The 57,671-nt window shown below is 70.3% G+C and carries 46 protein-coding genes and 2 pseudogenes (1 of these 48 running past the window's edge); 25 read left to right on the forward strand and 23 right to left on the reverse strand.

All coding sequences use genetic code 11. From position 1 onward, the window contains the following. Positions 1-486: 486 nt before the first annotated feature. From ACWDSL_RS12295 to ACWDSL_RS12320, 6 genes are all read right to left on the reverse strand, one after another. On the reverse strand, positions 487-2,109 hold the full coding sequence (locus ACWDSL_RS12295) for a DoxX family membrane protein (protein ID WP_450484398.1): 1,623 nt from the start codon (positions 2,107-2,109) through the stop codon (positions 487-489). A gap of 334 nt (positions 2,110-2,443) precedes the next feature. Continuing rightward, positions 2,444-3,397 (reverse strand): 23S rRNA (guanosine(2251)-2'-O)-methyltransferase RlmB, encoded by a 954-nt coding sequence (rlmB, locus tag ACWDSL_RS12300; RefSeq protein ID WP_450484400.1) that lies wholly within the window; start codon positions 3,395-3,397, stop codon positions 2,444-2,446. A 181-nt stretch (positions 3,398-3,578) separates the two neighbouring features. Continuing rightward, a complete protein-coding gene (gene cysS, locus ACWDSL_RS12305; RefSeq protein ID WP_450484402.1) occupies positions 3,579-4,979 on the reverse strand; it encodes a cysteine--tRNA ligase in 1,401 nt (466 codons plus the stop codon). A gap of 131 nt (positions 4,980-5,110) precedes the next feature. After that, positions 5,111-5,662: a 2-C-methyl-D-erythritol 2,4-cyclodiphosphate synthase gene (gene ispF / locus ACWDSL_RS12310; protein WP_450484404.1), complete on the reverse strand. Its 552-nt coding sequence runs from the start codon at positions 5,660-5,662 to the stop codon at positions 5,111-5,113. Beyond that, positions 5,652-6,443 carry a 2-C-methyl-D-erythritol 4-phosphate cytidylyltransferase gene (gene ispD / locus ACWDSL_RS12315; RefSeq protein WP_450484406.1) on the reverse strand — a complete coding sequence of 264 codons (792 nt, stop codon included), beginning with the start codon at positions 6,441-6,443 and terminating at the stop codon, positions 5,652-5,654. The genes ispF and ispD overlap by 11 nt, the downstream gene beginning before the upstream one ends. A gap of 315 nt (positions 6,444-6,758) precedes the next feature. Continuing rightward, positions 6,759-7,241: a CarD family transcriptional regulator gene (locus ACWDSL_RS12320; RefSeq protein WP_003953493.1), complete on the reverse strand. Its 483-nt coding sequence runs from the start codon at positions 7,239-7,241 to the stop codon at positions 6,759-6,761. Positions 7,242-7,900: 659 nt separating this feature from the next. Between ACWDSL_RS12320 and ACWDSL_RS12325 the strand changes: the two genes are divergently transcribed. Then, positions 7,901-8,617, forward strand: a complete 717-nt coding sequence (locus ACWDSL_RS12325; RefSeq protein WP_450484408.1) for a DUF461 domain-containing protein — start codon at positions 7,901-7,903, stop codon at positions 8,615-8,617. A 195-nt stretch (positions 8,618-8,812) separates the two neighbouring features. On the opposite strand, the gene ACWDSL_RS12330 is transcribed toward ACWDSL_RS12325, so the two are convergent. Both ACWDSL_RS12330 and ACWDSL_RS12335 read right to left on the reverse strand, forming a co-directional pair. Further along, complete coding sequence (locus tag ACWDSL_RS12330) at positions 8,813-9,493, reverse strand: response regulator transcription factor (protein ID WP_014177580.1); 681 nt, start codon at positions 9,491-9,493, stop codon at positions 8,813-8,815. Continuing rightward, positions 9,490-10,779: a sensor histidine kinase gene (locus ACWDSL_RS12335; protein WP_089508420.1), complete on the reverse strand. Its 1,290-nt coding sequence runs from the start codon at positions 10,777-10,779 to the stop codon at positions 9,490-9,492. Before ACWDSL_RS12335 ends, ACWDSL_RS12330 begins: the two co-directional genes overlap by 4 nt. A 211-nt stretch (positions 10,780-10,990) precedes the next feature. On the opposite strand from ACWDSL_RS12335, the gene phoU reads away from it, so the two are divergent. The 4 genes from phoU (at position 10,991) to ACWDSL_RS12355 (ending at position 15,282) form a co-directional block, all read left to right on the forward strand. Next, a complete protein-coding gene (phoU, locus tag ACWDSL_RS12340; RefSeq protein WP_450484411.1) occupies positions 10,991-11,668 on the forward strand; it encodes a phosphate signaling complex protein PhoU in 678 nt (225 codons plus the stop codon). Between the two features lie 225 nt (positions 11,669-11,893). Next, a complete protein-coding gene (locus ACWDSL_RS12345; protein ID WP_358630155.1) occupies positions 11,894-12,052 on the forward strand; it encodes a hypothetical protein in 159 nt (52 codons plus the stop codon). 123 nt (positions 12,053-12,175) lie between these two features. Next, complete coding sequence (locus tag ACWDSL_RS12350; protein ID WP_450484413.1) at positions 12,176-14,278, forward strand: sensor histidine kinase; 2,103 nt, start codon at positions 12,176-12,178, stop codon at positions 14,276-14,278. A 146-nt stretch (positions 14,279-14,424) separates the two neighbouring features. Next, a complete protein-coding gene (locus ACWDSL_RS12355; protein ID WP_450484415.1) occupies positions 14,425-15,282 on the forward strand; it encodes a haloalkane dehalogenase in 858 nt (285 codons plus the stop codon). 7 nt (positions 15,283-15,289) lie between these two features. Here the strand turns inward: ACWDSL_RS12355 and ACWDSL_RS12360 are convergent, their stop codons facing one another. Next, positions 15,290-15,898: a response regulator transcription factor gene (locus ACWDSL_RS12360; protein WP_450484417.1), complete on the reverse strand. Its 609-nt coding sequence runs from the start codon at positions 15,896-15,898 to the stop codon at positions 15,290-15,292. A 111-nt stretch (positions 15,899-16,009) separates the two neighbouring features. Here ACWDSL_RS12360 and ACWDSL_RS12365 point away from each other — a divergent pair, with 111 nt between their 5' ends. The 8 genes from ACWDSL_RS12365 to ACWDSL_RS12400 all read left to right on the forward strand — a co-directional run bounded on the left by ACWDSL_RS12365 (position 16,010) and on the right by ACWDSL_RS12400 (position 29,571). Then, positions 16,010-16,741, forward strand: a complete 732-nt coding sequence (locus ACWDSL_RS12365; RefSeq protein WP_450484419.1) for an ABC transporter ATP-binding protein — start codon at positions 16,010-16,012, stop codon at positions 16,739-16,741. After that, the gene (locus ACWDSL_RS12370; protein WP_450484421.1) at positions 16,741-19,209 is read left to right on the forward strand and encodes an ABC transporter permease; all 2,469 of its coding nucleotides are present in this window, start codon (positions 16,741-16,743) and stop codon (positions 19,207-19,209) included. The genes ACWDSL_RS12365 and ACWDSL_RS12370 overlap by 1 nt, the downstream gene beginning before the upstream one ends. Before the next feature lie 281 nt (positions 19,210-19,490). Continuing rightward, positions 19,491-20,234: a hypothetical protein gene (locus tag ACWDSL_RS12375; protein WP_450484423.1), complete on the forward strand. Its 744-nt coding sequence runs from the start codon at positions 19,491-19,493 to the stop codon at positions 20,232-20,234. A 571-nt stretch (positions 20,235-20,805) separates the two neighbouring features. Next, positions 20,806-24,258 (forward strand): Ig domain-containing protein, encoded by a 3,453-nt coding sequence (locus ACWDSL_RS12380; RefSeq protein WP_450484425.1) that lies wholly within the window; start codon positions 20,806-20,808, stop codon positions 24,256-24,258. A 453-nt stretch (positions 24,259-24,711) separates the two neighbouring features. Then, positions 24,712-25,890, forward strand: coding sequence for a tyrosine-type recombinase/integrase (locus ACWDSL_RS12385; RefSeq protein WP_450484427.1), 1,179 nt, complete (start codon positions 24,712-24,714; stop codon positions 25,888-25,890). Continuing rightward, positions 25,887-28,619: a tyrosine-type recombinase/integrase gene (locus ACWDSL_RS12390; protein ID WP_450484429.1), complete on the forward strand. Its 2,733-nt coding sequence runs from the start codon at positions 25,887-25,889 to the stop codon at positions 28,617-28,619. The genes ACWDSL_RS12385 and ACWDSL_RS12390 overlap by 4 nt, the downstream gene beginning before the upstream one ends. Next, the gene (locus tag ACWDSL_RS12395; protein WP_450484431.1) at positions 28,504-29,079 is read left to right on the forward strand and encodes a DUF6262 family protein; all 576 of its coding nucleotides are present in this window, start codon (positions 28,504-28,506) and stop codon (positions 29,077-29,079) included. Before ACWDSL_RS12390 ends, ACWDSL_RS12395 begins: the two co-directional genes overlap by 116 nt. Positions 29,080-29,160: 81 nt before the next feature. Continuing rightward, a complete protein-coding gene (locus tag ACWDSL_RS12400) occupies positions 29,161-29,571 on the forward strand; it encodes a hypothetical protein (RefSeq protein ID WP_450484433.1) in 411 nt (136 codons plus the stop codon). Between the two features lie 45 nt (positions 29,572-29,616). Here ACWDSL_RS12400 and ACWDSL_RS12405 read toward each other — a convergent pair whose 3' ends face one another. After that, a complete protein-coding gene (locus tag ACWDSL_RS12405) occupies positions 29,617-30,102 on the reverse strand; it encodes a hypothetical protein (protein WP_450484435.1) in 486 nt (161 codons plus the stop codon). 152 nt (positions 30,103-30,254) lie between these two features. Here ACWDSL_RS12405 and ACWDSL_RS12410 point away from each other — a divergent pair, with 152 nt between their 5' ends. The 4 genes from ACWDSL_RS12410 (at position 30,255) to ACWDSL_RS12425 (ending at position 34,101) form a co-directional block, all read left to right on the forward strand. After that, positions 30,255-30,758, forward strand: a complete 504-nt coding sequence (locus ACWDSL_RS12410; RefSeq protein WP_450484498.1) for a hypothetical protein — start codon at positions 30,255-30,257, stop codon at positions 30,756-30,758. A 288-nt stretch (positions 30,759-31,046) separates the two neighbouring features. Then, on the forward strand, positions 31,047-31,610 hold the full coding sequence (locus ACWDSL_RS12415) for a hypothetical protein (RefSeq protein ID WP_450484437.1): 564 nt from the start codon (positions 31,047-31,049) through the stop codon (positions 31,608-31,610). 522 nt (positions 31,611-32,132) lie between these two features. Then, complete coding sequence (locus ACWDSL_RS12420) at positions 32,133-33,209, forward strand: hypothetical protein (protein WP_450484439.1); 1,077 nt, start codon at positions 32,133-32,135, stop codon at positions 33,207-33,209. Between the two features lies 1 nt (position 33,210). After that, positions 33,211-34,101, forward strand: a complete 891-nt coding sequence (locus tag ACWDSL_RS12425; protein WP_450484441.1) for a restriction endonuclease — start codon at positions 33,211-33,213, stop codon at positions 34,099-34,101. 438 nt (positions 34,102-34,539) lie between these two features. Here the strand turns inward: ACWDSL_RS12425 and ACWDSL_RS12430 are convergent, their stop codons facing one another. Next, a complete protein-coding gene (locus ACWDSL_RS12430; protein ID WP_450484443.1) occupies positions 34,540-34,905 on the reverse strand; it encodes a hypothetical protein in 366 nt (121 codons plus the stop codon). 13 nt (positions 34,906-34,918) lie between these two features. Further along, positions 34,919-36,172 carry a helix-turn-helix transcriptional regulator gene (locus tag ACWDSL_RS12435; protein ID WP_450484445.1) on the reverse strand — a complete coding sequence of 418 codons (1,254 nt, stop codon included), beginning with the start codon at positions 36,170-36,172 and terminating at the stop codon, positions 34,919-34,921. A 305-nt stretch (positions 36,173-36,477) separates the two neighbouring features. Here ACWDSL_RS12435 and ACWDSL_RS12440 point away from each other — a divergent pair, with 305 nt between their 5' ends. Continuing rightward, positions 36,478-36,795 carry an ATP-binding protein gene (locus ACWDSL_RS12440; protein ID WP_450484447.1) on the forward strand — a complete coding sequence of 106 codons (318 nt, stop codon included), beginning with the start codon at positions 36,478-36,480 and terminating at the stop codon, positions 36,793-36,795. A 710-nt stretch (positions 36,796-37,505) separates the two neighbouring features. On the opposite strand, the gene ACWDSL_RS12445 is transcribed toward ACWDSL_RS12440, so the two are convergent. Beyond that, a complete protein-coding gene (locus tag ACWDSL_RS12445; protein WP_450484449.1) occupies positions 37,506-38,267 on the reverse strand; it encodes a phosphoglyceromutase in 762 nt (253 codons plus the stop codon). Positions 38,268-38,394: 127 nt separating this feature from the next. Here ACWDSL_RS12445 and ACWDSL_RS12450 point away from each other — a divergent pair. The 4 genes and pseudogenes from ACWDSL_RS12450 to ACWDSL_RS12465 all read left to right on the forward strand — a co-directional run. Further along, positions 38,395-39,138, forward strand: a pseudogene (locus ACWDSL_RS12450) (MFS transporter); the annotation flags it as partial. A gap of 185 nt (positions 39,139-39,323) precedes the next feature. Continuing rightward, positions 39,324-40,978 (forward strand): annotated as a pseudogene (locus ACWDSL_RS12455) (IS200/IS605 family accessory protein TnpB-related protein). Between the two features lie 11 nt (positions 40,979-40,989). After that, positions 40,990-41,223: a hypothetical protein gene (locus ACWDSL_RS12460; RefSeq protein WP_450484451.1), complete on the forward strand. Its 234-nt coding sequence runs from the start codon at positions 40,990-40,992 to the stop codon at positions 41,221-41,223. 108 nt (positions 41,224-41,331) lie between these two features. After that, a complete protein-coding gene (locus ACWDSL_RS12465; RefSeq protein ID WP_450484453.1) occupies positions 41,332-41,520 on the forward strand; it encodes a hypothetical protein in 189 nt (62 codons plus the stop codon). Positions 41,521-41,570: 50 nt separating this feature from the next. Here ACWDSL_RS12465 and ACWDSL_RS12470 read toward each other — a convergent pair whose 3' ends face one another. The 5 genes from ACWDSL_RS12470 to mshA all read right to left on the reverse strand — a co-directional run bounded on the left by ACWDSL_RS12470 (position 41,571) and on the right by mshA (position 48,103). Further along, positions 41,571-43,574 (reverse strand): M48 family metallopeptidase, encoded by a 2,004-nt coding sequence (locus ACWDSL_RS12470; protein WP_450484455.1) that lies wholly within the window; start codon positions 43,572-43,574, stop codon positions 41,571-41,573. After that, positions 43,571-44,233, reverse strand: a complete 663-nt coding sequence (locus tag ACWDSL_RS12475) for an RNA polymerase sigma factor (RefSeq protein ID WP_450484457.1) — start codon at positions 44,231-44,233, stop codon at positions 43,571-43,573. Before ACWDSL_RS12475 ends, ACWDSL_RS12470 begins: the two co-directional genes overlap by 4 nt. A 123-nt stretch (positions 44,234-44,356) precedes the next feature. Continuing rightward, positions 44,357-46,084: a glycosyl hydrolase family 28-related protein gene (locus ACWDSL_RS12480; RefSeq protein WP_450484459.1), complete on the reverse strand. Its 1,728-nt coding sequence runs from the start codon at positions 46,082-46,084 to the stop codon at positions 44,357-44,359. A 134-nt stretch (positions 46,085-46,218) separates the two neighbouring features. Next, positions 46,219-46,743: a YbjN domain-containing protein gene (locus ACWDSL_RS12485; protein WP_450484461.1), complete on the reverse strand. Its 525-nt coding sequence runs from the start codon at positions 46,741-46,743 to the stop codon at positions 46,219-46,221. Continuing rightward, on the reverse strand, positions 46,736-48,103 hold the full coding sequence (gene mshA, locus ACWDSL_RS12490; RefSeq protein ID WP_450484463.1) for a D-inositol-3-phosphate glycosyltransferase: 1,368 nt from the start codon (positions 48,101-48,103) through the stop codon (positions 46,736-46,738). The genes ACWDSL_RS12485 and mshA overlap by 8 nt, the downstream gene beginning before the upstream one ends. 174 nt (positions 48,104-48,277) lie before the next feature. Here mshA and ACWDSL_RS12495 point away from each other — a divergent pair, with 174 nt between their 5' ends. Next, positions 48,278-49,102 (forward strand): class I SAM-dependent methyltransferase, encoded by an 825-nt coding sequence (locus ACWDSL_RS12495; RefSeq protein WP_450484465.1) that lies wholly within the window; start codon positions 48,278-48,280, stop codon positions 49,100-49,102. Here ACWDSL_RS12495 and ACWDSL_RS12500 read toward each other — a convergent pair. Then, complete coding sequence (locus ACWDSL_RS12500; protein ID WP_450484469.1) at positions 49,071-50,723, reverse strand: APC family permease; 1,653 nt, start codon at positions 50,721-50,723, stop codon at positions 49,071-49,073. The genes ACWDSL_RS12495 and ACWDSL_RS12500 overlap by 32 nt on opposite strands. A gap of 54 nt (positions 50,724-50,777) precedes the next feature. Between ACWDSL_RS12500 and ACWDSL_RS12505 the strand changes: the two genes are divergently transcribed. After that, positions 50,778-51,986, forward strand: coding sequence for an ROK family transcriptional regulator (locus tag ACWDSL_RS12505; RefSeq protein WP_450484474.1), 1,209 nt, complete (start codon positions 50,778-50,780; stop codon positions 51,984-51,986). Positions 51,987-52,060: 74 nt separating this feature from the next. On the opposite strand, the gene ACWDSL_RS12510 is transcribed toward ACWDSL_RS12505, so the two are convergent. Further along, entirely contained in the window at positions 52,061-52,909 is an 849-nt protein-coding gene (locus tag ACWDSL_RS12510) for a helix-turn-helix transcriptional regulator (RefSeq protein ID WP_450484476.1), read from the reverse strand. A gap of 138 nt (positions 52,910-53,047) precedes the next feature. Here ACWDSL_RS12510 and ACWDSL_RS12515 point away from each other — a divergent pair, with 138 nt between their 5' ends. Continuing rightward, positions 53,048-54,085, forward strand: coding sequence for an aldo/keto reductase (locus ACWDSL_RS12515; protein ID WP_450484478.1), 1,038 nt, complete (start codon positions 53,048-53,050; stop codon positions 54,083-54,085). Between the two features lie 72 nt (positions 54,086-54,157). Here the strand turns inward: ACWDSL_RS12515 and ACWDSL_RS12520 are convergent, their stop codons facing one another. The 3 genes from ACWDSL_RS12520 to ACWDSL_RS12530 form a co-directional block, all read right to left on the reverse strand. After that, entirely contained in the window at positions 54,158-54,616 is a 459-nt protein-coding gene (locus ACWDSL_RS12520) for an NUDIX hydrolase (protein WP_450484480.1), read from the reverse strand. 49 nt (positions 54,617-54,665) lie between these two features. Next, positions 54,666-56,207 carry a CHAD domain-containing protein gene (locus ACWDSL_RS12525; protein WP_450484482.1) on the reverse strand — a complete coding sequence of 514 codons (1,542 nt, stop codon included), beginning with the start codon at positions 56,205-56,207 and terminating at the stop codon, positions 54,666-54,668. Between the two features lie 88 nt (positions 56,208-56,295). Then, a protein-coding gene (locus ACWDSL_RS12530) for an RNA degradosome polyphosphate kinase (protein WP_450484484.1) crosses the window boundary here: on the reverse strand, positions 56,296-57,671 show its 3' portion. Its footprint extends 886 nt past the window's final position; the window shows 1,376 of its 2,262 coding nt (coding positions 887-2,262); the start codon falls outside the window, past its right edge; it ends in the stop codon at positions 56,296-56,298.

Raw genomic sequence — 57,671 nt, forward strand, 5'->3', positions numbered from 1 at the left:
CGTGTTGATCCGGGCCGCGGCCTGCGCGCGGCGCCTGGGCCGCGGCCCAGGCGCCGCGTGCCGCGGTCGGCCGCGCCCCTGGAGCCGTGCGGCGGCTGCGGCCCGGGGTAACCGCGCCCTGCGGTAGCCGCCCCGCAGTACGCGCGTGAGCGCGGCCTCGCGCGCGTGTTGACCCGGGCCACGGTCCGGGCGCCGCGCGCCTGGAGCCGTGCGCTGGTACGGAGCGCCGCGCCCCGAGGTAACCGCGCCCTGCGGTAGCCGCGCCCGGACAGCCGCTGGCCCCGGACAGCGGCCGGGCCCGGGCAGCGGTCAGCCCAGGCGCCGGCCCGGACAGCCGTCGGCCCGGCCCAGGCAGTGCCGGGCCGGGCCGGGGCGCCAGCCGGGACGTAAGCCGGGGCGCAGCTCGCGGCACCTCCGCGAGCTGCGCCACGACGCCACATCGCGGCGCGTCAGCGCGCCGACCGCCGCGTCAGCCAACCGGCCCCGTCAGCCGAGGAGCCCGCCGAGGGCGCCGCCGTTGCTCTCCGGGGAGCTCTCGCCGTAGCCGTACGAGTCGCCGGACGTGCCGCCGCTGCCCGTGACCGCCTCGGGCCAGGTCTCGCCCTCGCCGGTGCCGAGACCGCCCCGGCCGCCCCGGCCGGTCCGCCCGCCCGCCGACGACGGCCCTTCCGTGGTCTCCGGGCCGACTGCGGGCCGCCGCGGCTGCCCTGGGACCGTCCGCGCGCCGCTGTGCGACGGGCGGGGGCGGTGGGAGCCGCCGGCCGGGGCCGGCGCGCTGGGCGAGCCCGTGGAAGAGGCCGCCGACGGGGCGGTCGGGCTGGTCCGCGGGGTGCGCGGGGACGGCGCCCCGCCCGTGCCGAGGGGGCCGCGGGTGGCGCCGCTGGGGCTCTGGTCGGCCCGCCGGGGCAGCGGCGAACCGGGCAGGTTGTTCGTCGGGGTGTCGCTCGGCTCCGGTCCGCGCACCGTCTCCGAGGCCCGTACGGCGCCGCCGAGCATCGAGCCGAGCAGCAGCGTCACCCCGACCACGATCATCGCCATGAAGCCGCCCCGGCGCAGCACCCGCCGCCGCAGCGCCCACAGCCCGACCCGCGGCCCGAGCCGCCGCCACGCCTCGCCCGCGAGCCGCGCGTCCGTCGAGTACACCGGGGCGCCCGCGATGATCAGCGGGCTCCAGGCGGCGAGGTAGATGATGTCCGGCGCGTCGTACACCGGTACGGTCCGCCAGCTCACGGTCAGGATCAGCGCGGCCGACAGCGACGCGCCGAAGAAGGCCGCCAGCCGCTGCCACAGCCCCAGCACCGTCAGCACCCCGACCACGACCTGTAGGAAGGCCACCGTCAGGCCCGCACCCACCGGATGCCCGAGCGCGAAGTCGCGCAGCGGCTCGGCGATCGCCCAGGGGTGCAGCGAACGCAGCCAGGTGACCATCGAACCGCGCTCGCCGCCGTCGAAGTAGACCGGGTCGGAGAGCTTGCCCATACCGGCGTAGATGGAGATGAGGCCGAGGAAGACGCGCAGCGGGAGCAGCACCACGCCCAGGTTCATCCGGCGGCCGGGGTAATAGGCGTGCCGTACGGACTCGGCGTGGCGGCGCGGGCGCGGCACCTCGGCGCCCCGGCTCCCGCTCCCGCTCCGGGCCGCCCGGCCTTCGGCGGTCCGCCCCCCAGCCGTCCGCCGCTCCCCCGCCTGCGGGGGCACTCCACCGGCTGCCGCCGGGGCGCGGCCCCGCTCGGCGTATGGGCTGCGGCGCGGGCCGATGACCGTGGGCGGGCCGTCGTCGAAGGCGAGCCGCGGCAGCACCTGGGTGGCGGCCACGTCGTCGCCGCCGTCCCCGACGCCGGAGGCGCCGTCGGCCCCCTTTGCCCCTCTTTCCGCGAGTTCCACCCCCGCGTACCGCACGGCCTGCAGCAGCCGGGTGGTGTCCGCGTCGCCGCCGGGCCGGGTGCGGCCGCTCCAGACCACGGGCGGGCGGCGCCGGGCGGCGGCCGGGACGCGGGCGAGCCGCGTCGTGTCCGCCAGCGCGTCGCTCACCACCGGGGCGGCGAGCCGCACCCGGAAGCTCGCGGGATTGACGGTGACCTGTGCCGGATCGCTCGGCACCTTGGCCATGGTCAGCCGTGGCTCGTCGTCAAAACCCGGTGCGCGTCCCCCCAAGGGCGTGCGGGGTGTTCTGGTCTCCACGCTCAACTAACCGAGTGACGCGCGGATAGGACACTGCCGTGACCGCCCCGAGGTGTCCGAGGCCCGTCAAGCCATGATCATGTGAGACCCCTCAGAGCATGATCGCTCCAGCTCCGGGCGCGGCCCGGGTGCCGGACCGGGGCGGCCCGGGAGCCAGACCGCTCGGCTCCGGTGCCGGGCCGGGAGCCCGACCGGGGGCAGCCCGGGAGCCCGACCGGGGCGGCCCGGGTGCCGGACCGGGGCCCCGCCCGGAGCCCGACGCTCAGCTCCGGTGCCGGACCACCTCGTACAGCACGACGCCCGTCGCGACGCCCGCGTTGAGCGATTCGGCGCCACCGGGCATCGGGATGCGCACCAGGACGTCACAGGTCTCGGCGACCAGCCGGGACAGCCCCTTGCCCTCGCTGCCGGCCACGATCACCACCGGCCCGTCCAGCACCTCGGCGTTCTGCACCTCGGTATCGCCGTCCGCGTCGAGCCCGACCACCATCAGGCCCGCCTTCTTGTACGCCTCCAGCGCGCGCGTGAGGTTGGTCGCCCGCGCCACCGGCGTACGCGCCGCGGTGCCCGCCGAGGTCTTCCACGCCCCCGCCGTCATCCCGGCCGCGCGCCGCTCCGGCACCACCACGCCATGGCCGCCGAACGCCGACACCGAGCGCACCACGGCGCCCAGGTTGCGCGGGTCGGTGACCCCGTCGAGGGCGACGATCAGCGGGTCCTTGCCCTCCTCGGCCGCGGCGTCGAGCAGGTCCTCGGGGTGCGCGTACTCGTACGGCGGCACCTGGAGCACCAGCCCCTGGTGGTTGAGGCCGTTGGTCATCCGGTCCAGCTCGGGGCGCGGGGCCTCCATGAGGTGGATACCGCCGCGGTCGGCCGCGAGCTTCAGCGCCTCGCGCACCCGCTCGTCGCTGTCGATGAACTGCTGGACGTACAGCATGATGGCCGGCACGCCCTCGCGCAGCGCCTCGACGACCGGGTTACGGCCGACGACCAGCTCGTTCGTACCCTTGCCGCCGCCGCGCCGCGGGGCCGGGCGGCGGGCCGCCTGCTTGGCGCGCGCGTTGGCGACGCGCTGCTTGGCATGGCCCTTGCGCATCTCGGCGGGCGGGGTGGGGCCCTTGCCCTCCAGGGCCCGGCGCCGCTTGCCGCCGCTGCCGACCGTCGCGCCCTTCTTGTTGGCGGTGCGACGGTTCCTGCGCTGGCTGTTGCCGGCCATGGGGTTCACCTGTTTCTCATCCGTGGCCGCCCGCCGGCCGCCCGGCCCTGACGGGCCTCACGGCTTCGCGCGGCTGCGCCCCCGGGCCTGGTCCGGCGGCTGCCTGCTTGGGTCATGTCGTAGGGGTGCGCCGGGGCGCACCGCGTCGGTGGGTCGGTCAGTCGGGGCGGGGCCGCCGGGGTCAGCGCGAGCCGAGCTCCCAGCGCGGCCCGCTCGGGGTGTCCTCGATGACCAGCCCCGACTGCTGAAGCTGATCGCGGATGGCGTCCGCCGTCGCGTAGTCCTTACGGGTCCGCGCGGCCTGCCGCTGCTCCAGGACCAGCCGTACGAGCGAGTCGACCACGCCGTGCAGATCCTCACCCCGGTCGGGGCCGCCCGCCCAGTGCTCGTCGAGCGGGTCGAGGCCCAGCACGCCGAGCATGGCGCGCACCTCGGCCAGCCGCGCGACCGCCGACTCCTTGTCGTCGGCGGTCAGGGCGGAGTTCCCCTGGCGGACGGTGGTGTGGACGATCGCGAGCGCCTGCGGGACGCCGAAGTCGTCGTCCATCGCCTCCGCGAACGCGGGCGGCACCTCGGGCGCGGGCGGAACGACCTTCCCGGCCTTCTCGGTGACCCGCTGTACGAAGCCCTCGATGCGCGCGAACGCGGACTCGGCCTCGCGCAGCGACTCCTCGCTGTACTCGATCATGGAGCGGTAGTGCGGGGTGCCGAGGTAGTAGCGCAGCACGATGGGGCGCCAGTGCTTGACCATCTCGGAGACCAGCACCGAATTGCCGAGCGACTTGCTCATCTTCTCGCCGCTCATGGTCACCCAGGCGTTATGCGTCCAGTACGTCGCGAAGTCGTCGCCGTACGCCTTGGCCTGCGCGATCTCGTTCTCATGGTGCGGGAAGATCAGGTCGACGCCGCCGCCGTGGATGTCGAAGGCCGAGCCCAGGTACTTATGGGCCATCGCCGAGCACTCCAGGTGCCAGCCGGGCCGGCCGCGCCCCCACGGGGTCTCCCAGCTCGGCTCGCCGGGCTTGGCCGCCTTCCACATGGCGAAGTCGCGCGGATCGCGCTTGCCGTACTCACCCTCGCCGGAGGGCTGGCGCAGCCCGTCCAGCTCCTGGTTGGAGAGCTGGAGATAGCCGGGGTACGAGCGCACGTCGAAGTAGACGCTGCCCTCGGCGGCGTAGGCATGACCCCGCTCGATCAGCCCCCGCATCATTTCGATCATCTCCGGCACATGGCCGGTGGCCCGGGGCTCATAGGTCACGGGCAGGCAGCCGAGGATGTCGTACGCGGAGTTGAACGCGCGCTCGTTCTCATAGCCGATCGCCCACCAGGGGCGGTTCTGCTCCGCCGACTTCGCGATGATCTTGTCGTCGATGTCGGTGACGTTGCGGATGAACGTCACGTCGTAGCCGCGGTAGCTGAACCAGCGGCGCATGATGTCGAAGTTGAGCCCCGACCTGATGTGCCCGATATGCGGGGCGGCCTGCACGGTCGCGCCACACAGGTAGATCGAGACGCAGCCCGGCGTGAGCGGGTTGAAGTCACGGATCTGCCGGGCGCTGGTGTCGTACAGGCGAATAGTCACGCATCAAGGGTAGACGGAACGCGGCAGTGCCCTGTGTCCCTATGCCCACAGGGACACAGAAGCGTGACACTTGGGACGCTCCGGCCACGGAACCGCTCGGCCGAACCGCTCGGCGGAGCGACCTCCCCTGCCTATGCCGCGGGCGGCCGGCCCGTCCGCACCACCAGGGCCGTGGCGATCGCCGCGAGTCCCTCCGCGCGGCCGGTGAGGCCCAGCCCGTCGGTGGTGGTGCCCGAAATCGCCACGGGCGCCCCGACCGCCGCCGAAAGGGCCTTCGTCGCCTCGTCCCGCCGCTTGCCGATCTTCGGGCGTACACCGATCACCTGGATCGCCACATTCCCGATCTCGAACCCCGCGGCGCGGACGATCCGGGCGGCCTCGGCCAGCAGGGTGACCCCCGAGGCCCCGGCCCACTCGGGGCGGTCGGTGCCGAAGTGCGCGCCGAGGTCGCCGACCCCGGCGGCGGAGAACAGCGCGTCACAGGCGGCGTGCGCGGCGACATCGCCGTCGGAGTGCCCGGCCAGGCCGTACTCTCCGTACTCCTCGCCCTCCCACAGCAGACCCGCGCACCACAGCTCGCGGCCCTTCTCGAAGGCGTGTACATCCGTGCCGATGCCCACGAGCGGCAGCCCGGCGAGGGACCCGCCATGGACCTCAGAGGGTCCGGAATTCTCAGAAGCCATCGGTGGCCCTCCTGCGGGCGAGCACGGCCTCGGCCAGCACCAGATCCAGCGGCCGGGTCACTTTGAACGCCTCCTCATGGCCTGGCACGACCACGACCTCGGCCCCAAGACGCTCCACCATCCCGGCGTCGTCCGTCGCGCCCTCGCCCTCCAGGGCGATCTTCTCGTGCGCCTCGACCAGCGTGGCCCGGTCGAAGCCCTGCGGGGTCTGTACGGCGCGCAGCAGCGCGCGGTCCGGGGTGCCGACCACCGGCTCGGGCTCCCCGGCCCGGTCGCCGGTGCGCGGTTCGACCTGCTTGACGGTGTCGGCGAGCGGCAGCGCCGGGACGACGGCGGGCGCCCCCTCCCGTACGGCGGCGACGACCGCGTCCACGGTGTCGACGGGGACCAGCGGGCGCGCCGCGTCATGGACGAGGACACAGCTGATGTCCTCGGGGACGGCGGCCAGGCCGCGCCGCACCGACTCCTGGCGGGTCTCACCGCCCGGCACCACGACCACGTCGGTGGTGCCGGTCAGCGGATACGCGTCGAGCAGCCGGCGGACCTCATCGGTCCCTTCCGGCGGGGCGACCACGACGACCAGCGCGACGGAACGGGACCGGGCCATCGCGCGCACGGCGTGGACCAGCATCGGCGTACCGCTGAGCGGACGCAGCGCCTTGGGCGCGCCGGGCCCGAGCCGCACCCCGCGGCCCGCGGCCGGGATCACGGCGGCGGTACGGGTGGGGCGGGCGGGGCTCTCGCTGCCCCCGGGGTTCACGGACTGCCCTGAGACGGACATTGAGTTGGCGTTCAGGTTTGCTTCCTCGACCGAAATGGGTATGGCCACAGCGTGCCGGGCGCGATGCCCCGACCAGCCCCTTCCGTGACGACTGGTCGAGCCAGCTGCCCGGGCCCGGCACACCAACACCGCCGGCGCGGAGCCGGCAGGCGGTCGGCCGGAGCATCGGCCGTGGTGACCCGTGGTGACAGTGGGCCGGATTTCGGGGCACTTCATCAGGGGACCGGAATCTTCGGCGACACCGGCATGCGCACATGCCGCAGCGCCCGGCGACAGACAATGTCTGAATCACTCGGGCACCGCGGCATCTATGTGTCAGGACGCGAGGACCTCGTCGAGCAGGGCCTCGGCCTTGTCCTCGTTGGTGTTCTCAGCGAGGGCGAGCTCACTCACCAGGATCTGGCGTGCCTTGGCAAGCATGCGCTTCTCACCGGCGGAGAGTCCGCGCTCCCGCTCTCGGCGCCACAGGTCGCGCACCACTTCGGCGACCTTGATAACGTCGCCGGAGGCGAGCTTCTCGAGATTTGCCTTGTAGCGACGGGACCAGTTCGTCGGCTCTTCGGCGTACGGTGCGCGCAACACCTCGAAGACCCGGTCCAGCCCGTCCTGGCCGACCACATCACGCACACCGACGAACTCCGCATTGTCCGCCGGCACGCGAACCGTCAGATCACCCTGAGCGACCTTCAGCACCAAGTAGGTCTTGTCCACGCCTTTGATCTGGCGAGTTTCGATGGCCTCGATCAGCGCGGCCCCGTGATGGGGATAGACCACGGTGTCGCCAACCTTGAACGTCATGTGACAGGTACCCCTTCCGTGGCTATCCAGGGTAACACGGGAACGCCTTCTTCTGAATGGCGTTTTCGCAGGTCAGGGCATATCTCGGGGCTTGACAACAGCAGGCGGAACGTGCTGGGCGGGGCTGGCGGAAGCGGGTATTCGCAGGTGGGAGCGGCTGCACGGGCGCAGCGAAACCCGTACGTTACACCCCCCAACAGCCCCTCACGAGTGACCTTACGTCCCGTTTTGCCGGAGTCCAGTCGAAGGACTTCCGCTACTCCGTTCGGGCCTGGAGCGAGTGATCCCATCGTCTTTCCCGAATTGATCACGCCAGAGTGGATCAGGGGTGGATCAAGAGTGGATCAAGAGTGTTGATCAATTCTCGGACGTCCACACATTCCTTACCGATAATCGCCCCTTCCACCACCGGACCGATATTCGCCATGCACGTCAGAAGTGGATCCGGGAAGCCGGAGATCGCATCGCGCCGCCTCCTTGGCGACGGTCTCTCTGCGGCCTCTCCACGGCCGTGGGCGGTGCCCCGGGCGGCGGGCCGGGCGGTGCGCCGGTCGGGCAGGGGCAACCCCGGGTGGGTCGGGTGCGGCCCCGGGCAAGGGGATCGGTAACCTAAGCCCGCTGATCCAACTTTTACCTAGCCCTTAGGAGATGCCGCCGCCGTGAGCAGCAGCCTTCGACGCGGCGTCCTCGCCGCCGCCGCCCTCGTGGTCTCGGTCGCCCCGCTCTCCGCTTGCGCGGCCGGGGACAACGCGCAGACGCTGCAGGTCAAGCCGGACAACGCCGCGACGTCCATCGGCGATATCAAGGTCCAGAACGCCACCATCGTGACCCAGCCGGACCGCAAGGCGAAGGGCCCGGCCGTCATCACGGCCAAGATCTTCAACAACGGCGGGGGCAACCAGACCCTCAAGGCCATCACCCTCCCCGGGACCAGCACCAAGGTGAAGGTGTCCCCGGCCAAGGGCAGCGGCGCGGTCATCATCCCGGCCGGCGGCTCGGTGCTCCTCGGCGGCAAGGGCAACCCCTCCGCGGTCATCGAGAACGGGCGCGAGGCCCCCAGAAACGGCGACGCGCAGCGGATCGTCTTCGACCTCAGTAAGACGGGCGATGTGCCGATCACGGCGTTCGTGGTCCCGGCGACGCACTACTTCGAGGACTGGGGCCCGTCGCAGATGCCGACCACGACCCCGACCACCACGGTGCCCACCACCCCGGCCGGCAAGCAGACCGGCACCAAGAAGCCGGGCTCCACGGCGTCCGGCAGCGCCACGGCGACCAACAAGCCGTCCGGCGCGGCGGGGAACGGGAACGGGAACGAGAGCGGCACGCCGGCCAACGGCATCGCCTCGGGCGAACCGACCCCGACGGGCAACTGACCCGACGGCTGCACCGACAGCAACCACTGCGAGGGCCCTGGAAGCGACTTCCAGGGCCCTCTCGGCGAAGCCAGCCCCTCCCGCACGCGCCCCTCGCACCGCTCGCACCGCTCGGCCCCAGGGGGCCTCACGGGCTTCGGGACGCTGCGCCGGACTCCGTCCGCCGGTCTCAGACCGGGGCGCCGAGGCTGCGGTTTACGGCTCGAACTTGTAGCCCAGACCACGCACCGTCACCAGATAACGCGGCGCCCCGGGGTCAGGCTCGATCTTCGCGCGCAGCCGTTTCACATGGACGTCCAGCGTCTTCGTGTCGCCCACGTAATCCGCACCCCAGACGCGGTCGATCAGCTGCATCCGGGTCAGCACCCGGCCCGCGTTGCGCAGCAACATCTCCAGCAGGTCGAACTCCTTCAGCGGGAGGTCCACCTTGCCGCCGCCGACCGTGACCACGTGCCGGTCGACGTCCATCCGTACCGGCCCGGCCTCCAGCGCGGCCGGGCTGACCTCCTCCGGCTCGCCGCGGCGACGCAGTACGGCCCGGATGCGGGCCACCAGCTCGCGCGAGGAGAAGGGCTTGGTCACATAGTCGTCGGCTCCTATCTCCAGGCCGACGACCTTGTCGATCTCGCTGTCCTTGGCGGTCACCATGATCACCGGGACGTTGGAGCGGCCGCGCAGCTGACGGCACACCTCCGTGCCGGGGAGGCCCGGCAGCATCAGGTCGAGCAGCACCAGATCGGCGCCGTTGCGCTCGAACTCGTCGAGCCCCTCGGGTCCCGTTGCCGCGATCGCGACCTCGAATCCCTCCTTACGGAGCATGTACGACAGTGCGTCGCTGAACGATTCCTCGTCCTCGACGACCAGAACTCGGGTCACGGAAGGACCTCCGGGGCAGAAAGGGGTTCACAGGAATTGGTCTCGTACGGCCGGTCCTGGTCCTCTCCATCGAGGTCAGCGTTGGTCTCGTACGGCTCGCGCGACGAGCGGTCGCGGTCTCGGTCGCGGTCGCGCACCGAGCCGGCTTCCGGCAGCCGCAGGGTGAATGTGGAGCCCTGTCCCTCGGCACTCCACACCGTGACCTCCCCGCCGTGCGAGGCGGCCACATGCTTGACGATGGCGAGCCCGAGCCCGGTCCCGCCGGTCTGTCGCGAGCGTGCCGGGTCCACCCGGTAGAAGCGCTCGAAGATCCGCTCGCGGTCTTTCTCCGAGATGCCGATGCCCTGGTCGGTGACGGCGACCTCGATCTGATCGCCGCCGGTGGCGGGGATACGGCGGGCCGCGATGCCGACGCGGGTACGGGCCGGGCTGTAGTTGACGGCGTTCTCCACGAGGTTGCCGAGCGCGGCGGCCAGCTGGCCGCGGTTGCCCCATACGTGCAGATCGGCGGTGCCGCCGGTGGCCATGGTGATCTGTTTGGTGCCCGCCTGGTGGCGGCACCGGTCGATGGCCTCGGCGACCAGTTCCTCCACGCGGACCGGCTCCGCGTCCTCCAGCGGGTCGTCGTTCTGCACCCGGGACAGGTCGATGAGCTCCTGGACCAGGCTGGTCAGCCGGGTCGCCTCGATCTGCATCCGGCCGGCGAAGCGGGTGACCGCCTCGGGGTCGTCGGAGGCGTCCATCACGGCCTCGGACAGCAGCGACAGCGCGCCGACGGGGGTCTTGAGCTCATGGCTGACGTTCGCGACGAAGTCGCGCCGTACGGCCTCGATCCGGCGGGCCTCGGTGAGGTCCTCCACCAGGAGGAGCACCAGACGGGAGCCCAGCGGGGCGACTCTGGCCGACACCGCGAGGGCTTCGCCGCGGCCCGTGCCGCGCCGGGGCAGGTCCAGTTCGATCTGGCGGATCTCGCCGTCCCGCCGGGTGTCGCGGGCCATCTGCATCATCGGCTCGACGGCCAGCTTCCCGCCGCGGACCAGCCCGAGCGCGTACGCCGCGGAGCTGGCCTTGACCACGGCGTCCGCCTCGTCGAGGACGACGGCCGAGGAGCGCAGGACGGAGAGCACGGTGTCCACGCCGGGCGGCAGCACGGCGTCGGTGTGCAGTGAGGAGCGCGTAGGCTTCGCCTGTTCGCGTTCGCTCCAGCGGAACGCCAGCATGGCGATGACGCCGGTGCACAGCCCGGCGAGCGCCGCCAGTGCGGCGATCGCCGCGTTCACGTTCATGCATCCAGGTTATGCGGGGCACGAGACAGCTCCACAGCCCCAGACGGGCACCCGTGGGGAGACGTTTCCCAGAGTTCACCGGGGCGTCAGTGGCGGTTCACTCCGGATGCCGGAACCCGACGCGTTCCAGCCGGAACGTGTAAGCCTGGGGGGCGGCGAGTGACGAGTCCACCGAGAGTCAGCAGCGAAAGACAGCGAGAGAGGGTCACTGATGCGGGACGCGTACCACGAGGAGCTCGATTCGATCGGGGACGGCCTCGTCGACATGGCCAGGTTGGTCGGCTCCGCCATCGGCCGGGCCACCACGGCGATTCTCGACGCGGACCTCAAGCTCGCCGAGAGTGTCATCGCCGCAGATGAGAAGGTCGACGGCCTGCAGCGCGACCTGGAGGCGCGGGCGATCGCGCTGCTGGCCCGGCAGCAGCCGGTGGCCACGGATCTGCGGATAGTGGTGACCAGCCTGCGGATGAGCGCCGACCTCGAGCGGTCGGGCGACCTCGCCCAGCACGTCGCCAAGCTGGCCCGGCTCCGCTTCCCGGACTCGGCCGTTCCGCGTGACTTGAACGCGACCATCCTGGAAATGGGCCAGCTGGCGCAGCGGCTGATGGCCAAGGCCGCCGAGGTGATCATCACCAAGGACGTCGACCTCGCGCTCCAGCTGGAGGAGGACGACGACGCGATGGACCTGCTGCACCGCACCCTCTTCCAGCACCTGATGGACGACCGCTGGAAGCACGGCATAGAGACGGCCGTCGATGTGACGCTGCTGGGCCGCTACTACGAGCGGTTCGCCGACCACGCGGTCTCGGTCGCCAAGCGCGTGGTGTACCTGGTCACCGGGGAGCACGCCGACGAGCTCGCGCAGTCGGAGGCTACCGAGGGGGCGTAAGGCCGCTCCAGCGGGGGCGTGACCGCGTCTCCGCGGGGGCGTGACGGCATCCCGGCGCGCCCTCGCGCGCCGGGTACGCGCCCACCGCGCGGCGGGCCCCGTGCATCCGCGCGCCGTCCATGCGCCGCTACGGGCGGGGCGGGAGGACCTGACCATGGGCAGGAGGTGACCCCTCCCGCAGATCTCCCGAGCAGATCTCCCGAAGACCTCCCAAGGAGGCGACTCATGGCCGACTTCCCCACTCCCACCCCCGCCGACCCCGCCCGGCCGGCCGCCGAACACCGCCCCCCGCTGCCCATCCTGGGCGCGTGCGGCTGCGGTTCCAGCTGCTCCTGCGGCTGCCAGTCCGGCGGCTCCTGCTCTTGCGGCGGCAGCTGCGGCTGACACATTCGCCTCACCTTGAAGGGCCTTCGACCGATGTCCGGTCGAAGGCCCTTCAAGGTTTAGGATCTTGGCCATCTTGGTCATCTTGGGCATCTGGGCGCGGCTGCTGGCGGGGGAGGTCTGGTGTCCGGTCCGGCGCGAGCCGTCACCGTCGTGGTGCTGGCCGCCTTCGCGACCGTCTTCCTGGTCGGCGGGTCGTGGCTCGCGCCCGTCGTGTTCGGCCTCCAACTGCTCCACGTACTGCCCGTACCGCGCCGGTGGCGCCCCGCGTGGCCATGGCTGCTCGCCGCACAAGCAGCCGCGTGCTACGCGGCGGTGTACGCCACCGGCACCTCCGTCGGCATCCTCGGCTTTCTCGGCGGCTCGCTCCTACTGACCCCGGTGTGGCCGCTGGCCGTACCGGTCGCCGTCGGCGCGGTGGTCCGCGGGCCCGTGGACTCGGCCGTCAGCATGGTGCTGATGAGCTTGGTGATCTACGGACTCACCCGGCTCACGGAGCGGGCCGACGAGCTCCACGCCGCCCGGCTGAGCCTGACGGCGGCCGCGGTCGCCGAGGAGCGGCTGCGGATCGCCGGTGAGCTGAGCGACGGCCTCGGGCGCGGGCTCGCCGAGATCACCACGGGTGTACGGGCGGCCCTGGCGAAGCCGGAGCGGGCCGAGCGGCTGCTCGCCGACGTCACCCGCTCGGCGCGCGACTGCCTCGCCGACGCCCGGCGCTCCGCGGCGTCCTACCGTTCCATGTCGCTGGCGCCCGAGGTGACGGCGGCGCGGGCGATGCTGACCGCGGCCGAGGTCCCGGTGGAGGTGCGTACCGGGCACACCGAACCCCTCGGCCCCGCGGGCGCGCTGCTCGCGGGCGTGCTGCGCGCGGCCGTGACCGACATCGTCCGGCAGGGCACGGCCACCGGCTGCCTGATCGAGACCGCCGCCGAGGGCGGACGGATCCGGCTGCGCGTCGTCAGCGACGGAGCGCGGACCGCGGACGACGAGAGCCTGGGCGATCTGCCCGGCCGGATCGCGGACGCGGGCGGCACCCTGACGACCGGGCTGACCCGCGAAGGGCGGCAGGTCGTGGAGGCCGCGCTTCCCGATGTGACACGCCCCCGGGAGCCGGCCGACGACCGGCACGCCCCCGCGCTCTCCCTCACCCTGCTCGTCACCGTGCTGGTCGGCTTCTCGCTCAAGGCGCTGCTGATGGTGGACGGCGACCGGGTCCTGCCCGCCGCCGCGTGCCTTGCCGTGGTGATCGCGCTTCAGGTCCGTTCGGTGCACGGACGGCACATGGTGGCGCTCGCGGTGATGGCGCTGTTCACGTATCTGCCGATCCTCGCGTTCGGCCGCGTCTGGCTGGGGGTCGCCGGGTTCCTCGCCGGGCCGCTGCTGCTCGCGTTCCGCCGGTCCGTGGCCTGGCCGCTGGTCGGCTGTGTGATGGCGAGCGTCGCGTTCATCGGGCCGCGGGTGGGCCTGTCGGTCGCGATGACGGTCAACTACACCGTCAGCACCGTGGTCACCGGGCTGGTCGTCTACGGGCTGCTGCGCCTCGACCAGATCGTGAACGAACTCAAGGAGGCGCAGCGGCGGCTGGCCCGCTCGGCGGTGGTCGAGGAACGCCTGCGCGCGGCCCGAGACCTGCACGACCTGCTCGGCCACAGCCTGGCCGGGATGCTGCTGACCTGCGAACTGGCGCGCAGACTGCCGCCCGAGCAGGCCCGTGCACAGCTCGCGAACGTCCTGGTCATGGCCGAGCGCGGCGAGGCCGATCTGCGGGCGGCCTCCGGTGGCGTGGGCAGTATGTCGCTGACCGCGGAGGCCGCCTCGGTGCGCTCGGTACTGACCGCCGCGGGCGTCTCGGCCGAGGTGTCCCTGGCCGTTCGCGGTGCGCACGACGGCCCCGACGGCCTCGGCGGCCTCGGGGCACTCCGGGCCGAGGTGGAGACCGCGCTGAGCGCGGTGCTGCGGGAGGCGGTGACCAATGTGCTGCGGCACAGCGACGCCCGCTCCTGCACGATCTCGACGGTCTCCGAGGGCGGCGGCGTACGGCTGGTCGTACGCAATGACGGGGCGCGCGGTACGGGCGGCCGTCCGGGGTCGTCGGGGATCGGGAATCTGACGACCCGGCTGGCGGCGCTGGACGGGAGGCTGACCGTGGAGACGGGCGGCGACGGCTGGTTCGAACTGGCCGCGTGGGTGCCGTACGAGGCCGGACCGCTCGGCAGAACTCCGTAGCAGCCGGCCCGCCTTGGATCGCGCGGCCGCCGATTCAGCGCCCACAGAATTTAGTAGCCATGGACATAGTAGCCATGTACTGTTTCTGTCATGAGCGACGCGCCGAAAGCGCCGACGCGACCTCTCGGCCGAAAGGACCAATCGACATGCCTGAGACACGTGTTCTCGACTCGACGATGTACTACGAGGAGTCGGGCGACGGGACGGCCTTCGTGTTCCTCCACGGGAACCCCAGCTCCTCCCACCTGTGGCGCAACGTCACGTCCGGCGTCGGCCACGGGCGGCTGCTGGCCCCGGATCTGATCGGGATGGGCCGGTCCGGAAAGCCGGACATCCCCTACCAGTTCGCCGACCACGCCCGATACCTCGACGCCTGGTTCGACGCACTCGACCTGGACCGGGTGGTCCTCATCGGCCACGACTGGGGCGGCGCGCTCGCCTTCGACTGGGCGGCCAGACACCCTGAACGGGTGCTCGGCCTGGCCTTCCTGGAGAGCATCGTGAAGCCGATGGCCTGGGACGACCTGTCCCCGCAGGCCCGTAAGCGCTCCGAGGCGATCCGTACCCCCGGCACGGGCGAGGAGATGGTGCTCGACCAGAACCTCTTCGTCCGCCAGGCGTTCACCGGCGGGGTGCTCACCCCGGTGGCCGCCGAGGAACTGGCCGCCTACCTCGCCCCCTTCCCCACGCCCGAGAGCCGACGGCCCGTCCTGGCGTGGGCCCGCCAAATGCCCCTGGGCGGCGACCCGGCGGAACTCGTCGCCCGTATCGAGGCGTACGACGCCTGGCTCGCGAAGAGCGATGACGTCCCCAAGCTGCTCATGACCTTCGAGGGCTCGCCGACCCTGCTGATCGGCCCCGACATGGCCCGCTGGTGCGCCGAGCACATCGCCGCCCTGGAGACCGTCCACTGCGGAGCGGCCGGGCATCACGCTCCCGAGGACCGCCCGGCCCAGGTCGCCGGCGCGATCTCCTCCTGGGCGGACCGCCACCGGCTCCGCTAACCGGGCCCTAGATCCAGCCCGCTTCCGTCGCGATACGGACGGCATCGGTGCGATTGCGGGCGTTGAGCTTGGTGACGATCGCGGTGAGGTAGTTGCGTACCGTCCCCGCCGTCAGATGCACCTGCGCCGCGATCTCGGTGGCCTCCGCGCCCTGGGCCACCAGCCGCAGCACCTCGACCTCGCGGGGGGTGAGCGGGTTGTCGGCCAGGTCCCATGCGGTGACCGCGAGCGAGGCGTCGAGCACGCGCTCGCCCACCGCCACTTTGCGGATCGCGCCGACGAGGTCGTCCGGCGGCGCGGTCTTCAGCACGAACCCGTCCACCCGCGCGCCGAGCGCCCGGCGCAGATGCCCCGGCTTGCCGTACGCGGTGAGCATCAACACCCGGCAGCCGGGCACCTTCTCGCGCACCACGGCCGCCGCCTCAAGACCGTCCATCGTCCCCGGCATATCGATGTCGAGCACGGCGATGTCCGGCTGATAGACCCTGGCCGCGTCCACGGCCGCGGTCCCGGAGTCGACGGTGGCGACGACCTCGATGTCCTCCTCGAGGCCGAGCAGCGCCGCCAGCGCCTCCCTGATGATGTGCTGATCCTCCGCCAAAAGCACCCGTATCACGCGGCCAGGTATACCAGCTGAGCTGCGCTCAGTCCGGATCATGACGAGGTCATGCTTCGGACATGATCAGCTCCATGGCCCGTATCGTGCCTGGCCAGCAGGGTTGAAGCCATGGCAGACACAGTGCGGTTGGACGCAGTCAGCAGGGTGTACGGCAAGGGCCAAGGGGCCGTCGCCGCGCTCCGCGAGGTATCGGTGAACATCGCCCAGGGAACCTTCACGGCGGTGATGGGCCCCTCCGGATCGGGCAAGAGCACCTTCCTGCACTGCGCCGCCGGCCTCGACACCCCCACCTCGGGCACGGTCCGGCTGGGGGACACGGACCTGACCGGGATGGACGAGACGAAGCTGACCCGGCTGCGGCGGCAGCGGGTCGGGTTCGTCTTCCAGGCGTTCAACCTCATCTCGTCGCTCACCGTGCTGGAGAACATCACCCTGCCGCTGCGGCTGGCCGGGGCCCGCCCGGACAAGGCGTGGCTGGGCGAGATCGTGCGACGCGTGGGACTTGAGGGGCGTACGGCCCGCCGCCCCGCCCAGCTCTCCGGCGGCCAGCAGCAGCGCGTCGCGCTCGCCCGCGCGCTGGCCGCCCGCCCCGAGGTGATCTTCGGCGACGAGCCGACCGGAGCGCTCGACACGATGACCGCCCGCGATGTCCTGACCCTGCTGCGGGAGACCGTCGACGACATGGGTCAGACGGTGGTCATGGTCACCCACGACCCGGTGGCGGCCTCGTACGCGGACACCGTCCTTTTCCTGGCCGACGGCCGCATCGTCGATGTGATGGGCGCCCCGACCTCCGACAAGATCGCCGAGCGGATGACCCGGCTGGGAGCGTGGAACTGATGGCCGTGCTGACCCTCGCACTCAAGACGCTGCGCCACCGCAAGGCCGCCTTCGTGGGCGCGTTCGTCACCCTGCTGTGCGCCGCCGCGCTCGTCACCGCCTGCGGGATGCTGCTGGAGACCGGGCTGCGGGGCCGGGTCGCGCCCGAGCGTTACGCGGGCGCCCCGGTGCTGGTGGCCGGTGACCAGTACGTGCACCAGACGATCCACAAGTCCAACGGCAAGACGAAGCACAAGGCGAAGCCGATCGCCGAACGCGCCTGGATACCGGCGTCGTTGGCGCAGCGGCTGCGCCGGTCCCCGGGCGTACGCGAGGTGGTCGCCGAGGTGACCTTCCCCGTGTCCACCCCCGCGTCCGCCAAGACCGGCCCGGCCCAGGGCCACGGCTGGGACTCGGCGGCGCTCACCCCCTTCGCCCTGGCCTCCGGCCATGCCCCCAAGGCCGCCGACGAGGTGGTCGTCGACGCCCGCTCGGGTGCCCGCGTGGGCGCCCGGCTGCCCGTTCTGACCTCGGCCGGCCCCGCCACGTACCGGGTGTCGGGCGTCACCCGGCAGGCCCTGCCCAGCCAGGACACGCTCTTCTTCGCCCCGGCCGAGGCACGGCGGCTCGCGGGCCGCCCCGGCCAGGTCAGCGCGATCGGCGTCTTCCCGAAGGCCGGGCAGCAGCCGGATGTGACCGCCGCCCTGCGCGGGACGAAGGCATTGGAGTACACCGGGGACGGCCGCGGCACCGTGGAATTCCTCGACGCGGAACAGGCGCGCGTCAAGCTCATCAGCATGGGCGGAGCGCTCGGCGGCACCTCGCTCCTGGTCGCCATCCTCGTCGTGGCCGGCACCTTCGCGCTCTCCGTCCAGCAGCGGCAGCGGGAGATCGCCCTGCTGCGCGCCGTCGCGGCCACCCCGAAGCAGCTGCGCCGGCTGCTGGCCGGCGAGGCGCTGGTGACCGCCGTCGCGGCGGGCCTCCTCGGCTCCGCCGTCGGCATCGGGCTCGGCTTCTGGCTGCGGTCCCGGTTCGTGGCCCTGGGCGCCGTACCGGAACATCTGGCGCTCGTGGTCAGCCCCTTCCCCGCCTTCGCCGCACTGCTCGCCACCGCGCTGGCCGCCTGGGCCGCCGCCCGCCTCTCCGCCCGCCGGGCGGCCCGGGTACGCCCGGTCGAGGCGCTGGGCGATGCGGCGCTGCCCACCGCCCGACTGCCCTGGGTCCGGCTGGTGGCCGGACTCCTCGCCACCGCCGCCGGGGCCGTACTCACCCTCGTACTGTCCACGCTGTCCACCGAGGCGGCCTCCGGCCCGGTGGTGCTGCTCACCGCGCTGATCTGGACCATCGCGGTCTCCCTCCTCGGCCCCCTCCTGGCCCGCGCCGCGGTCGCCCTGCTCTCCCTGCCCCTCCGCGCCTCCCGCGTCGGCGGCCACCTGGCCGCGGCCAACCTGCGGGCCGGCTCCCGGCGGCTGGCCTCCATCATCACCCCGCTGTGCCTGCTCACCGCCCTCACCTGCACCATCCTGTTCAGCCAGACCACGATGAGCCACGCCGCCCAGCACGAGGCCGCCTCCGGCAACCGCGCCGACTACGTCCTCGGCCCCCGCGTCCCCGCCTCCCTCGCGGAGTCCCTGCGCGACCGGCCCGGCGTCGAGGCCGTCACCGAAGTCCTGCACACCTCGGTACGGGTCGGCCTGAAAAAGTACGGGGCGCAGGCGGTGACCCCCGCCGGCCTCGAGCGGACCACCGACCTCGGCGTGGTCGCCGGCTCCCTGCGCCACCTCGGTACGGACTCCCTGGCCGTCAGTGAGAACGCCGCCGACCGGCTCGGCGTATCCGTGGGCGACACCGTCCACCTCACCCTGGGCGACGGCACCCCCGCCGCCCTCAAGGTCGCCGCCCTCTACACCCGCGGCCTGGGCTACGGCGACCTCACCCTCTCCCACGCCACGGTGGCCCCGCACGTCGACAACCCCATGGGCACCCTCTTCGTCACGGCCCCCGACCTGCCCCGCGCCGAACTGTCCAAGTTGGCCTCGGCCGTCCCCGGAGTCACGGTCATGGACCGCGCCGAGGCCGTCGCCGCAAGCACGACCAACGCCGAGGTCAACTACGTGGCCATGGGCCTGATCATCGCCTTCACCGCGATCGCCGTCATCAACACCCTCTCCATGTCCACCTCCGACCGCTCCCGGGAACTCGCCCTGCTCCGGCTGGTCGGCACCACCCGCCGCCAAGTCCTCCGCGTACTGCGCCTGGAAACCCTCACCGCCCTCGTCATCGCCACGACCCTCGGCACCGGTATCGCCTTCCTCACCCTGACCGCCTACGCCACCGGCATGACCGACTCCTCCACCCCCCACATCCCCCCGCTCACCTACCTCGCGATCCTCGCCCCCACCGCCGCCCTGGCCCTGGCCGCCACCGCCCTCCCGGCCCGCCTGGCCCTCCGCCAGCACCCGGCGGAGGCGATCGGCGCCCGCGAGTGACTGGCGCTTGCCGCTTGTTGTTGTGTCCCGTACGGCGACCCCAAAGGGACCGCCGTACGGGACATGGGTAACAGCTGGTCAGGCCGCCGGCAGCTCCATGACCAGTGGCCCGGATGTCAGAGCGCGGGGCGTTCCTCGGGGAGAGGATTCCGTACGTGCGGCAGTCGGCGTTCGTCGCTGGCGCCCATGGCGGCGAAGTGCTGTACAGGTATGCACGGTGTGTGGTCGGACTGCCGCATGGATGCCGTGGAGCGCGGCAGGCGTCTTAGTAGGCTCTGGCCATGACGCTCGCGTACTGGGAACGGCACCGCTTCGACGACTTGGCGGTGGCGGCCGACCGGGACGAACTGCTCAAGTCGGCGGACCGGAACCCGGACCCCTGCGCCGCCTTCCTCAGCCTGCTGCGCTCCGGTCGACGGGACGCGGTGTGCACGGCGCTGGAGTACTTCCACTACCAGGACCGGCAAGCCCGGTGGGGCTTCGGCAACCCACTGGACGAGTACGCCGCGGAGGTGCTGGACCGCGCCCGGTGGGTGCTGCGCGGGACGCCGCTGCCGGAAGCACGAGGGCAGGACCGGGCCAGCGCACTGTGGGCGATCCAGAACCACGCCGAAGCCGCGGACGCCCCACTGATCACCGCCGCGCTGCGCGCTGTGAACGGCGACGTCGTCGACGATGGCGCCGTGTCCGCCGCCGGGCAGTGCCTCTACGCCTGCGATGTCCCTGAGGACTTCGAACTTGTCGCCCAGCTCGGGACGATGGCCCTGGACGAGGACCGCCCCCTGCGAGTCCGCGCGGCGTGCGCAAGCGCGCTGGCCTCGGCGGAATCCGAGCAGGCCGCCGACATCGCGGTACGGCTGACCGACCTTCCGGAACTCGAGCTTCAACTGGCCGGCGCCCTCGTCCTCACCGCCCACCTCTACACGCATCGCCCCCTCCTCGAACGCCTGCTGGCCACCTGGCCCTCCAACACCCCCCAGGCCGCGGACATCCGCGATGCTTTGGAGGAGGACGACGGCGCATGACGCACCCGCAGTCGGGCGGCTCGGCCCGGGTGGCGCTCGAGCGCAAGGGCAGCGCGCAGGGCCCTCCCCCCACCTCCTCATAAAAAGATGCTTGCTCTACATCAAGTACTGCATCAAGCGGTTATTCAAGAGTGGGTGGGTGGAGAGCCGACTGACCGGCTCGCCACCGCGCGGCGGGCGGCAGGCGGCCGGGGCGCGGCCGCATACGCCTGTCGGGACTGTCTGCGCACGCCTCTTGTGTGGTGGGGCCGGGGTATCTATGGTTCACAGAAATCGGTTTCTAAGAAGTCCGCAGCCATGCGGAGCCATGCAGAATCATGTGACAACCGGGCGTGACCTGGGTACTGGGCAGTGCTACGGCCGTACTCACCCGCATCGGACACCGCCGACGACCCGCTGATGTAGAAAGCGTATTCCAACCCCGTGGTTCTCACCCAGGGCGCCGTCTGACCGGAGTCCGCCCCCTCACCCCCCACTCATTCCCGGCAGGCACCCACACCCACTGGAGAGTTGTATGTGGAAAAAATCAGGGATGAGGCTCAGACATACGCGGTGGTGGGCGATAGCCACCGTGGCATGTGCTCTGCTCGCGGCCTTCGTTCCGGCGTCCTCCGCTGCGGCGGCGACCACCTCCGGCCCGGTGACCGGCGACGCCTTCCCCGCCGTCACGCTGAAGGAGGTCACCAGCAGCGACGGGTTCGTCCACCCCGGTATCGCGGTGAGCGCGTCGAGCCTGCGGCTGGCTCGCCGCCAGGTGCTTGACGGCGTGGAGCCATGGGCCTCCTACTACGCGTCCATGCACGGCACCACGTACGCGTCGCGCACCCTCACCCCCGTCAACGGTGGGTCCGGGGTCGACACCCCGAAGTCGGACGCGTTCAACTCGCAGGGCATCGAGTCCAGGTTCATCCAGGATGCCTTCGGCGCCTACACCCAGGCGATCGAGTACTTCATCACGGGTGACCCCGTCTACCGCGCGAACGGTATGCACATCATCCGGACGTGGTCGCACATGGACCCCGAGAAGGTCGCGCCGTATCCGGACGACCACATCCACGCCGGCGTCCCGTTGATGCGCATGCTCGCCGCGGCCGAGATCTTCCGCTACTCCAGCGTGAATCCAGGCTCCGACGGCTACGACACCGGCTGGACCGACTCGGACACCACGAACCTGACCAAGAACCTCGTGACGCCCGTCATCAAGACCCTGCTCTACGGCAACACCTTCTTCATGAACCAGCAGCTGTACCCGATCGTCGGTGAGCTGGCCGGCTACGTGTTCACCGACAACCGGGCCGGCTACGAGCAGGCTGTCGAGTGGTTCTCGGTCAACAAGTCCAACCCGAACCGCGACACCAACGGGGCCCTGAACTCCCTGCTCCGCGTGATCAGCGCGGACGACCCGCTGAACAAATACGGCTACTCGTTCGTACAGCACCAGGAGATGGGCCGCGACCAGGCGCACGCATGGGACGGCATCGACATCGCGACGGAGATCTCGCGCATGCTCACGGTGCAGAAAACCCGGCTGGACCCGGTCGCCGGCACCGTGTCCAGCAAGCCGAGCGCCGTGTCCCCGTTCCGGTTCGGCAACGACCGGCTGCTCGCGGGAGCGGACGCCTGGTACGCGTACATGACGGGCAAGACCGTCCCGTGGATCGACACCACGGGCGGTCCCGGCAAGCTCTCCGAGGCCTACCGGGGACGCGTGTTCCAGCCCATCGACGAGCTCTACAACATCTACCGGTACGAGTTCGGGGTCGACGTCAAGGAAGTGGCCCCCAACCTCGCGAAGGTCAAGGAGCAGGCCGACGGCCCCGAGTTCTTCTGGGGGACAGGGGCGTACAACTTCTGGAACAGCAACCCCGACTACAACCCGGACTACTGGCTGTCGCTGCCCGAGAAGGTGGCCGGGCAGACCCGCCCGAAGCAGGACAACCCCCTGGTGCGGATGGCGCACCGCTCCATCCCCCTCGACGGCCGCTCCGGGGTCCGCGAGGAGGACGGACGCGACATGGTCCGGATGCGGGCGTCGAAGAAGGGCGCCACCATCGCGGTCCGCACCCTGATGTACGACAGCCGTAACGGATACAGCCCGGTGGGGGTGCTGATCCGCACCAACGGCCCGGCGACCCTGGAGATCCGCAAGGACATGTCGCTGAAGCCGTACCACACGGTGAGCCTGCCCGACACCCACGGCAAGTGGCGTTACGTCACGTACGACATGGACCTCGGCATCCTTCACGGGAGCACCGCGGGCGACAACCTGGCGTACTACACGGTCACCGGCGCCTCCGATGTGAACGTCGACATCGACAGCGTCAACCTCCAGGCCAAGGCCCAGCTCACCCCGCCGGCCTTCCCGCAAGGGCAGCGGACCACACTGGTCGGTGTGGCCGGGGCGCCGCTCAAGCGGTCGCTCGCCGCGACCGACTCGGGCGACGACACCCTCACCTACGAGGCTTCCGGCCTTCCCGAAGGCGCCACGGTCGACAGCACGACCGGAGCGTTCAGCTGGACACCCACGAGCTCCCAGACGAGCTCCCAGACCGGTGACGTCCACGCGTCCGTCGTCGCCTCCGACGGCAAGACCGACACCGTCCTGAAGCTCGACCTGGTGGTCGCACCGGACCGGGCGGGCGCGCTCACCGCGGCACAGGACGGGTTCGACCCCAAGGCGACATACGTCCGCGCACCCCTCCAGAAGTTCAAGGACGCGGTGTCCTCCGTCAAGGCCACCATCGACACGGCCGATGACAGCACCTTCTCGGCCGGGCTGGTCACCGTGCAGGACGCGGTGAAGGCGCTGCGACTGCTCAACCCGAAGCTCGCCGACGGCACCCTGAGCTATCCGGCGCTGGTGACCTCGTCCCTGTCCGAGGCCAATGTCTGGAACATGACCGACGGTGACATCAACACCTTCTCCGGCGATCTGAGGGCTCCGTTCACGCTGGACTTCGGGACGGGATTCGGGGTGCGGGCCGACGCGTTCGGGCTCCAGGCCCGGTACAACTTCGGCAACCGCTCCGAGGGCGCCAACGTCTACGGGTCGAACGACGGCTCCACCTGGACCCTGCTGACCTCACGGGAGACCACCAACACCACCCCGGACTTCAAGATGGAGACCATTCCGGTCCTGTCCAAGGTCCAGGACAAGACGTTCCGGTTCTTCAAAGTCCAGGTCGACGACCCGGGCGTGCCCACCGACCCGAGCTACCCCGGGATCTCCTCCTTCGGCGAGCTCCGGATTCACGGTTCCCGGGTCGAAACGGCGCAGGCCGTCAAGTCGGCGACGCTCTCGTCCAGCAACTCCGACCCCAAGCGGGCCGTCAACGGCGACAAGGTGACGCTCGACCTGGTGGCCACGCAGCCGCTGGCCAAGGTGAACGTGCGCATCGAGGACATCGACGCGGAGGTCACCAGCACCGACAGTGAGCACTGGAGCGCCACGGCGGTGCTGCCGGACGACGTGGACTTCGGCCGCGCACTGCGCTTCACGGCCGACTACACGACGGCCGACGGCGAACCCGGCTCGACGGTCTTCCAGACCACCGACGGGTCGTCGCTCCAGCTGTGGAACACCCATATGGTGCCGGACCAGATCGACCAGGGCTGGGTCGACGCGTCCACCCCGCAGTGGCCGGGGACCGGTACCACGGCAGCCAACGGATGGCGGATGTTCGACGGCGACATCGCCACGTACACCGACACCACCGCCTCGACCGGCTGGGTGACCGTCAAACCGACCGACGGCTCCTCACTGGCGGTCGACGCGGTGCTGATCCGCCCCCGTGCGAAGTACCCGGACCGGGCCAACGGCACGGTGCTGCAGAGCTCCACCGACGGCGGGAAAACCTGGACGACCTTCCTGACCGTCGCGGGCGTGACCAGTGACCAGCAGTGGTACACGTTCAAGCTGCCCCAGCACACGGTGATCCCGATGCTGCGGGTCTACGACGGACATGGTGGCAACGCCAACCTCGCCGAGGTCCAGCTGTTGCGGTCCGACTCGTCGTCGAAGTAACGCCACCAGGGCCGCGAACGCTCGGCCCCGGCCCGGCAGTAAGCCCCCTGCTCGCGGAGAACCGCAGGCAGGGGGCTTATTCGTAGCTGCTTCCTACTTCTTCTTGCCCTGGGTCTTGCCGGGGATCTTGGTGAGCTGGGTTTTCGCTGGTGATCGCCCTGATCACTCCGCTCTCAGCGGCCGTCATCGGTCGTTGTCGGGCACTGTCGAGCGGCCTCGGACGGCCCAGAGACGGCCCAATAACGGCGGAGCCTCTGCCTTGCCAAGCCGGGCTATCGTGCCGTCGTGACAAGCGCGACGGAGCGTCCCCTCCTCTTCCTCGACGTCGACTTTACCGACCGCGGATAATGCCGCCCGTGATGTCCGTCTGGGCCTGTGACCAGGACGTCACAGGCTCGTTTACCGACCGGGACCGGGACGTCACTTACGTTCCGGAGTCGGTACGGAGGACAAGTGGCACGGCACGTCGTGATCGGAGACCTGAGGGTCCAGCGGATCGAGCGGAAGGACGGGCGGAGATCATGGACGATCGTCTGGCCTGAGGGCACGCTCCACACGGAGGCGGACAGGTTCCTGCGCGAGCATGAAGGCTCGGGCACACAGAAGACCTACGCGTACTACCTGGTGGACCATCTGCGCTGGCTGGAGCGCGAGTGCCTGGCCTTCGATGCGGTCCAACTGCGCGACGTGGAACGGTACATGGGGATGGTCGGCGCCGAGGTCCGCATGCCTCTCGGAGAACCGTGGCGGGTCGGCAAGCGCCCCTACAGCCGCTCCGCGCTATCGACCGCGGCGGCCTGTCTGAAGGGCTTCTACCTGCATCAAGCCTCCCTCGGCACGAACGGCGAGCTCGGCAGGAAGCTCGACAGGTCCCGGCTGCCGGCGCGGGTGGACCGCCGCCGCTCGTTCCTCGGTCACACGAAGTCGCCATTGCCCACGAACCCGCTGGCACCGAAGGGGCCGCACCGCCGGCACCCGAAGATGTTGCCCGACGGGGCGAGAGAGAAGCTGCTGGAGACGGTGAACGCCGCGCGGGACCGGCTGGTGGTCGACTGGCTCGCCGACGGGGGCCTGAGGATCGGCGAACTGTGCGGGTTGCACCTGGTCGACCTGCACCTGCGGGATAACGCGGCCTGCGGCGAATGCCGCACCCCGCACCTGCACGTCTGCCACCGGCCCGGCAACCCGAACCAGGCCGAGGCCAAGACCAAACACCCGTGGCAGGTCACGAGAGGGACGGTCACCGGCGGGCTGATCAAGCGAGTCAGCCCGGCGATGGTGCACTCTTACTTCGAGTACATGACGACCGAGTACCCGCGCGGCACTCGGCACGGCATGCTCCTGGTCCAGTTGCACGGCGCCGATGCCGGCCAGCCGTGGACCCCGGTCGGCGCCCGCCGGATGCTCAGCCGGGCAGGGAAACGCGCTGGTCTGGGGCTGGTGAAGCCCCATGCCTTCCGGCACACCTTTACCTCGGCTGTTCTCGACGCTGCGAACGGCAACACCCTGATCGCCCGGGACGCGGGTGGCTGGGCCTCGGCCGCGATGGTCGACGAGGTCTACGGCCACGTCGACATCCACGATCCGGTCTTCGACGCTGCTCTGCGTACGGTCTGGGGTGAGAACCGATGAAGCGCCGGGACGCCTTCCTGTTGCCCTTGCTGACCTCGCATCAGAACGACACGCGGATCGGCAGAGATCGTTTGGAGATCCTCACCGCGCTGATGAACGCGCCCTCCTTCGACCCTCTGTTTCGCGACGACATCATCCAAATCCCACAGGGACACCAGACCTATCGATGGTTTTGCCGGGTCGGTGGTTGCGAGCGCGCTACCGGCCTCGGCGACTTCTGCCACAGCCATCGAGAAGAGTGGCTCACCGTCGCGAAGCAAGGAGTCAGCCGGTCTGCTTTCCTCAGCACTGCTGAACCTTTGGGCCAATCAACCGATCATTACGGCAATATGTCTTGCCTGATCTGTCCCGAGCGTCCCGCGCGACCGGGTGAGTATCGTCTCTGCGAATTGCACTTCAAGAAGTGGAGTCGGGCGCGAGCTAGAAAAGAAGCCGCACTCGACTTGGATGGGTGGGTCGCCGAGCAAAGCCCTTCTCCGGGGTTCGGGGCCTGCGCGGTACTGGTCTGTCCTCTGTTGGCAGAGTCGCCACTCGGACTATGTCGTCGGCATGGTAACGCCTACCGGAGGGCAGGTGCCCCCGGCGGCGCATCGATTTCGCAGGGATGGTGGCGTGACGACCAAGCCGCAGTCAGTTACACGGACCACAACTGGTTCCAGGCATGGTGCACTGCAGAGACCGCAGTCGCCCTGCCCGCTCAGTTGAACGTGCGTGGCCTGCGTCCGCTGACGCAAAAGGAGATCCAGTGGGGGCTGTTCACTCACACCCAACGGTCGCGTCCAGCTCGTTGGGATGTCATCGCACTCCGCATGGTAGTGAATGCCTGTCGCGAAACAGATGCGACTTCGATCATCGATCTGGACGTTTCCTCCTTGAGCAAGACCGCCACAGGGATCACGAAAGAGATCCTTCACGAGTTGCGTCTGGTCTATTTCACGCGCGAGGAAACCAAGGAGGCTGGATTCATCGAGACCAGACACTTCGGCATCAGCCTCGATCAGCGACTCGGGCATATCAGCCTCACCGGGATCTCCCAACGATGGCTACAGGGAATCGTATGGGATTACTTTGCCGAGATCCTAAGTTCGCCCCGATGCCCCAGCGCTCACAAACTCGACCAAATTCGCCGTGCGATGACTGAACTGAGCGCTTTCCTTGAAGCCGATGCCCCTGGCGGAGGCCACGACCCAGCAGTCTTGACGAAGGAGCACGCCGATCGCTTCGTCGCAGATCAGAGACATCGCGAGCGCCATGGACTCCCCTCTCTGGCCATGGTCCGGTCCGATGGGAAGCCGAGCATCGTCACGACCGGCACGCGGTCGGTGGTCTTCAACCACACGCGCAAGATCCTCCGCAAGGCAATGGACGACGGTGCGACCGGTGCTCTTGGCCTCGCGAGAGAGTTTGTCGTCGCGTTGCCGAACGCCGGCGCCACCGCCTACCCGAAGCGTCGGCGCCCCTTCGCCGACGAGGTGGCACGCGCACTGGCAGACGAGCGCAATCTCGCCGAGCTCACACGCGTCCACGATCCGGATGACGAGGGAGCTCGAGACATCTGGGAGATCGTCGTGGTCACCGGACGACGGTTGGGCGAGGTCATCGAGCTCCGCTGGAACTGCATCGGCCGGCTCAACGGGCTCGCGATGCTCTGGCACGACCAGACCAAGGTGGGCAATTACGACGCGGCCATCCGCATCCCCGAGTCGCTCTACGACCTCATCGCCGACCGACAGCGCAAGACGCTCAGCCGGTTCGCCGACGAACACGGCTACACCCCCGCCGGCAAGGAACGCGACGGACTCGCGCTGTTCCCCACCAACTACCGCAGCACCGACGGAACGATCGCACTGAGCAGACCGTGGTTCTACAGCCGTTTCCGTCCTTGGGTCGACTCCATGGACATCGGCCATTGTGTCCCTCACCAGGCCCGCCACACCCTGGCCACCAGCCTCCTCCGGCAAGGCGCCACCCTCACCCACATCCGTCGCTATCTCGGGCACGTCTCGGACAGGATGGCCGAGCACTACGTCCATCTCTCCGACACTGACCTGGAGAACGTGCTCCAGCACGTGTGGGTTGCCGGCCCCGGTACCGCCACGCCGGGGGAGCTTCTCGCGGGGGACTCGTCCGAGGCGCTCACCAAGGAGCAGGCAATGGCCATCGCCGTCGACCTCGCCCGCCGCAGCACCCCGGCCGAGGGCGGATTCTGCACCTTCCAGCCCGTCGTCGACGGCGGCGCCTGTCCCTGGAACCTGGACTGCCACAACTGCGACAAGTTCGTCCTCTCCGGCGCCGACCTTCTTTACTGGCGGCGCAAGCGGGAGCAGTGGCGGCTGCTGGCGGAGGGTGCCAATAACGACGCCACCGCCGACTACCTCCACCGCTATTTCGAGCCGACCGCCCGCGCCATCGACGGTCTGGAGAAGGCTTTGGCCGGCCTCGGCCTCCTTGATGACGCGCTCGCCCTGGACCTGCGCAAACCGCAGGACTACTTCCATCGCGTGTGGTCCACCGCCTCCGCGCCGCCGATCTCGCCGACGCGGGCAGCAGGGAGCAGGACGAGTACAGCGATACGTGCACAACAGACGGCGACGATCTCGAACAGGACATCGCATGAAGACCGCCAGCCTTCCAGAACCCCGCACGGCAGCTGCCCTGTCAGCCCGTCGTCGCAAGACCGAGACGGCCCTCCAGCGCGTCCACCAGGCCATCACCTGCCTCCGACGTGAGAAAGCCCAGATCAGCGTCGCCGCCGTCGCCCGACGCTCAGACGTATCCCGCACCTTCCTCTACGACAACCCAGAGGCCAGGGCGGCCATCACCTCGGCCATGGCCAAGGCCGGCGAACGCCGGTCCCGGACCCTCGCCGAGCAGGCCGACGAGCGTGAGGCAACGTGGCGGGAACGCGCGCTGAACGCCGAGGACGCCCTCAAGGCAACCCACGCCGAGATCCTGGCTCAGCGCACCCGCATCGGCGAACTCCTCGGTCAAATCCGGGACTTGCAGGCCGAATGGACTGAGGAAGCCATCCAGCGGATCACCACCGAGAACACCACCCTCAAACAGCGGGTCCGCCAGCTCACTGCCGACAACCGCACCCTCGACGAGCGGCTCAAGGCTGCCCGCTCCAACCTCCGCTTCCAGGACCGGCGCCTCGCCGACCTCGAAGCCCAAATCGCTGGCAGCTGAGAACTCAAGGAGTGCCGCTCGGTCCGGTGACCACAGGAAACTCGTGGTCACCGGACCGAGTCGTGTGCCAGGATCCGGCGCATGGAGCCCCACAACGAGTCGGCAGCAGGCGAGGTCCTGCGTCAACGCGGCTGGCGCAAGGCATTTACCGTCCAGGAGATGGTCGACAAATGGGCCTGGCTCGTGGGCAAGGTCGAGGACGGTTACAGCGACCTGGTGGACGAATACACCAACGACCTCTACAGCCGGAACTGGCTGCACGAGGCGTGGCCGATCCTCACTGAGCGCGTGATCGTGCTATGGACCCCGCAGGTCAAGGCCCTCGACGACCGTTTCCGGGCCGCCACCGTCTTCGACGACGGCATCTCGTTGTCACAGTTCCACCGGATCAGCGGATTCGACCCCATCGACATGTGGTGGTGGCGGCGCCACCCGCGTCTGCTCGCCGGCGATCTCGGCCGCTCGCTCCGCTCGGCGGGCGCTACCGACTGATCCTCCGCAATGGAGCCTGCTACGAATCGCGGCCGGCGACCGCAATCACCTGGCCGGCGGCTCGGCCAGGAGGACGACTCGGTCGGCGTCGATGTCGAGGCCGAGCACTGGATGACCATGATCGCCCTCCGGGTCCATGAGCACCGGTTTGCCCAAGCGCCGCCCGATCTCCCGCAAGAAGTCGCAGAACCCATCAAGTCGCTCCTGGCCCTGCAACTCCCGCAGGTCGATGTCGAAGTCGATCTCACCGGCGTCCTGGAAACGGAAGATCGCCAGAACATCGGCAGTCGGCCAGACCCGCAGGTTCGGGCATTCAGCGTGCTCCGGGCGGGACAGCACGGTCTCCGCCCGAGGGACCGGCAGCACGGTCTCGCCTTCGGAGTACTGGCGCTGCCAACCTCTCGCCTCGACAAGATCAAGGACCGCCTGCCAGTCCTCCACCGAGGCATCTGGGACACGCAAGTCCGGCAGAGACCCCATCAAGTCCGGGTCGAAGAAACGGCTCACGTCATCCCACAGCAGATCAGCCACACCGTCATGCTGCCCGGTTCCCCGATCTAACGCAGCCTCGTTTCCCTTGGCCAAAGACATGGGGCCCCGGGTCACTCGGACGGACGACATCATCGACCCCAACTCAGCGTCACGGACATGTAGTCTATGAATCGTCGCAGTTCAGAGCAGGTATCCGAGCTCCTGCGGTCGGTAAAGTCGACGGTCCACTCATCCCGTTCGGTTCATCGTCCTGCCACCCGCAGACCGCTGCCGCCGACTCCTCGACGTTTCCCGATCAGGGGAACCCACTGCTGAAGCGGCTCGACCCTGGGCTCGGATCGCGTCTCATGGCCTTGGGCTGCCGTCTTGTGTGGGCGACGACCTGGATGGAGGAGGCGAACGAGGCTGTCTCCCCACGCATCGGACTGCCGAGGCTGCCCGTGGTGGAGTGGCCGACCCCCTGCGCCGACGAAGGCCCGCGCGGTCTGCACTGGACGACCCGCCGCCTTGTCGAGTGGGCCGACTGCCAGCCGTTCATCTGGGTCGATGACGAGATCAGCGCCATAGACCGCCTGTGGGTCGACGCCAGTCACCTCGGGCCGTCATTGCTTCATCGCGTCGACCCGACCAAGGGCCTCGTGGACGCCGACTTCTTCGCGCTCGCCGACTGGCTCCGTTCCGTCGGGCTGAGATGAGCACCGCATTAGGAGTTCGATCCGGGCCCGCTTCGGCTGCGGTCGGTGACTGGTGGTAAGGCCGGACAGAGTCGCTGGTTTATGCCTCCGTCCGGCGTCGTTGATGTCAGCCGTGGATGTCAGATGCCTTCTGATGCGTAGCTCTGGGCGGATCGGCCAGAGGTCGTACAGGCTGCGGGAAGGGTCGCGGCGGCTGGCCATGGGCAGCAAGCACACTCTGACGTCTCACCGCTCGCGAATTACAGTCCCCACATCCCGGCCCGCCCGCACTGTGGCAAGGTGACCGGCATGGCGACCACACCCGAGATGCGTGAGACATCGCTGCAACTCCTTGGCGTCGACTCCCCGGCCATGGCTGGCCTGTCCAGGGCTCTGCTTTCGTTCGCCGAAGCGCAGCGACGGATGCAGGCCAACCTCGACATGACCGGCCTGTCTCAGTTGATGAGCACGGTGGAGGGGCTCCGTACCCTCAGTCAGGCTCAGCTCATGGCCGGCGCTGCCGCAGTGGAAGAGAGCTACCGGGCCACGGCCGAGGATGACGTTCCCGAGGATCTGTCGGCCGAGCTGGAGGCCGCCGTCCGCGACTTCACCGCCTCGGAAGCCATCGAATACCTTCCGGTCGAGGTGGGCCTCAAGCAGTTTGCTCTATACGTCGGCGCTGTCGTCATGACGTCCTTGATGACGGTGGCATTCTCCAGCGAGACCGCTGACGGCATCCTCGGCAAGTTCCTGGAGCTAAGCGGATTGGTAGCGCTCGTGATGGTCGCCGCAGAGAAGGCACACGACCACGTCACCGGCACCACCACCGAAGCGAACTCCGACGGCGTTAGCGACACCCCCGAGGACAGCTAACCGCTACAGAACCCGGATCGACTGCGCCGGCCCCCAGTCCCACAGGCAGCGCTGTGCGCGGGGGCCCGTGCGCGCGTCAAGCGCGTTGAAGCGTGCGGGTCAAGGACAAGGGCGGCGAAGGCTGGTGGGCTGTCTGCGAGGAGCACCGTGCTTCGTCGACGGTTTTGAACACGGCCCCCCGGTGACCGATGACCTGCACAGCCACAACTGATCACAGGCGGCCGCGTTCTGCGGCCGCCCCATCGATCAACGCTGCGACCTGCTACCGAGCTGTCAGCACTGTCGACGTCGGTCACCATCGAGCGCCCTTCCATGGCCCCAGGACGGCCTGGGGGCGCTTGTGTGTCGGAGTGCAACGGCTTGGGCAGTCTTCCCTTGTTGACGACTGCAAGACTGAGCACGGGCCTATCTGTTTCCTCGCCTCTCCCAGTAACTGTGTCCCCTGCCAACGCGTTGCGCATATGCTGTAGAATCCGCTGCCTGCGTCGTTTATCGCATGCGCGTGACTAAAGGGGTGTAGTTATGCAAAACGGTGTCGAGCGAATCGTGAAGCTCGATCAACTGTTGCTGGATCCGAACAACTACCGCTTCCAGGATGACCCCACATTCCAGTTCGCGCAGGCGACGCGATTCCATGAATCAATGGTTCAGCGTAAGACGTTCGAAAGGATCCGTGGCGAGGGGATCAATGATCTCAAAGCCTCGATCAGGCATAACGGATTCCTGACCTTCGAGCGCATCATAGTTAGGCCCTATGGACGGGGAGATCTCTTTGTTGTAATTGAGGGAAACAGGCGCGTTGCCGCACTGCGCTCCCTGAAAGAGGACTATGAGGCGGGAATCGAGGTGCCGCGGGGGGTTGTAACTGTATTTCAGGAGCTCCCTGTCTCCTGCGTCGAAAGTGATGACTCCGCCCTCCATCTGTCACTCATGGGTATTCGTCATGTGAGTGGAGTGAGGCAGTGGGGCTCCTATCAGAGCTCCAAATTGGTTTCCGAGCTACATGATGAACATGATTTGGAGTTTTCAGAGATCGGCGCGCGTCTTGGTATGTCCACGCGTGAAGTCACTCGCCGTTATCGCGCTTTCAAAGCCCTCCGCCAAATGGAGGAGGATGAGGAGTTCTCGGAGTACTGCGAGCGGCGAATGTATCCAATGTTCCATGAGGCAGTATCTCAGCCGATGATTCGTCAGTGGCTTCAGTGGGACGAGTCGTCTTCAGAGTTTAAGGATGAAGCAAACCTTCGCCACTTCTATGAGTTGATTGCTTCGATTCAAAACGATGAGGGGTTGGAAACCAAAGCAAAGATCACCACTGCTAATGAAGTGCGCGAGCTTAAGACTATTATTGGCTCACCCGAGGCTCGTTTGGTTCTCACCGATCCTAATCGCAGCTTTGCGGAGGCTCTCGCCGTAGCGAAGACTGAGGAGTTGCAGCACGCTTGGACCACTCAGGTAGCTGAGGCAAACAAGGCCTTGGCGGGCATCCCGGCTCTCGAACTGCGGAGGCTTGAGCCGGAACACCTAGCCGTATTGGAGACCCTGAGTCAGACCCTACAGGACGTCCTCGACACGTACCGTCGCCTGGCTCGCTCATAGCATGGCTAGACCCAGATTCAACGTCCTTGTCGACAGGCTGATTGCCTCAGTCGACATCGATGATCCGCCGCGGCATTTAGTAGAGCTGATAACGGCAGCGTACGTGCAACTTTCCGTACCCGAGCTGGATGCGCAGATGTGGGCTGAGGACTCGCTGCGTAGAGTCTCGCAGCGGCTTACCGCTCTGCATAATGAGCTAATTCAAGATGGGCGAAGCCTGCGGTATGCGTTCAACTCATCGGACGTCCTGTATCTGCAAGGGGCATGCTTCATTGAAAGTGGCATAGATGACGAAGATGCGGCTAGCCGTAAACGCCGTCGGAGTGCCACTCACCGTCTGGCTTCAGCTATTGGTCAACTAGAGCCAGCGGAGTTCGAAAAATTGTGCGTTATAGCACTCGAAGGTCTGGGTGCATATGAAGTGAAACTAACCCCTTACAGAGCCGATCAAGGTATCGATTTTTATGGTCGCCTAAGGGTCGGTGGCGCGCTCGCTGATATCGCAGGATACCCACCAGTTTTCGACAAGTTTTGCGTTTGGGTGATCGGGCAGGCCAAGCACTTCGAAGCAACTCAGGTGGCCACTTTCGATCTTCGAGAGCTTGTAGGCTCAGTTCAACTGGCGCGCAGCGGAGAGTACGGCTCCGTCAATGACAGGTATCCGGACATGAAGATTAGGTCTTGTGATCCAATCTTCAGCCTCTTCATGACGAGCGGAACCATCAGTCGAGAAGCTTGGCTCTTGTGCCGCAACAGTGGAGTGATCGCGATCGACGGTGACTCTTTTTCTCACATACTTTCTGAGACGAGTATCGAGTTGGATGCCCCTGGTCTCCAGGCTGTTGAAAAACTTAGGGCATTCATTGCTGAAAAGCAGCCGGTTGTCAGCTGACGTATCAGGTTGGCGGAGCGGCTTTGGGGTGGCGCTGCTTTGGCGCGAGTGATCATGGCCCCGTAAGCTTGCGGCGCGTCGGGCAGTCTGTGGACCTGCCCGGTAAAGCACGACATTGGGGCCATGATCTTCGAGGCTCGCGCCAAAGTGGCTCCGTAAAGCCGTGGAGTCGACCGCCCCAGCCAGGTACCCCTTCTCTGGCATCAGGCGGCTGATTGCTGTGCGCGCGGCACGGGCGCCGGCCGGGCTGGGGCGGGACGTAGGCTGGAGCGCAGGCCCGGCCGGGGGCCGGGCCGCGCGCGGGGAGCGGAGCGAGCCGCCTTGAACCCGTAAAGAAGGTTGTAACTTACCGCTTGCGCTTGGCGTGTCCGGTCCCGGGAGATACATGGCACCTCGAAAGGCGGGGTGGAGTCGGCGCGGTAGTGAGAAGCACTGCGATCAGTCGATGGCGTCCTCGATGGCCTCAAAGATGTCCGCGTCCGTTTCCTTCTGCCAGTCCGGCAGATCCGGCCAGTCCGCGACGTAGCCCGGCTTCGGATCCCCGAAGTACTTGTACATCTGCGCGGTCCAGCAGATGGCTACGAAGCGGCCTTTCTGTTCACGGGTGAGCCGGGTGGCGTGACCGTCGCTGACGGCGAGGAACTGGCGTACCTGTTCGTGAACGGCGCCCGCAGCTTGGCGTTCCCACTCCGGGGTTTCCTCCCAGGGGGTGACGTAGCCGGGCTTGGGCTCGCCCGAGAAGTGCTTTCGTACGCCGGCGATCCAGGCTTCCCGGAACAGGCGTGCGCCGTCGGGGTGGGGCATGGGGTTGCCTTCCTCATGTGGTGGTCAGTGCGGTGATCTCGGCTACCAGATCAGCGATGCGGCCGTCGCGGGCCAGGGGGCTGACGGTGGCTCGCAAGTTCAGGAGCTTTCGGGCGACATACCCGGAGCCGGATTCGTGGGCCAGCCGCAGCGCCTTATAGCCGTACGTGATGACCTGCTGGACATCGCTACGCTTGGCGCCGATGGCGGCCAGGTCCGTCAGGACGGCTGCTCGTCGGCGGTAGGACTGTCCATGGACCAGGGTTACTTGGCGCAGGGCCTCCTGGAGGGTTTCTTCGGCCAGGTCGAGTCTGCCCAGTTGGACGTAGCGGGCGCCGCGTTCCTCCGCGAGGCGGGAGCCGTCGAAGCGGAGCCAGCCGTTGTTGTGGCCGAGGGAGGGCAGACGCCGGACTTCTTCTGCGGTGTCGAGGGCTCGCTCGCAGGCTGGGAGGTCGCCAAGACCCGCGTACGCCTCGGCCTGCACGGCGGCTACCCAGTGGCGGGTGGACAGCGAATGGTCGCCGCGTCTGGCCACCTTTTCGGCGGCGGACAATGTGTGCGCCGCTTCCTGGTAGCGGTGTTCGTACACATCGAGGTAGGCGTGCCGTACTAGGGCACAGGCCCAGAGGTCGTACGAACCCGCGTCCCGGCAGGCGGCTGCGGCCAGGGTGTAGGAAGTCGCGGCTTCGGTGTATCGGTTGCTGTCGAAGGACAGTTCTCCGGCCAGCTGTAAGAGATCGCCCGCGGCAGCGCACATGGGCCGGAACTCCGGCCGGGAGGGACCGGCGAAGGCGTCGTTGAGGTTGGCCAGTTGGTCACGTACGACCGGATACACCGCGCCTTTGGTTCGGGCGAGTTGGTAGACCTGCCACAGGTGGCCGTTCATACGCTGGAAGCCCTGCAAGGACGCGCGGCGCAGGCTTTCGACGAGTTCTTCGGCTTCGTCGTCGGGGGCGGCGGTGAGTGTTCCGGTCACGGCTATCACACGTAGGAACTCACGTCGGATCATGTCGTCGGCGCTCCCCGGGCCGTAGTGGTCGCTGGCCGACGCGCTTGCGGGCTCCTCGGCGGTTCGTGGCTGAGCCAGCATGGCGTCGAGTTCCGCAAGGTCGAGCTGGAGTGCCGCAGCGAGTTCCGGTCGTAACGGAGGCTGAGGCACGGTCTTACCGCTCTCCCAACGGCCGACCGTGGTGCGATCGACGCCGAGGGCGTGGGCGAGTCCTTCCTGACTGTAGCCCAGACTTCTCCGACGCTCGGCAAGGCCCACGCCCGCTCCCCTTCGCGCCCGCCCAATCCCGGACCGCTGCTTCCCCCGTGCACGGTGTGCGTCCAGAGTGCCGCATGGATGCCGTGGAGCGGGGCAAGCCGGGACGGTTCACTCGAACTTGTCACTTACCCCCTTGCCTTCATGGCCAGCCGGAGAGGCCGCTGACGCACATGGTTGTCGACGTAGACCCGGGGCTCGCTTCCCACCAGCGGTACACCTGTCAGTTCTCAAGAGTGCTCGAAAGGACCCCGGCCGAGGTCCGCCGCCTGCTTCGTGTTCTCCTCAGCACTCCGACTTTCGGGCTGGTGGTGGACGAGGTGCTGTTCGTGACCACCGAGTTGCTGACGAACGTCTGGAAGCACACCGACGGACGATGCCATCTGACCGTTCTGACTGGCCCGCACGGTGTTCACGTTCATGTGCGCGACTACTCGACGGATCTACCCATCCAGATCATCGCGGGGAACGACGAGGAGAGCGGCCGGGGCGTCGTCGCCGTCGATCGGTGCGCCACCAGCTTCCAAGTAACGAAGATCCCGGATGGGAAGATTCTGACCGCCTACCTCGCCGTCGGAACGGTGCCGGCGACGGCAGTCGAGGGCCGGGCGGATAGCGACCACTGACAGGAGTGTTGGGGCACGATGACTGGTGCGGCGGCGGGCGGCGGAGCGGCGGATGGTCACCCGGAGCGGTGGACGCTGGACCGATTCGGAGCCTCCCCTACCCCCTCTCAAAAAATCGCTTGCTCTGCATCAAGCATTTTTTTGAGAGGGGGTAGGGGGAGAGTCGATCCCGCCCAGCGGTGCTCGTCTGTCCGTCGCCCCCAGGCCCCGGATCAGCGCACCGCTGGACCGACCGGCCGGCCACCGCGCGGCAGCAGTCGCGGCGCAGCGGAGCGTAGTGACCTCAGCCGCCCACCGGGCCAGGGAATCGGGACACCTGGCCAGGCGCCCCCTTCCCCCCTCCCGCTGGCGCTTTGGACCCGGAGGGTCCGAGACGAAAGCCGCACCCGCGCGAGCCGAATACCGCGAGACGACGCACAGGCACCGCGAAGCGAAGCGCGGCCAACGCGCAACCCAGCGCAGCGGAGCGCTCAAGCCGAACGCGGCGCGCTGTGGGCGGCGGCTTCGGTCAGAACGGTGAAGCGGTCGAGCCGGGCGGGTGGGGTGTCGAAGGGTGCGGGACGGACGACCACCGAGGCACTCGAGAACCCCTGATACAACTTCCCTGAATCCCTCTGACGACCCAGAGGTGGCGCCAATGCAGCAGTAAGCCCCCTGTTCGCGGAGAACCGCAGGCAGGGGGCTTACTCATGGCGCTTGGCAGCGGCAGGCTACTTCTTCTTGCCCTGGTTCTTGACCGCCTCGATGGCCGCCTTCGCGGCCTCCGGGTCGAGGTAGGTGCCGCCCGGCTTGAGAGGGCGGAAGTCGGCATCGAGCTCGTAGGCGAGCGGGATGCCGGTGGGGATGTTGAGGCCCGCGATGTCGGCGTCGGAGATGCCGTCGAGGTGCTTGACCAGGGCGCGCAGCGAGTTTCCGTGGGCGGCGATCAGGACCGTACGGCCGGCCAGCAGGTCCGGGACGATGCCGTCGTACCAGTACGGGAGCATGCGCGCGACGACGTCCTTGAGGCATTCGGTGCGCGGCCGCAGCTCCGGGGGGATGGTCGCGTAGCGCGGGTCGTCGGCCTGCGACCACTCGGAGTCGGCGTCGATGGGCGGCGGCGGGGTGTCGTACGAGCGGCGCCAGAGCATGAACTGCTCCTCGCCGAACTCGGCGAGGGTCTGGGCCTTGTCCTTGCCCTGGAGGGCGCCGTAGTGGCGCTCGTTGAGCCGCCAGGAGCGGTGGACCGGGATCCAGTGGCGGTCAGCGGACTCCAGGGCGAGCTGCGCGGTGCGGATGGCGCGCTTCTGGAGGGACGTGTGGACCACGTCGGGGAGCAGGCCGACGTCCTTCAGCAGCTCACCGCCGCGGACTGCCTCCTTCTCGCCCTTCTCGTTGAGGTTGACGTCCACCCAGCCGGTGAACAGGTTCTTCGCGTTCCACTCGCTCTCGCCGTGGCGGAGGAGGATCAGCTTGTACGGTGCGTCGGCCATGGCGTCGAGCCTACTTGACCGGCCTGGACGCCTCGCTTGACGCACCCGGTCAATCCGGTGGCGCGGGGGGGTGGGTCGGTAATTTGCGGGTATTGCTTGCGCCACTTACCTCACCGGGGGTTGTCCGATGCCCGTTGCCCTACCGTCCGTCGCCAGACTGACACAGACAGCGAGGGAAAGCGTCTCGGGTCTGCCCCGTGCCTTCTGGTGGCTGTGGACGTCCACCCTGGTGAACCGGCTGGGCGGCTTCGTCGCCCCCTTTCTCGCCATGTACCTGACCGTGGACCGCGGCTATTCCGCCACGTACGCCGGTCTGGTCGGCGCGCTGCACGGGCTGGGCGGGGCGGTGTCGGCGCTGGGGGCCGGGGTCATGACGGACCGGCTGGGGCGGCGTCCCACGCTGCTGATCGCGCAGAGCGCGACGGCGGTCAGCGTGACCGTGCTCGGCTTCGTCGAGCATCCGGTCGCGATCGCCGCGGTCGCCTTCTTCGTCGGCATGGCGACCAACGGGTCACGGCCCGCGGTGCAGGCCATGATGGCCGACATCGTCGCCCCCGAGGACCACATACGCGCCTACTCGCTGAACTACTGGGCCATCAACCTCGGCTTCGCCTTCTCCGCGGCCGTGGCGGGGCTGATCGCCGAACACGGCTATCTCGCGCTCTTCCTGGGCGAGGCGATGATGACGCTGCTGTGCGCCGTCGTCGTCTTCGTCAAGCTGCCCGAGTCCCGCCCGGTACGGAAGGGGACGGCGGGGACGGAAGGGGCGGCGGGCGAGCCGGAGATCGGGCTCGGGACCGTGCTGCGCGACCGGCCGTTCATGGCCGTGGTGGCGCTGTCGTTCCTGATCGCGAGCCTCATCCAGCAGGGGTTGTCAACAGGTGGCGGTCGACGGCGCTTGAGCGTGTTCTGGCACGCATGAGTGAGCCCCCGGGCGGCGGGCGCACTCCCCAGGTGGGGAACGAGAGTTCTCGCCTCGAATGCGTGACCTTCGCCAGTGGTGGTCGTTGGGCGTGGTGACGGATTTCTGCGACACCGGGCCAGGAGGTGAACGGAGTGGGGGGACTGCGGGAGGTGGCGGCGCCGTTCGTGGTGCCCGGCCCCTGCGGGGTCGCAATCCGCACCCGGCCCAAGCCCCTGACCGCCGAGGACGAGAAGGTGCTGCGCCTGGTCGGTGACCACCTTGGCTCGCTCGCCTCCCGTGATCTGAAGACCCGGTGCACGGCCGGGCTGAAGCACGACAGCAAGCAGTGGGCGCAGCGCAAGCGTGTCCTGACCGAGGAATCCTCCTCCCGCTGGGCAGGCAGCATCACGAAGGCCACCCATGATCAGTGGGCGCTCGCCCGGCGCGGCCAACTCGCCCACATCCAGAGCCTGGAAGCCGGGGTCGAGACGATCACGCACCGCCTGTCCCTGCCGATCGGCCAGAAGGGCGGCAGGAAGGCTCCGGGCCGCTACCGCAGCAAGCGGGAGTGGCACGCGAAGATGCGCCGCCTGCACATCCTCCAGGACCGGCTTGAGGCAGTGCGGGCGAACAGAGAGGCCGGAGTCGTGCGCGTGGTGCGCGGCGGGAAGCGGCTGCTGAACACCCGCCACCACCTGGAGCAGGCGCAGCTCACCGACGAGCAGTGGCGGGCGCGGTGGCAGGCCTCACGCCGGTTCCTCCAAGACGACGGCGAGTCCGGCAAAAGGTTCGGCAACGAGACCATCCGCGTCACTCCCGACGGCGAAGTCTCCCTCAAGCTCCCCACGCCGCTGGCGCACCTGGCGAACGCCCCGCACGGCCGGTACATCCTCGCCGCGAGGGTATCGTTCGCGCACCGAGGCGAGCAGTGGGCCGACCGCGTCACCACCAACCATGCCGTCGCCTACCGCATCCACGAAGACACAGCACGCGGGCGCTGGTACCTGACCGCGTCCTGGACAATCCCAGCAGTCCAGACCCTCCCCCTGGCGTCGCCCCCCGCCAAAGGACTGATCGGGGTGGACACCAACGCCGACCACCTCGCCGCCTGGCGCCTGGCGCCTGGCGCCTGGCGCCTGGCGCCTCGACCAGCATGGCAACCCCGTCGGCGAACCGCTCCGGTTCGGCTACGACCTCACCGGCACCACCGGCCACCGCGACGCCCACGTCCGGCACGCCCTGATCCGCCTCCTGCACTGGGCCCGACGCCACGGCCTGGCTATCGCGGTCGAAGACCTCGACTTCCAAGCGGAGAAGACCCGCGAGAAGCACGGCCGCCGCAAACGGTTCCGCCAGCTCATCTCCGGCCTGCCCACTTCCAGCCTGCGGGCTCGGCTCGTGAGCATGGCGGCCGAACTCGGCATCCCCGTCATCGCTGTCGACCCGGCCTATACCAGCAAGTGGGGCGCCCAGCACTGGCAGAAGCCCCTCACCAGCAAGAACAGGAAAACCACCCGCCACGACGCTGCCGCCGTGGCGATCGGCAGGCGCGCCCTGGGGCACCCGATCCGGCGACGGACGGCACCGCCCCCGCACGACCGGAGCGATCGTGCGGGGCACCGGACCGCCCAGGCCCGACCGGGCACCCCAGAGCGTGAGGGAAACCGCCCCCGCATCCCCGGACCACGGACACGATCCGTGCGCCGGATGCGGAGCGAACGCGGTCGACCAGAACGCCCAACACCGCTCGGGGCGTTCGGCTGAGCATGAGTCCTGGCAACAGGACTCACTCCCGCTCAGTCTTTAGGAACGGTCTACGTGCTCTCCTGGTCGCTCGCGGCGCTCGTCGCCCCGCTGACGGCCGGGGCGGTGATCGACCACTACGGGGCGGATCTGCTGTGGGCGGGCTGCGCGGCGGTGGGGACCCTGGCCGCGGTCGGGTACGCCTCGCTGATGCGGGCCGTCGGGCCGGGCGGGCCGGCGGGAGGCGTGGGCGATGGTGCGGAGGACAGCGCTGCGGCGGGACGCCGATCTCAGGCAGCACGTCCTTGAGCAGGCAGTTCAAAGTCTGTCGCAGCTTTTCTCAAGACCGGCGGAGCAAGGTGCTGCGGTAAGGCCGGACGGCGAACGTCGTCCGGCCACGCAGCGAAGGAGAGATTCATGCGTATTCGTCGCGCTCTCGCGACCACGGCCGTCGGCACCGCGCTTGCGCTGGGCGTCTTGGTCGCGCCGGCGTTTGCCGCCTCGTCCGACGCGACCACCGCGGCCGACGTCAGGGTCCTGCAGTCCGATCCCGACTGCTACTACCAGGGGCACGACCCATATCCGCCGGAGACCTGCACGGGATGATCTTGCAGCCCGGATGACTCGCTGCGGCGGGCTGAGTCTGCCGTGACGGCTCACGGCGTGTGCCTGGGCACCAGGGACTCGATGTCGAAACTCGGCCGCAGCAACGTCCCCGGCGTCCAGATCGGGGCCGTGGGCAGGGGCAAGGACGGGGCCGTGGTCGGCCAGTCCGAGTACCCGCCCGCGGCCGGGTCGTATGTGCTGGTCGGGGTCACCGACCGCCACCCCGTCCCGGGCGTCCCGGGGTACGTCCGCTCCCCGCGGTTGGCCCACAGCAGCCAGGACACGGCCGTCATCCCCAGCAGCACGGTGAGCGCCAGCACCCGGATACCGGAGATACGTCGCCGTGCGGGTGTGTCTATGCCGGGTGTGATGTTGATCTTGGAGGGCTGGGAGATTTCGGGAGGTCGCCTGTCAGGCCCCTTCGCCCCGTCCGGCGCCCTCTCCCCCGGCAGCGGCGCCTGCTCGTTCACCCCCAGCGCGGCCACGTACAGGCCGAGCCGCTGGGTCTCGCCGGGCAGGCGTACGGCGGTGTCCGCCCAGCCCCGGATCGTCTCGGGCGCGATGCCCTCGGGCGGTACGAGGGTGCCAGGGCCGGTCCAGTTCATCGTCCAGTGCGCGCTCCCCCGCGCGACCAACTGCGCCCCGATCAGCACGTACAGGGCCTCCGCGAGCAGGCCCAGCGGATCTCGTCCGGGCTCGTCGGCTCTCTCCTCTGGCCGTACGCGGCTGCCCAGGGCGCGGGCGAGCGGCATCCGCCGTCCGCTGTCGAGCAGGCGCAGCACCCGCTGGATCGTCAGCCCCCGGGGCGGCTCCCCGGATATCTCCTCGGCCTTCTCGACCGTACGGACCGCCTCCGCCAGCGGCCCCAGCAGCCGCGTCGCCCGGTGTTCGGCCAGCAGCCCGAGCCAGTCCCGCCACGGCATGGTCGGCATGGTCCCCGGGCCGGGGTGCCGGCCCGGGTACAGCGTGCGGGCCAGTTCCACCGCGTACCCCGACGGCACCTCGATGGGCTCGGCGATGCCCTCCTCGCCCGGCCGGTCGGGGAGGCGGGCCAGGCGGCTGAGGCGGGTGGCCAGGTCGGGGTGCGGGTCGTCGCGGTCGGCGGGCCGCTCGGTGGCCCGCGCCCGGAGCGCGGCGAACGGTTCCCGCAGCTCAGGGGCGCCCACCAGCTGCGCGAAGGCGCGGAACGGGTCGTCCGGTACGCGCCCCTCGGCCCGGCGTACGGGGGTGAGGAAGCCCGCCACGAACTCCAGCCATGCCTGTTCCAGCGCGGACGCGGACCGCAGGGCGTCGCCGACCGTCCGCGCCCCGGCCACCCCGGCCGCCTCGCGGTCGGCCTCGAGCTCCTGGCGCCGCCGGACCGGCCGGGTGAGCCGGCGGAAGACGCGTGTGTAGCCGCGGAGCAGCAGCAGGGGCCCGCCCGCGTACATCCGCACCAGGTCGTTGGCCGCCGCCGCGCTCCGGATCGCCTCGCAGGCGGCCGCCAGCCCCGCCGAGCCTCGGTGGGCGAGGGCGCCGAAGCGGCTGTGGCGGCGGGAGAAGTGGCCCAGTTCGTGCGCGAGCACCGCGCGCAGTTCGGCGGGCGGCAGGCCCACCGCCAGGGGCAGGCCGAGGTAGAGGGTGCGGCGGCCGGGCACCAGGCCGAGGAACGAGGCGTCCTCGGTGACGGAGGCGTTGACCTCGGCGGTCAGCCGGATGGCGTCCGGCGGGGCGGTGCCCACGCCGTCGGCCAGCTCCTCGACGGCCGCCCATAACGCGGGGGCCCTGCGGCGGCTCACCCACACCGTGCCCTCCGTCGGCCCGGCGGGCCGCGCGGTGCGCACCACCGCCCACACCATGCCCGCCAGGATCGGCGCGAACGCGGCGCAGGCCAGGATCGTGCTGGTGGGCGGCGCCGTGCTCTCCGGCGCCCCGGCGGCCCACAGCCCCAGCACCAGGAAGGCCAGCCACACCAGGACCAGCAGCGCGACCAGGGCGTAGAAGACGACCAGCAGCACCAGGGCCAGCACGGCCCGGGCGGCGGCGACGGCGGTGGCGACGGGGGCGGCGATCATGTCCGCCCCCGGTCGTCGGGGGCGCCATGGTCGCCCCGGTCGTGAGCGGCGCGCACCCCGTTCAGCAGCCACTCGGCGGCGCCGCGCAGCGCCGTGGACAGCGGGTCGGTCCGTACGCCGGGGACCAGGGAGTCTCCCGGCCGGCCGAGCTCCGGCGAAGCGTCGAGCAACAGGCTGAGCCGGGCGCGGGCCCTGTGCAGATTGCTGCCGACGCTCCCGGTGCTGATGCCGAGCTCGGCGCCGATCTCCGCGTAGCTCATCCCCTCCAGGGAGTGCATCACGACCACCTGGCGCTGGCGCGGCGGCAGCATGCCGAGCGCGCGCAGCACGGCCAGCGCCTCCGCGGTCTCCTCGACGGTGGCTGTGGTGGCGGCCGGTACGGTGAGCTCGACCGGCTTCCACCGGAACCACCAACGCCGGCCGTCGCGCGACAGCTTGCGGCGCATGGTGGTCACGACCCACCCCTCCGGCGAGGCGCACGCCCGCACGGTCGGCCAGCGGCGCATCGCCTCGATGAACGCCTCCTGGACGGCGTCCTCGGCGTTCTGGCGATTGCCGCTGAGCATCACCGCGCGGGCGGCGAGCCAGGGGTAGGTCCGGGCGTAGAAATCCTCGAACTCCTCGAAGTCCGCGCTGCCCTCGAACTCCCCGTTACCCATGCCCGGCCCCCATCGTGGTCTCCTTTGATGCTTCCCGGTCGGTGACCGGTGCACAAGGAAGAGGCGTCGGGGGACGAGATTCTTCACCGTCAATCACGGGGAATCTCGGGGAAGTTCAGCGGCTCAGCAGTCCAAGTCGCGCTGCGCCTCGTACAGGTTGCGGGGGCGCAGCGCCTCCGGGTGGCCGTAGGACTCGATACGCGAGTGAAGCGGACCGGCGAAGTCCGGGACGTCGGTCTGGTCGAACTCACGCACCTCGCTGATACCGGCCGTCGCACTGTACGGGGCGATCTCGTCGATCTTGATCAGGCCCGCGCGCTGGTTGGTGACGGTGACGTTCCAGTGGGTGAACCGCGCACCGTACAGCGGCCCCGCGCTCGCGTCGCCGCCGTGCCGCCCGTCGTTGTCGACGGTGATGTCGGTGCGGACGTTGGCGAAGGGCATCCCGCGGTGGGTGTCGAAGGTGCCCATCTCCATGCGCCCGCGCGACCAGACGTTGTAGCTGGACAGCCCCTCGACGTTGATCCCGTGCAGCTGCGTCCCCGCGGGCGCCGGGACTGTGCGCTCGCTGAGCACGAAGTCCTCGATGAGGTTGTCGTGGGAGCCCTCGCGGCAGCAGAACGGATGGTGGCTGCCGCGGCCGGAGACCCGTATCCGGCTGAGCGTGCAGGCCTTCGCCGCGACCAGCAGGAAGCCGTTGTCGGGGTTGTTGACCGTCACGTCGTCGACCCAGCAGTCCCACGCGCACTGCAGCGCCACGCCGTTGTAGCCCTTGTCGAGCAGATGCTGCGACTGCGGCGTCTCGACGATGTCGAGGGTGATGCCCTCGACGCCCGCGCCGACGACGCCCTTGACCAGGGTCGTCAGCCGCGGCTGCCAGCCGGGCCGGGCGTCGAGCGGGAGGGGGCGGTCGAGGGTGATCCGGCGGCGGCGGGCGTCGACTGCGGTGATCCGGCAGGGCCACTCGTACGGGACGTACGAGGTCAGCTTGGTCTTGTCGGCCCAGGCGTAGTCGGCGGCGCCCTCGACGTCCCCGGCCATATGACGCAGCAGGGTGTGGTCCGCGTCGTCGCTGAGCTGCAGCAGTACGCGGTCGCCGCGGCGCAGCCGGGAGGTGTCCGCGACGGTGACGGTCCAGTCGCCGCGCCGGGCGGAGCCGGTGAAGGCGGTGAGGGTGTGCCACTCGTCGCGCTTGTTGCCGGTCCAGCCCTCGAAGGGCCAGTCCTGCGCCTTGATCGCGTCGGTGAGGGTGCGCCAGCGGTCGGTCGGGCAGATCCAGATCAGGCCGCCCGACCAGGACCAGGAGGACTTGTTTCCGCCGTACCGGCTGCCGTACGGGCCGATCAGCTCGGTGAGGTGGCGGGTGGCGTGCAGGGTGGTACGGCCGCTGCCGGCGCCGCGCAGGACGACGTTGTCGTGGCCGAGGCGGATGACGTCGTCCACGCGGTACGTACCGGGCGGCACCAGGACCGTGCCGCCACCCCGTCGGCCGGCGTCCGCGATGGCGCGGTTGATCGCGGGGGCGGCGTCGGCCGAGCCGTCCGGTTCGGCGCCGTACGCGCGGACGTCGGCGACGACGGGGTGGCGCGGGAAGTCCGCGCTCCCGCCCCGGTAGCCGGCCCGGCCGACGTAGGGGATCTGGGGGTGGGTGTACGGGGCGGCGCGGAACTCCCGCCACAGGGTGGATGTGGGTGGTGCGGCTGTGCTGTGGCCGACTGTGCTGTGGCCGGCTGCCGGCTGTGCCACCGCCGAGGTGGCGCCGAGCAGCGATGCGCCCGTCATGGCCGTCGCGGCGCCGAGCGCGCCGCCGAGCAGTCTTCTCCGGTCGATCTCCCTGTCCCTGCTGTCCATGAGCCCGCCTTCCATGCATGTGAACGGCGTTCAGATGTGCGACGGCGTGAGGATGCCACGGGGCAGGGGTGGGCGGAAGGGGTCGCGCAAGGGCGGGGCGAGGGGGCGGGCGAGGGGGCGGGTTGCCCAGGCGCTCAGGACTCGCCGGTCAGATGGGCGAACGCCGCCAGGTTCCGCGTGGACTCGCCACGCGCCGTACGCCATGCGTACTCCTTGCGGATCGCGCTGGCGAACCCCATCTCCAGCAGCGTGTTGAAGCTGCCGTCGGCGTTCTCCAGCACCGTGCCGAGCACCCGGTCCAGCTCCTCCGGTGTGACCGCCGACAGCGGCAGCCGGCCCACCAGATAGATGTCGCCGAGCTGGTCGATCGCGTAACTCATCCCGTACAGGCGGGTGTTGCGCTCCAGCAGCCAGCGGTGCACGGCCTCGTGGTTCTCGTCGGGGCGGCGGACGACGAAGGCGTTGACCGACAGCGAGTGCCGGCCCAGGCGCAGCGAACAGGTCGTGGACAGCTTGCGGATGCCGGGCAGCGTGACGACGTACGTGCCGCCGGACGGGCTCTCCCACTCCAGCTCGGCGTCGCGCAGCGTCTGCTCGATCACGGCCCTGGCGGTCGCTGTTCTGGCAGCGGTCTCATTCCTGGCCTCGGCGTCACCCATGAACCGATCGTAGGCGACAGTACCCGCGCATCGCCTCCGCGTAGACGTCCGCCGTCGCCGCGGCGGCCTTGTCCCACCCGAAGCGCTCGGCGTGGTGGGCGGCCCCGCTGCCCAAACGTTTCAGCAGCCCGGGGTCGGCGGAGAGGCGGTGCAGCTCCCGGGCGTAGTCGGCCGGGTTGTGGCCGGGCACCAGGATGCCGCTGTGGCCGTCCCGTACGGCCACGGGCAGACCGCCCACCTCGGCGGCGATCACCGGTGTGCCGCAGGCCTGGGCCTCGATCGCCACCAGCCCGAACGACTCGTTGTACGAGGGCATGACCAGCACGGACGCCGCCCGGTACCAGTCCGCGAGCTCGTCCTGGGTGCACGGCGGCCGGAAGCGGACCACATCGCTGACGCCGAGCCGGGCCGCGAGCTTGTGCAGCCGCTCCGGCTTCGCAAGACCGCTGCCGCTCGGCCCGCCGACCACCGGGACGACGATCCGCTCGCGCAGCCGCGGGTCCTCGTCCAGCAGATGGGCGACCGCGCGCAGCAGGATGTCGGGCGCCTTCAGCGGCTGGATACGCCCCGCGAACAGCGGTATCAGCGCATCGGGCGGCAGCCCCAGGCGCGCGCGGGCGGCGGCGCGGCCGTCGGCGGGCCGGAAGCGGTCGAGGTTCACCCCGGGGTGGACGACGGCGACCAGCTCGGGGTCCGCGCCGTAGTGGCGGACCAGTTCGTCCGCCTCCTCCTCGGTGTTGGCTATGAGCCGGTCGGCGGCCCCGACGATCTGCTCCTCGCCGATGACGCGGGCCGCGGGCTCGGCGGTGTCGCCCTCCGCGAGGGCGGCGTTCTTGACCTTGGCCATGGTGTGCATGGCATGGACCAGCGGCACCCCCCAGCGCTGGGCGGCCAGCCAGCCGACGTGGCCGGAGAGCCAGTAGTGGGAGTGGACGAGGTCGTAGTACCCGGGGCGCTGCCCCGCCCAGGCCCCCATGACCCCGTGGGTGAACGCGCACAGCTGGGCCGGGAGGTCTTCCTTGGCCAGCCCCTCGTACGGACCGGCGTCCACATGCCGTACGAGCACACCGGGCGCGAGCTCGACGGTGGGCGGGAGGGCGCCGGTGGTGGCGCGGGTGAAGATCTCCACCTCGATGTCGATGGCGGCCAGCCGCCTGGCGAGCTCCACGATGTAGACGTTCATGCCGCCCGCGTCACCGGTGCCGGGCTGGTGCAGCGGGGAGGTGTGCACGCTGAGCATCGCGATCCGGCGCGGGCGGCGCCCGACGCGCCTGAGGCGCGGATGGTGCGGCCCGCCGAACGCTCCGTGTCCCTGGGAACGGCCTCTCAGGCCGCCGAGGCGGGGAATGTGCTGGCTCACCGCGCGATACCTCCTTGCCGGGGGCGGACTCGGGCGGAGGCGGACTCCGGATTTCCCCTCCGACCCCTCAACACCGGAACCTGTTGTTCCCATTTCCGGTTTACCGAAGCGTGTTCCCTCTTTGCCAAAGCGTGATGTTCCGGGGGCGGGCCGTTCGGCGCTTACGCTCAGCGCATGTCTGCCAGTGTCCCTCCGCAGCGCTCCTCGCCGCCGGGCCGGCCCATCGGGTCGGCGACCCGGGGGACCACCAACCCCAACCGGCTGCGCCGCATGGACCGGTGGATCGCCGCCGCCCACGCCCCCGCGCTGCGCCGCGCCGAGGCGCCCATCGCCGTGGACCTGGGCTACGGGGCCGCGCCGTGGACCGCCGTGGAGCTGCTGGGCAGGTTGCGTACGGTACGGCCGGACGCCCGGGTCGTGGGCGTCGAGATCGACCCGGACCGGGTCGCCGCCGCGCGGCCGTACCGGCGGGAGGGGCTGGACTTCGCGCACGGCGGATTCGAGGTGCCGCTGCCGGACGGCACGCGGCCCGCGCTGATCCGGGCGGCCAATGTGCTGCGCCAGTACGACGAGGACGAGGTCGCCGACGTGTGGCGGCGGCTGTGCGCGCGGCTGGCGCCTGGCGGGCTGCTGGTGGAGGGGACCTGCGACGAGATCGGGCGGCGGCACGTATGGGTCGCCCTCACCGCGCACGGCCCGCGCACCGTGACCTTCGCGGCCCGGCTCGGCTCCCTGGACCGCCCCTCCGACCTGGCCGAACGGCTGCCGAAGGCGCTCATCCACCGCAATGTGCCGGGCGAGCCGGTGCACACCTTCCTGCGCGACTTCGACCGCGCCTGGGCGGCGGCCGCCCCGTACGCGGCGCTGGGCGCGCGCCAGCGCTGGATACGCAGCGCCGAGGCGCTGCGCGCCGCGGGCTGGCCGCTCGTGGACGGCCCGCGGCGCTGGCGTCAGGGCGAGGTCACCGTCAGCTGGGAGGCGCTGGCGCCGCGCCCGTGACCCCGTCCGTACCGTCGTCCGTACCGGCCACCCCGTCCGTACCGTCCGACCTGTCTGCCCTGCCTGCCCCGGGCGCCGCGCCGGTGACCTCGCCCCCGCCCCCGCCCAGATACTCCTCGCTGATCTCCTTCGGCCCGAACGGCCACACCTTCTCGAACCGCGACCAGAGCACGAACGCCACACACCCCGCCCCGACCCACGCGAGCGACCACTCGATGGGGTGGCGCCCGGGCGAGTTCTTGTCCGCGTATCCGTAGATCACCAGCCACCCGACCAGCGCGACCACGCTCGGCACCGGATACAGCCACATCCGGTACGGGCGCCGCAGCGCCGGCTGCCGGCGGCGCAGCACCGTCACGGCGAGGACCTGCGCCAGCGCCTGCACGATGACCATCACGGTGGTGAGCAGCTGGATCAGCGTGGCCAGGTCGGTGTGGCGGCCGATCAGGAAGCCGATGGCCGTGACCACGCCCATCGTGGCCAGGCCCAGCACGGGGAAGCGGTGGCGCGGGTGGAGCTTGCCGTACGGGCGGAAGAAGACGCGTTCGCGGGCGGCGTCGTAGGGGACGCGGGAGCCGCCGAGCAGCCCCGCGAAGACGGACGCGAAGGCTGTGACCAGGATGAGGACCGTGACGACATCGGCCGCCCCCTTCCCCCAGGTCTCCTCCATGACCGCGGACGCGACGGATTGCGACGCCACCGATTCGGAGTCGAGCATCTGATGCCAGTCGATGACGCCGAGGGTGCCGATCTGGAGCAGCAGGTAGATGCCCATGATGCCGAGGATCGAGACGACGGTCGCGCGGGGCAGGGTGCGGCCGGGGTCCTTGATCTCGGCGCCCATGTACGCGGCGGTGTTGTAGCCGAGGTAGTCGTAGATGCCGATGGTCAGCCCCGCCGCGAAGCCGGTCCAGAAGTGGCCGGACCCCAGGTCGAAGGCGTGCGCGGGGTAGGTGAACGCCTTGTCAGGGTCGAAGTCGCTGAGCGCCGCCGCGATCACCAGCACCACGGAGGTGATCATCACGCCCCACATCACGGCGCTGAGCTTGGCGATGTGCTCCACGCCCCGCCACAGCAGCAGCACGACCAGGGCGATGACGCCGAGCCCGACGAGGTCGCCCTGCGTCTGCGTCATGCCGTGCCACAGATACCCGAGGTACTGCACAAGCCCGACCACGCCCGTGGACATGATCAGCGGGATGAACAGCATCGCCGTCCAGACGAACAGAAAGGGCATCAGCTTGCCGCTGCGGTACTGGAAGGCCTGGCGCAGATAGACGTAACTGCCCCCGGCCCCGGGCAGCGAGGCGCCGAGTTCGGCCCAGATCAGCCCGTCCGCCAGCGCCAGCACCGCGCCCGCGAGAAAGCCGATGACGGCCTGGGGCCCGCCGAAGGCCGCGACCATGAGGGGGATGGTCACGAACGGCCCGATGCCGCACATCTGGCTCATGTTGATGGCGGTGGCCTGGAACAGCCCGATCCGGCGGACGAATCCGCCCCCGCCGCCCCCGCCGCCGTTCCCCCCGCCCGGGCCGTTCCCTCCGCCGCCTGCGCCGTCCCCACCGTCCGCGCCGCTTCCCCCGCCCGGCGGGGTCTTGCTGAGCGCCGGTCCTCCGGCCATCTGGACCTCCCTGGCTCGCCGTGCGAGTGTGATTAAGTTAAGGAGCCTTACTTGATGAGTCAAGACTCGGAACCCTGGAACCGGCAGCGGCTGCGCAGCAACAACGAACGCCTGCTGCTGGCCCGGCTGCGCGCCGCCGAGGGCCCCGCCTCCCGGGCCCAACTAGCCCGCGAGACAGGCCTGTCCAAACCCACCGTCTCCAGCGCCCTGGCCGCCCTCGAAGAGGCCGGCCTTGTACGCGAGGCGGGCCGGCAGGCGCCGCCCGAGCGGGGCAGGGTCGCCGTGCTGTACGAACCGGACCCGACCGCCGGCTATGTCCTCGGCCTGGACATCGGGCGCGCCTGGCTGCGCGTGGCCGCCGCCGACCTGGACGGCACCGTCGTCGCCCGCGCGGAGGTGCGCAACCGCGGCCGCAGCGCCGCCGCCATGGCGGACCTCACCGTCGCCGCGGCGCGCCGGGTCATCGCCGACGCCGGGGTGGACCCGGCCCTGGTCGCGCACACCGTCGTCGGCGTGCCCGGGGTGTACGACCCCGAGCGGCGGCGGGTGCGCTACGCCGGCAACCTGCCCGGATGGGGGCGCGCGGGCCTGCTGGACCGGATGCGCGAGGAGTTGGGCACCCCCCTGGGCACGTCCCTGTCGGTGCACAACGACGCGAACCTGGCGGCGCTCGGCGAGTACACCTTCGGCGCCGGGCGGGGCAGCAGGCTCTTCGTATACGTCCTGGTGGGCACCGGTCTCGGCATGGGCGTGGTGGCCGACGGGCGGCTGTTCACCGGGGCGCACGGGGCGGCCGGGGAGATCGGCTTCCTGCCGCTGCTGCCCCAGGTGGGCGGCGCCGAGCGGCAGGGCCTTGAGGACGCCGTGGCGGCCGAGGCGGTCGTACGGGCCGCCCGGGAGCTCGGCATGTCCGGCACCAGGTCCGAACCGCTGACCGCCAAGGCAGTCTTCGACGCGGCGCGGGACGGGGTCGCGCCCGCGCTGGAGGCCGTACGGCAGGAGGCCGAGCGGCTGGCCCATGTCGTCGCGGCCGTCGCGGCCGTGCTCGACCCGGACCTGGTGGTGCTCGGCGGCGGCGTCGGCCACAGCGCGGACCTGCTGCTGCGGACGGTGGAACTGACCCTGCAGCGGATCGGGCCGCTGCGGCCGAAGGTGGCGGCGAGCGCGCTCGGCGAGGACGCGGTGCTGCTCGGCGCGGTGGCGACGGGTCTTGAGGCGGCCCGGGAGCGGGTGTTCACCCGTACCCGGGAGGGCGGCGCGTAATGCGAAGCGCGACCCGGCTACGCAACCGCTACCCGGCTACGCAACCGCTACCCGGCTACGCAACCACTTCCCGGCTACGCGACCACTGCTGTGGCCCGCGCCAGCGCCCGCAGCGCCTCGGCCGTCGGGGAGCCCTTCTCCACCGCGTACGTGCACAGCACCTGACCGGGGTCCGAGGGCAGTACGAAGGCCTCGTACGCCAGCGTCAGATCCCCCACCACCGGGTGCCGGATCCACTTCGTACCGCTGGTGCGCTCGCGTACCAGCTGCGCCTCCCACCGCCGCCGGAACTCTTCACTCCGCTCCAGCAGTTCCTCGACGACCTGGCACACACGGGGGTGGCCGGGGTGGCGTCCGGTCTCCGCCCGCAGGCTCGCCACCGTCTCGTCGGCGACCTTGTCCCAGTCCGGGTGCAGCGCCCTGGCGTCCGGGTGGAGGAAGACCAGCAGGGCGGAGTTGCGCCCCCGCTCCGGGATCGCGCAGAGGTCGAAGCAGACCCGGCCGCCCAGCAGATTCCAGGCGAGGATGTCCGCGCCCGGCCCGAAGACGAAGGCGGGCACGGCCTCGTCCATGGCGTCCAGCAGCAGCCGGACCTCGGGCCGCACGCCCGGCCGGGGTCCGGGGTCCAGTGGCTGCCCGTGCCGGGGCAGCGTGATGTTGCGCAGATACGTGTGCTCGGACGGCGTCAGCCGCAGCGCCCGCGCGAGGGCGTCCACCACCGAGTCCGAGACGGCGGGGGCGCGGCCCTGCTCGATACGGGTGTAGTAGTCGACGCTGATCCCCGCCAGCTGCGCGACCTCCTCGCGGCGCAGCCCCCGCACCCGGCGCCGTACGAGCCCGTCGGGCAACCCCAGCTCGGCGGGGTCGAGCGCCGCGCGCCGCGCCCTCAGGAACGCCTTGATCTCCGGCTCCGCATCGCCCATCGCTCCATTATCCGCGGGGGTACCCGGAAGGGGCCCGTCCGGGTGGTTCTGCCGGACCCAGGTTGAACCGGGCCTGGTCCCGCGGTCGCCCTGATCCGAGGCTGTAACCACAGACCACATCCACACAAGGCGGACCCCATGAAGCGCAGAATCCTCGGCGGCACCGGCATCTCGGTCAGCGAATACGCCCTGGGCACGATGATGTTCGGAGCCTGGGCCAACCGGGACCACGACGACTCCGTACGCATCATCCACCGGGCCCTGGACGCGGGCATCAACTTCGTCGACACCGCCGACGTCTACTCCAGCGGCGAGTCCGAAGACATCGTCGGCAAGGCGCTCAAGGGGCGCCGTGACGATGTCGTCCTGGCGACCAAGGTCTTCAACTCCATGGGCCCGGACGCCAACCACGGTGGCAACTCCCGGCGCTGGATCACCCGCGGGATCGAGAACAGCCTGCGCCGCCTCGGCACCGACTACATCGACCTGTACCAGATCCACCGCCCCGACCCGGCGACCGATATCGACGAGACCCTTTCGGTCCTGTCCGACCTCGTCCGGGCGGGGAAGGTGCGGGCCGTGGGCTCGTCCACCTTCCCGGCGGAGCAGATCGTGGAGGCCCAGTGGACCTCCGAACGGCGCGGCCACGTCCGCTTCCGCAGCGAGCAGCCGCCGTACTCGATGCTGGCGCGCTCGGTGGAGGCGGCGGTGCTGCCGACCGCCCAGAAGTACGGGATGGGCGTGCTGACCTGGGGCCCGCTCTCCGCGGGCTGGCTGTCCGGCCGCTACACCAAGGCGTCCGACGTCGATCTGACCGGCGGCCGTACGGCCATGGAGCAGCACAAGTTCGACCCCTCACTGCCGGGGAACGCGCGCAAGCTGGAGGCCGTCGGCCGACTGGCCGAGCTGGCCTCGGACGCCAAGCTCTCGCTGCCCCACCTGGCGCTCGCGTTCGTACGGTCGCACCCCGCCGTCACCTCGGTGATCATCGGCCCGCGCACGATGGAGCAGTTGGAGGACCTGCTCGCGGGGGTGGACGTGGAGCTGGGCGAGGACGTCCTCGACCGCATCGACGAGATCGTCCCGCCGGGTACGGACCTCAACCGGGACGACAGCTACTACACGCCGCCTGCCCTGGCCGACAAGGCGCAGCGTCGCCGACGGCCCGGGGTCTGAGCGCAGGCCCGGGGGTCTGAGGGCCGACCCGGGGCTGAGGGCCGACCCGGGGTCTGAGGGCCGCCGCCCCCTTCACGCCCGTGAGGGCAGGGTGTCCAGGAACGCGTCGACGAGCGCCCGGTCGTGGTCATGCGTCAGCCACGCACGGGCCTCGTCCGGCGGCAGCCATACGAGCCGGTCGACCTCGTCGTTGGGCACGAAGTCCTCGTCGGTCCCCGCCTCGTCGGTTCCGTGGCCCCCGTCGGCCCCGGCCGGTTCCGCCGCCCAGTAACGGACCTCCTTGGGGCGGCCCTTGGCCAGATAGCGCACGGTGGGCAGCGCGGCCCCCGGCACACAGACCACCCCGGTCTCCTCCAGCACCTCGCGCACCGCGCCCCGCAGCGGCTCCTCGCCCCGCTTGAGCTTGCCTTTCGGATGCGACCAGTCGTCGTAACGCGGTCTGTGCACGAGCGCGATCTCCGGTCCGCCGCCGCGCGGGGAGCGCCGCCACAGGACGCACCCCGCCGCGCGGATCACCGACTTCTCATCCATGCACCGGCTCCCCTCTGCTCCGGTCCGTCAGGAATCCATCAGGAGTCCGTCAGGACGCCGAGGCCGCGATCCGCTGCCAGATCCGCCCGAAGGCGAAGCGGGCGGCCTCGACCTCGTGTCGTTGGTCGGCGTGCAGCACGCCGAGGGCATAGGCGGTGGCGGGGGCGATCCGCGGGGTCCGGGCCGCGGCGGCCGCGGCGGCCGCCGCCTCGGCCGCGTCCCGGTGCCGTTCGAGGGCCTGCCCGGCGGCCAGCAGCCGTACGGACAGGGCGGGGTCGGCCTCCACCGGCCCGGTGCCGTCCGGCCGCTGCCCCGCGTCGAGCACCTCCAGGGCGTAACGCCGCAGCCGCAGCAGCCGCCGCACCTGGTCCCAGGGCGCGTCCTGCCGCTCGCTGGCGGGCGGGGCGTCGGCCGCGGAGGTCGCGGCGAGGCCGTGGATCAGCGCCTCCGCGTTGTACGGATGCCCGGCCCGGCCCAGTGGCAGCGCCTCGACCGACTCGACCAGCCGTCGGTGGGCCAGCTCCGCGAGCGGGGGCAGCGCCAGATCGGCGGGGCGGGCCGTGGCGGCCTCGTCGAGGGGGACCTCGGAGGCCAGCAGCGCGACCGCGTCGGCGACCGCGTGGAACCGGGAGGACCCGAGCACCTGAAGGGCCGCGGTGTGCGCGCGGGTCCGCGCGAGGGTGAGCTGCCGCTCCAGGAGGGCCCCGGCCCGCGCGGCCCCGACCGTCAGCGCCCCGCCCCGGGCCTCGTCCGCGCCGCCGCCCGACCGGGGTCCGGCGCCGCCGCCCGGCTGCTGCTTCGCCCTGTCGCCCCGCTGCCCGGCCGCCGCGGCCTCGCTCCCCGAGGCCGGGGCCGGGGCGGCTGTCGCGTCGGCGTCGGCGTCGGCGGTGTCGTTCACTGCGTTGTGGGCACTGTCCCGGGTGTCATGTCCGCCGCTCGCGGTACCGCTCCCGCGCGAGGCTGGCGGGTCCTGCGGGGCGTCGGCCGTCAGGGAGACGCTGCGGCGTGCGGCCCGGGACGGGCGCTGCGCCGCGGCGTCCTCCGCCGCCACATCGCCCAGCACGTCCGCCCGCGCTTCCCTCCGTACGTCCGCCGCCGCATCCACACGGGCATCCGCCCGGACGTCCCCCCGAACGTCCCCGCCCGCACCAGACCCCACGCCGGAGCCGGATCCCGCACCAGAGCCCGCGCCAGTGGCCGCGTCCACCACCGCATCCGCCGGGGCGCCCGCGCCCGAGAGCCGGTGCAGGGCGCCGCGCAGCCGGGTCAGGCGCGCCGCGTAGGCGTGCTCCAGCGCGAGCGTGCCGGACAGCCACACCAGTTCGGTGCGCAGCTGATCCGCCCACGCGGTGTCGGTGATCGGCCGGTAGACCCACAGCGTGCCGCTGATCCGCCGCGCGCAGCGGCGCAGCAGCCGGGCGGCCTCGGCCGCCTCCTCGGCGTCCGCTCCGCTCTCGCGCTGCTGGCGCAGGCTCCGCAGAAAGTCCCCGGCCTGTGTGTTCAAGTACCACGACAGCACATCGCCCGCCGTGGCCGTCGCGAGCGCCGGCCCGGCCGCCGCCGCTTCGGCCCCCATCACACCGTCCGTCATCGTGTCGTACCCCCCAGGGCCGAGGGCAGCGGCGGGTGGAGCGCCGTGCGGCCGGCCGGCCCCCGTAACCCCGACCGGCGACGACAGATCATGTCGCTGTACCACGCCGTCGCCTCCGGGCGTCTATGAGCGTTTCCTGTATGTTCCGCAACGGTTGTCCGTCCGCATCCGTTGCGTGCCGCGTCCACTCGCCGTCCGGGCCCAGATGCCAGGAAGAGGTGGAGTCGGATATGCCGGACTCCAGCAGACGGCTGAGCGAGGCGCGGTGGCCCGGGTCGGTGACCCGCACCAGGGCCTCGATCCGGCGGTCGAGATTGCGGTGCATCATGTCGGCGCTGCCGAGCCACACCTCGGGCTCTCCCCCGTTCCCGAACGCGAAGACCCGCGAATGCTCCAGGAACCGGCCGAGGATCGAACGGACCCGGATGTTCTCCGAGAGCCCCGGCACCCCCGGCCGCAGCGCGCAGATGCCCCGCACCCAGACGTCCACCGGCACACCCGCCCGCGAGGCCCGGTACAGCGCGTCGACGATGGCCTCGTCGACCATCGAGTTGACCTTGATCCGTACATAGGCGGGCCGCCCCGCCTTGTGGTGGGTGATCTCTCGGTTGATCCGGCTGATCAGCCCGTCGCGCAGCGACCTGGGGGCGACCAGCAGCCGCTGGTAGTTCTCCCGCCGGGAGTAGCCGCTCAGCCGGTTGAACAGGTCGGACAGGTCGGTGCCGACCTTCGGGTCGGCGGTCAGCAGCCCCAGGTCCTCGTACAGCCGGGCCGTCTTCGGGTGGTAGTTGCCGGTGCCGACGTGGCAGTAGCGGCGCAGCGTGTCGCCCTCCTGGCGGACCACCAGCGACAGCTTGCAGTGGGTCTTGAGGCCGACCAGGCCGTAGACCACGTGGCAGCCGGCTTCCTCCAGCTTGCGCGCCCACTTGATGTTGGCCTGTTCGTCGAAGCGGGCCTTGATCTCGACGAGGACCAGCACCTGCTTACCGGCCTCGGCGGCGTCGATCAGCGCGTCGACGATCGGCGACTTGCCGGAGGTCCGGTAGAGCGTCTGCTTGATCGCGAGTACGTCGGGGTCGGCCGCCGCCTGCTCCAGGAATGCCTGGACGGAGGTCGAGAAGGAGTCGTACGGGTGGTGCAGCAGTATGTCCCGCTCGCGCATCGCGGCGAAGATGTCCGGTGCGGAGGCGGACTCGACCTCGGCGAGGTCCCGGTGCGTCCCGGCCACGAACTTCGGGTACTTCAGCTCCGGCCGGTCCAGCGCCGCTATGCCGAAGAGCCCGGTGAGGTCCAGCGGCCCCGGCAGCGGATAGACCTCGGCCTCGGAGACCTTCAGCTCGCGCACCAGCAGGTCGAGCACGTACGGGTCGATGGACTCCTCGACCTCCAGCCGCACCGGCGGCCCGAAGCGGCGCCGCAGCAGCTCCTTCTCCAGGGCCTGGAGCAGGTTCTCCGCGTCGTCCT

The organism is Streptomyces sp. NPDC000941 (assembly GCF_053599555.1).

Coding starts and splice junctions, on each gene's coding strand:
- ACWDSL_RS12295 (WP_450484398.1), bottom strand. CDS start 2,109: ATGGCCAAGGTGCCGAGCGATCCGGCACAGGTCACCGTCAATCCCGCG.
- ACWDSL_RS12510 (WP_450484476.1), bottom strand. CDS start 52,909: ATGGGCGATGCGGAGCCGGAGATCAAGGCGTTCCTGAGGGCGCGGCGC.
- ACWDSL_RS12480 (WP_450484459.1), bottom strand. CDS start 46,084: ATGGACAGCAGGGACAGGGAGATCGACCGGAGAAGACTGCTCGGCGGC.
- ACWDSL_RS12465 (WP_450484453.1), top strand. CDS start 41,332: ATGCGTATTCGTCGCGCTCTCGCGACCACGGCCGTCGGCACCGCGCTT.
- ACWDSL_RS12425 (WP_450484441.1), top strand. CDS start 33,211: ATGGCTAGACCCAGATTCAACGTCCTTGTCGACAGGCTGATTGCCTCA.
- phoU (WP_450484411.1), top strand. CDS start 10,991: ATGCGGGACGCGTACCACGAGGAGCTCGATTCGATCGGGGACGGCCTC.
- ACWDSL_RS12375 (WP_450484423.1), top strand. CDS start 19,491: ATGACGCTCGCGTACTGGGAACGGCACCGCTTCGACGACTTGGCGGTG.
- ACWDSL_RS12470 (WP_450484455.1), bottom strand. CDS start 43,574: ATGATCGCCGCCCCCGTCGCCACCGCCGTCGCCGCCGCCCGGGCCGTG.
- ACWDSL_RS12495 (WP_450484465.1), top strand. CDS start 48,278: ATGTCTGCCAGTGTCCCTCCGCAGCGCTCCTCGCCGCCGGGCCGGCCC.
- ACWDSL_RS12485 (WP_450484461.1), bottom strand. CDS start 46,743: ATGGGTGACGCCGAGGCCAGGAATGAGACCGCTGCCAGAACAGCGACC.
- ispD (WP_450484406.1), bottom strand. CDS start 6,443: ATGTCCGTCTCAGGGCAGTCCGTGAACCCCGGGGGCAGCGAGAGCCCC.
- ACWDSL_RS12430 (WP_450484443.1), bottom strand. CDS start 34,905: ATGCCCCACCCCGACGGCGCACGCCTGTTCCGGGAAGCCTGGATCGCC.
- ACWDSL_RS12345 (WP_358630155.1), top strand. CDS start 11,894: ATGGCCGACTTCCCCACTCCCACCCCCGCCGACCCCGCCCGGCCGGCC.
- ACWDSL_RS12395 (WP_450484431.1), top strand. CDS start 28,504: ATGAAGACCGCCAGCCTTCCAGAACCCCGCACGGCAGCTGCCCTGTCA.
- ACWDSL_RS12445 (WP_450484449.1), bottom strand. CDS start 38,267: ATGGCCGACGCACCGTACAAGCTGATCCTCCTCCGCCACGGCGAGAGC.
- ACWDSL_RS12525 (WP_450484482.1), bottom strand. CDS start 56,207: ATGACGGACGGTGTGATGGGGGCCGAAGCGGCGGCGGCCGGGCCGGCG.
- ACWDSL_RS12400 (WP_450484433.1), top strand. CDS start 29,161: ATGGAGCCCCACAACGAGTCGGCAGCAGGCGAGGTCCTGCGTCAACGC.
- ACWDSL_RS12520 (WP_450484480.1), bottom strand. CDS start 54,616: ATGGATGAGAAGTCGGTGATCCGCGCGGCGGGGTGCGTCCTGTGGCGG.
- ACWDSL_RS12335 (WP_089508420.1), bottom strand. CDS start 10,779: ATGAACGTGAACGCGGCGATCGCCGCACTGGCGGCGCTCGCCGGGCTG.
- ACWDSL_RS12390 (WP_450484429.1), top strand. CDS start 25,887: ATGAAGCGCCGGGACGCCTTCCTGTTGCCCTTGCTGACCTCGCATCAG.
- ACWDSL_RS12370 (WP_450484421.1), top strand. CDS start 16,741: ATGGCCGTGCTGACCCTCGCACTCAAGACGCTGCGCCACCGCAAGGCC.
- ACWDSL_RS12355 (WP_450484415.1), top strand. CDS start 14,425: ATGCCTGAGACACGTGTTCTCGACTCGACGATGTACTACGAGGAGTCG.
- ACWDSL_RS12365 (WP_450484419.1), top strand. CDS start 16,010: ATGGCAGACACAGTGCGGTTGGACGCAGTCAGCAGGGTGTACGGCAAG.
- ACWDSL_RS12500 (WP_450484469.1), bottom strand. CDS start 50,723: ATGGCCGGAGGACCGGCGCTCAGCAAGACCCCGCCGGGCGGGGGAAGC.
- ispF (WP_450484404.1), bottom strand. CDS start 5,662: ATGGCTTCTGAGAATTCCGGACCCTCTGAGGTCCATGGCGGGTCCCTC.
- ACWDSL_RS12320 (WP_003953493.1), bottom strand. CDS start 7,241: ATGACGTTCAAGGTTGGCGACACCGTGGTCTATCCCCATCACGGGGCC.
- ACWDSL_RS12475 (WP_450484457.1), bottom strand. CDS start 44,233: ATGGGTAACGGGGAGTTCGAGGGCAGCGCGGACTTCGAGGAGTTCGAG.
- ACWDSL_RS12515 (WP_450484478.1), top strand. CDS start 53,048: ATGAAGCGCAGAATCCTCGGCGGCACCGGCATCTCGGTCAGCGAATAC.
- ACWDSL_RS12415 (WP_450484437.1), top strand. CDS start 31,047: ATGGCGACCACACCCGAGATGCGTGAGACATCGCTGCAACTCCTTGGC.
- ACWDSL_RS12505 (WP_450484474.1), top strand. CDS start 50,778: ATGAGTCAAGACTCGGAACCCTGGAACCGGCAGCGGCTGCGCAGCAAC.
- rlmB (WP_450484400.1), bottom strand. CDS start 3,397: ATGGCCGGCAACAGCCAGCGCAGGAACCGTCGCACCGCCAACAAGAAG.
- ACWDSL_RS12420 (WP_450484439.1), top strand. CDS start 32,133: ATGCAAAACGGTGTCGAGCGAATCGTGAAGCTCGATCAACTGTTGCTG.